A 57,671-nucleotide genomic window follows, 5' to 3' on the forward strand; every position below is an offset into this window, starting at 1 on the left:
GCGCTCGGCGGCTCATCATCCACGCCAACCTTCTTCGGCTCACTCAACTCCACACCTGCGCGCATCTCCACATCACGCTGCAACTGATTCAACGCCCGCAACAAACTGTCACTCTGCTCACTGCTCGCCTGCAAATGACTGTCCGCCCGCGTCACACTGTCCAGCCCGCGCCAGGCAATCAAACTGACCACCGCCATCAGCAAAATAGCGACCATCACCTCGATCAGAGTAAAACCCCGTTGATCGCTCATTGCACACTGATCCTGCCACTGGCATCACGCAGCACACTCAGCCGATTGAGCCCATCAGACAAGGTCAATTGCAGCGGCGGATTGATCCACTCGGCGTTAAGCACCACCTTCTGCTTCGGCTCCACCCGCACCTCCAGCTTCGGACTTTGCCAGGTGCGCGGCCGCAACTGCGGGTCATCCTTGAAATGCTCAAACCCCCGACCACTGTCACTGCGCCTACTGAAGCGAAAGCCCTTGCCATCACTCACCCAAACAATCGGCCGGCCATCGGCGCGGGCCTCCGCCTGCGCCACCCGCAGCAACTGCGCCACCCGCTCGGCGTCCTTGCGCAGCAACTGCAGCGGATCCGGCTTGATACTCAGACTGATCGCCGCACTGGCGATCCCGATGATCACCAGCACCACCATCAACTCGATCAGCGTAAAGCCCCGTTGCTTGCCCACATTCATCGGTTGCGCGCTCCTTTGCGTCCTGCCCCGTCCCCAAAAAAACATCCTGCACGGCCAACATGTAAGGCGTGTGAAATAAAACCGTGAGAATTGCCGCGTAGCCTGTCAGCAGGGACTAAAAGGAGATTCAGCCCATGATGCTCACCACCCGCATTTCCCCCCCGCAAACCGTCCAGGCCCTCGCACTGCTCGCCGCCCTGGTCGGCGTCGCGACCTGGTCGTCGCTACTCCTGACCTCCGCCGAATCCCACACCCCACCAGCCCCCCCACAAATGCTCGCAGCGCGCAGTGATAGCCCAGCGTTGCAGTGGTTTTCCAACCAAACGGCGCCGATGGACATCAAGGTGAGCGGGGTGATGGCGGGGAGTCGCGGGGCGGTGGCGATTTTGAGTTTGAATGATGGACCGCCGAGGAGTTTTTTGCAGGGGGAGAGGGTGGGGCCTGGGGTGAAGTTGGTGGCGGTGGAGGGGGATGGGGTGGTGATTGAGCAGGGGGGGGAGAGGGTGAGGTTGGGGGTGGAGAGGTTGGGGGAGGGGGTGGTGTTGCCGAGTCTAAAGAGGCCCTGATCTGTAGGGTTGAAGTCGTTATTTTTGCCTTTCAATTGAATGCCGGTTCAAGGGCCTCCAAAAGCAGGGAGCCGAAACGCAAGCGAGTGCTTGTTGTCGCTTCCGACCTGATGCGGGTAGTAAAGAATATCCGTCATCGGCCATAAGCGGATTTGGGGAAGCGGCCACAACAAACGATCATAGACTGACGCTCCTGTCCCGCTGCTAACGGTCTATCTGCTACACAAGGCCCACCAATATAAAGCCTTGCGACAAAGCGTTATGCCGTCGTTGAATCGCCTACGCGGGCGAATCCTCCCGAGTATTGCTTAGAACACAGCATCCAGGATGGATCGAGAGACAGTACTCAGAACGACGACAAATTTTGTTGTCGTGGAGAGGGTTCTACGAGGGTACGCTCGTTCAAGACATAGTGGCGAAATGCCCACGTGTTCCCTATAGTCAGTATCGCGCGTTTATGCCGGATGCTTAGGTACGACTACATCTCTTCAACGTGGCGAAAAGCCCTGCACATGACGGGGTCTTGGTCCAAAGCCTGATTTACAGGCGCTTTAATATGAGCGAGACCAAGGAAGGAAAATAAATTATTAAAAGGCTAGGGAAATCTTGAATACAATATCGCCATACACAATTCGCTGCTTTAACCCTCTGATGAAGGGCAAGAAAGTTGAGGACTCCTATTCGCCTCTCGGGGCTATCGGCCAGTTCGATATGTATGAGATTTTTAAGTCGTACATCACTAGCAAAGGAAATGGTTACCATATACTTCAAGCCACCCAACAAATATACTCTATGTTTGGATTCAAGTTTGACGATGCCAAGCGAGAGATCCGAGGGATTGTGCGAGCTGGCAGCTACGGATCTAGAACTGACATTGTAAATATCAAAACCGGAAAAATTGACTTCAAGCGCCTAGAAGAAAATGCTGAGGTTTTAAATCATTACGTCAGATTTTATGTGCCAGCCGCGCTTAATGAAGGCGTAGTCTTGCTACATAATCAAAAAAATATTGGTGTAAAAACACTGATTTATGAGCTTTTGAGAGAAGAATTTTCGCGCGTAACAGGTAGGGTTTTGCAAATGAACCCTCTCTCTTACGAAAAAGCGTTTCAGGAGTGGAAGAAGGCAGTCGCTAAAGAGATAAAGTTAATTCGCTTCAGTGGTATGAACACGATAGAAGACCAAATTAAAAAACTTGGCCATGACGAGGCTGAGCATGTCTATATTATTAAAGCATCTCGAAAAAATAATCTTGGGACACTTGTTGACTATCTGACCCCCGGCACTGAGCAGAGTGCTACCGTAGAAATTCTCGCTCCTCTTTGCGCCGAAGTGAAGACTGTTGTAGAAATGCATGGAAGAAAACGAACCTTTCGACTTGGCGGGAATCAAAATAGTCAAGTATGTGAAATCGACGTAGATGAGAAAAAAGTTACAATTACCGCTGGCAATCCTGATATGAAAGAATTTGATTCGTGGTGCAAAATACTTCTTAACGAATTTCTGTCCACTATGTATCCTGGAATGGGCATAAAAGTATGAGTAGCAAAGTCAATATTAAAGACATCATATATGGCCATCTCGCGACAATGTCGAAAGTTGATGGCGGATGGTCCTGGTATGATTTTTTGACGTTTTGCTTTGTTCCTGTTGCTTTTAGCACTGCTAGCATAATTATGGGGTTTTCTTTAAATAAGGATGTTTCATCACTTTTGGTTAATTTTGGCGCAATCTTTACCGCGCTTTTGCTTTCTGTTCTGGTTTTGGTTTACGACCAAGAGAGTAAGCTTGACGAAAGGTATCAGCGCGATGCGGAGCTAAAACGTCCTATCGACGAATTCTATAGCGCAAAGAAGAAACTTCTTGATGAGCTTTATTATAATATAAGCTTTTCTATACTTTCCTCACTGGCTCTAATTGCTACTTGCTTTGCTTTTTCTATGGCGGATAGTTTTGTTGAGCCTAAAGCGTCCTCATTATCGTTGCCGATTATTTTATCTAAACTGGTATTTACTCCAATTGCTGTCTTTGTCACGGTAAATTTGTTACTCACCATTGTTATGATCGTGAAGCGTCTTCATTCTTTGCTCCGACCGAAGTGACGGAATAGATTAGAGGAGGGATAGGTTTTTTGCGACCTTCGCTTGTTCGCAAGTGGTTATAAATAAAAATCAAGCGCCAGAGAAAAAATTACGAAGTTTAAAAAAATGGATTGCGTTAGATTTTTAATATGAAAAAAATTAATGTGTTTTTCGTTGTTGCTCTTTTCATACTTGCATTGCCTATTGCAGTTTATTCTTGTGAGTTTGGCTTTGGGGTATGGGCCGCTCATGAAGACTGGTCACGGATGGGGAGTGCGCTCGGTGGGATTTATAGTCCAATGATAGCATTGTTGACTTTGGCCCTTCTCTATCGTCAGCAGAAGTTTACTGAAACGAGTCATGAAATGAGCATCCGCACCGAACGCATTCGCAACGCGGTAAATAAGGGCGAGACAAATGTAATGCTGGCAGCAAAGGCCCTAGAAAAATTGGAAAAGCGCGAGCTAACTCAGTTTCGCGAGCTATTGCAGAACTATGTTGAGCATCAAGATGAGCAGGAAAAAGAGCGAGTCTTTGAGGAGCTTCAGGTTTATCTTTATCAACTTGCAAGCCTTTCGAGGGCCGGCAGTACAATCCATCATATGAAAGATATCGGCATAGATATGAGTGCTCATATTACAGATGTCAGGAGTTACGCGGCCAGCATCATGGATTTTGAAACTCTTCTAGCGCACGATGCTTTTACGAGAAGCTATATGAATGATCCTTCGTACTATTCATTCGACATTTCTCTAGAGGAAAGAAGCGAAATTGAAAGGCGATGCAATGAGCTATATCCGAAAACGTAAATACCGTAGCGTGCCGATTTTTTATGGCTAATTTGGGTCGGAAGCTGACAATCTAATAGATTGGTTTCCTCTGCTACTGCCTGCTATACCGGTTGGAGCCAAAAGTGAATTGAGTCTTATAATCGCTCAAGTTGATTAGTTACATCCTATAGTGTTTGCGTTGGTGTTGTGCCATATTGTTAAGTTTGAAGGGGATTTGTTATGGCTGGTCTAAAAATTTTCGTATCTTCCACTTGCTACGACCTTTCAGTGATACGCTCACAAATCAGATTATTCATACAAGAGTTCGGCCATGACCCTGTTATGAGCGAATACGACGATGTACTTTATGATTATCGAGAGCATACTCACGAAAGCTGCATCACTGAAGTTGAATCCTGCGATATGATGGTTCTAATTATCGGCTCAAGATTTGGTGGAAAAGCTGTACCCGCCGCGTTAGAAGTTCTCAACTTTGAAAAGTTAAAACAGCTTAGCAATGGGCGAGAACTCCTCAATTCAAATGAAAATTTATCAATTACGCAGCTTGAAATATTAAGAGGTGTTGAGCTTGGCATTCCAATTTTTACATTTGTCGAAAGTGGCGTTTGGCATGATCACGCATTGTACGAAAAAAACAAATCTAAAAAGACTGTCATAAATCGCATTGAGTTTCCATCCATACAAAAACGCGAAACAGCCGTGTATATTTTTGAATTTATAAACTTCTTACGCCTCCAATTAAAGGGTAATGGGTTGTTCCCATTTCAAAGACTTCAAGATATTGAGGAAACCTTGCGAAGTCAATGGGCTTCCCTCTTTAAGCGCTTAATAACTGAAGACAAAAATAGAACTACCGCCACGAAAAAGATCGAAGATTTAACCGAGAAGTTCGATGATCTCAAGGCGGCTTTTCTGAGCACTGTTAAAGGGCCAGAGGCCACAGCTGTAGCCCGAGCTGTAGTGAGATTTCGAAGATTAGTATCTTTCTTCTCTACAATTGTTGCAGACGGAGTAAATTACATTGCTGTCGGCCAACCATCTTGGGATGACATGTTGCGTCATTTCGAAATATCCATTATCACACCCGATTTGTTTGGATATGTGAATATCAGCAGAAGGGTCACTTGCTTCATGGTGTTCAAGGATGATAGTTACATTGAAATGAGGGTGCCAATCGAGCCTTTCAAAGCTGAATGGGCAGCCTTCGTAATGCTAGACAATAGTACTAGACAAATTGTAGTAGACTCCATTACGGAAATGGGATCAATGCCTATGATAGGCCCTATCTCTAGCCGTCAACATTCCTTTACCAAATTTGTTTCCGAAACCATGGATCGCGCCGACTCTAATGGTAAGTAATCGGTATTATCATTGGCACTACCTCGTTATGAGCTTTCCGAGCTGATAGCGAGGTTCTCGTTCCCTTCACCATTTCTACTCATTTCCAGTGTCGGGTAACGAATAGAACCTGGAACCTCTACGTCCTGCTATCTACCTCTACAGCTGTCCTTCATAAGCCTGCACTAATAATAATCTAAAGATTTAGTTTGTGTATTTTTTGAATCGCATGCCTGTCAAGGCTCTTTATCGCTATTAATAATTTATATTTCCATTGTTATAGAGGTTTTGAATTCGGTCTCGTAATTTAAGCCTCTACTAACAGTCCCAATGCTTTCATTCGCAATCGAATTGCTGTCAAAGAAACCTTGAAAAATCTACTTAGAGCTGCCGCGATCATCCAGAAATTATCAATATTGTCACGCTGTTCATCGAGATACAGAACACCATGTCCCCGGTTTCGAATTCCATGGTGCTTGATCAAAAGCCCAAGTGCCATGTTGAATTCGTCCCGAGGCATAAGCAGACACGAGGCAAAAGTATTTGCTTGCCACTCAAGCCGATCAACTTCGCCCTTCGGAATATTGATGAGCTGGCTTTCATCGATGTCTCGAGTCTGAATGCTTTCGCGAGTCATGTATCTTCCATGTTTAAGAAAGTAGTGCCCCAGCTCATGAGCTAGCGTGAACCTCGCCAAGTGTGATTGTTCGTTGGCGGTGAATATTTTTATTTCAACAGGGTTGAATGTAATACTACCCAGAGCTGAGCAGTTCTCCGCAAGAAATCGCACGACCAAACCATTAGTATTACTCTCGTGCGCAACAATCTCGTTCAGATCTACATCGCCCTTGATGTATGAAATCGATTTCAATACACGATTGGCCAGATCTTCAAGGTCATTTTTTGAGACAAATGCAACCCGCGGTTTGGCTGTAGATACGGGCGAATGCATCAACTTCAGATCATCTTCACTGAAGGCAGCTTCAAAATTAAGTCCCTGCCATATGCCGTCCCAGCCATTCGTATAACCAGAGGGGGTCACAGCGTAGGCACTATAAATAGTGGGCCGAAAGTCTGGATGCGTCAGAGCGTATTCAATTTCCGCTCGCTTACGCGAGTTTGCGCATCCAGCTCCTGTTAGCAGCGCACGAGGGAGCTCCCATCGGAACACAGATTGGTCAAAATACCGCAAGAGACCGAAGCCTTTATTTCGCGCGATGTTGAACGTTCCAGACTGAAACGCGCTCATTGAGGCGAAAATTCCTTTGACGTTAAAGCCGGTAACCTGACTCACCTTGGAGCTGAACTCTTCGATGTCGCAAACGGGAACAGTTCCGTTGTAGTTTTTACACTCAATTATTACAACTATCGAAGGCTTTTCGAGACCCGGCAGGAACACTTCGATCGCGATATCGAAGATGATGGAATCTTCTCGATCGCGTGAGTAATAGCCCTTTTTTCTATAAATTTGACAGTATTCAGGTCGACAGAAGAAGCGGCCCTCTTGGATTTCACGAGACAGGAACTCGAAAACCTGTTCTTCAAATTTGTCGCCCTTGGCGTAAGTGCTTAGCTTTTCACTTTCCATATTTACGTAAAATGTCGCTGATTTGAACTCCGAGGATAACCGATAGCGGAGGCGATTTTCTGACCGCATTACTATTTTTTCACTGTACGTTTTGTCAGGTGGATCGTGAGCGGTTGCCTAGTGAACCTAGCGAGGTACATGCGGTGAGGTTATAGAAAAAGCATTTGGTAGTGAGGTGTTCGATGTAAGAGTCCGCTTTTGTCCGAAAGCAGCCGTCCGGTGTGAAATGTAGCTCAACTCGCGCAAGTCAGCTGGCCCAATGAGGGAATGGATCTATTTAGGAAAGATTTCCGCAGTAAGGTCTCGGTAAACACCAACGTTTAAAAAGACATCTCCAAACACTCTCCCAGGCTACACATCCTTGCGCCATTGCCTACAGCTACGCCAGAATCCGCCGGCTTGTGCGCCTTTAGGGTGGGTTCTATTGTGGTTCGGTCGCTGACGAATCAGCGATCGGATTTGACCGTCCGCCCAATATCAAGGCGCGCCAGCGTTCTGCACGTGTTCAGGCTTTGTCTGAAATCATGTCGCGGTGGCTGTGCGTGGGACACCTTCGGGTGTGCCGGATTCCTTGATGTCCGGTCGGTCAACCCGCGTACAGCTGCCACCCTGTTTGTTTGACCGCGAACGGTGGCGGCTCCAGTCATCAAGGAGCTTCACCATGATCAAACCAACACCCAACCCGCCCGAAACCGCCTCGGTTTCCCCCTACGAATCCATCGACTCAAAAAAACTCCACGAAGCCGCCGACCGCGCGCTCGACCATTACCTCTGTCCGCCCGGTTCCACACCGCCGCCACGTAAAACCCGCGGGATGTATGCCGTGACGGCGGACAACAAAACCGAAGAGCTGCTGGTGGATGCCAGTGAAACACTCGCTTCGGCCAAAACCCTCGCGCAGAACATCGCCAGCTTGTTGCCGGTGTCGCAGCGTCATGCGCTGGCGGGGATTGCGCAGTTGATCATGCTCGGGGAGTTGGCGGTGAATCGGGCGTTGGATAATTTGCAGTTGCCGGGGTGATGCGGGTATCGGGATCACCTGGTGATTGATCGGGTGTTCATTCTGATGCCTTCGTGAGCAGGCTCGCTCCTACAGGGTTTTATGCTGATTGCAGATGTTGTGTACAACGCTGAAACCTGTGGGAGCAGTTGATTATTACCGTGCCGTCTTCGTGTGGTTATTGAGTCGCTTCAGGACATTCACCGGTCCATCGCGTCACCGTCATGTCATTGAACTGCTCGCCAATGGTATCGACGCGCAGGCAAGTTCCTTTCTTCGCGTAGTACAAGCTGCAGCGCGAGCTATCGAATGAGCAGGTGTCCAGTTCGAAGAACTGGTGTGTAGCCAACTCCCGCTCCACGCCACTGTATTCATAGCCGTCGGTGGTATGCATCCGCGTGGGCTTCCAGCCTTGTTTGACTAGCTTGGCCTTGGCCGCCACCAAACGCTCACCGATGGCGATGCCTGCTGGCCCGTGATTGTCGTTAGACGTCTGTGAGCAATCGGCAAACGCTGCGCTGATACTCATGCAATAAAGTAAGACAGCTACGAGGATCGAAGCCTTAATTTGACGTTCCCTCCGGCCGATTTGTAGCTCGAAAAAAACTGATCATGAGAACCGGGTACCCGAGCGAATCAGCCCCTTTGCCGTTAATTCGCGCAGCTGTTCCTGCCATGCTGTGCGATCAGTTTTGGGGGTTACCGGATCAAAAACATGATACTGCCTGTCACGCCACGCTTCGATTTGGCCGAGCCAGTAGATTTGGCCTGCTTGCCCGGTGTTGAGGCGTTTCAACAAGTAACCAAGTTGCTGCCATGTTGGGAGCAGTCGAAAAATGGCGCTGCGCCGCTTTGATGTAAGCTCATGCCAGTCTTGATCGAGTGTGGCTATCAATCGGGTGCTCAATGAGGGCCACGGCACTTTGTCCAGTTGCGCAATCGCCACCGCCAATACTTTCTCTGAAGGATCATCAAGCGCCTCGAACAGCTCAGACAGTTGATCATCGCGAAGCAGGCGTGTAGCCGCCTGTCGCACGGTCACATAGGTCGAGCGCAGCGCAGCTGTATGCCATCGCTCTGGCAGTTCGACAGCCAGTTCTGTGGCGAGGCCGATCACGCCCAGCCAATGCTTTTTTGCCGTAGGTAGATCTTGATTTAAACGCTCGGACAGGACTGCGTGCGCATCAACTTCGTTGCGAGCCGCAGCCCAAATGGCCAGATTGCGGACTGCCGGTGAAACATCCAACAAAGCTTCGCGCAATACAGGTTTAGGATCGCTGAGAAGCGGCAGCAGTGCATAAAGCACGCGTACGCGGATCTTCCCACCGGGGTGCGACATGGCTTCAAGGAGCAACGGCAGACTCTGGGCTGCCGGCAATGTCAGACTCGCCGCCACCGCCATCATCCGTACGGTCAACTCGCGATGAGCCAACGCGCTGCGTATCAGCGTTGCGGGAATCTTGGGATTTTCCAGTAACAGCGTAAACAGGTAGCGCGCGGCTTTGCCCTGGCGATTCAAGAAGTCGGCGTAGACCTCATCCCAGCAGTCCACCGATTGCAGCATCGCTCGTACCGTCGACAGTGTCTGGTCGTGGTCGACCCGGCGTTGCGCTGCCAATGCCATCAAGGGGTCCAGTGCGGACAACCACGCTTGGGTATGGGCAGGTGACAGGTAGTGTTTCAGGCCTTCCAATGCCAGGTCGCGAACCTGAGGGACCCAATCGTTCAGACGTTCGAGCAACGCGGCTAATGCATCGGGGGAAGGTTGTCTGCACAGTTCTCGCACAGCGACTTCCCGGACGAAACCATTGGAGTGATTGCTCACGTCTGCCCATGTACCGGTGTTACTGAAGCGGGCGAGTATCTCCAGCGCCTCGTTGCGCCGATAGTTTTCATAATGGGAAAGCTGTCCTTGCTGGCGTGCCAACCGAGCCAACCAGTCTTGTGTCGTGTTCATGGGGCAGTCCTGTGCGTCCTTGCGGGGGCATATTGTTTGCGCAAAAGCAGCAGCCTACGCGACTTGCTCTTGCGGGCAAAATTCTTGGGTAAGGGGACGGATCTTTTCAGGGGGTAGGTGGTGCAGTAATGCTTCGATAAACATCATCGTTTAAAAAGACATCTCCAGACACTCTCCCAGGCTACACATCCTTGCGCCATTGCCTACAGCTACGCCAGAATCCGCCGGCTTGTGCGCCTTTGGGGCGGGTTCTATTGTGGTTCGGTCGCTGACGAATCAGCGATCGGGTTTCGCAGCCCGGATCAATCAAGGCCACAGCGCTTCCAGTCGTTGCCAATTTTGGCAATGGTGCTTCATGGCGGCTGTGCGCGGGATACCTTCGGGTATGCCGGGTTCCTTGATTCCCGGTCTGCGAACCTGCGTACAGCTGCCACCTCTCTTTGTTTCGCAGCGAACTGTGGCGGCTCCAATAATCAAGGAGCTTCACCCATGATCAAACCAACACCCAACCCACCCGAAACCGCCTCGGTTTCCCCCTACGAATCCATCGATTCCAAAAAACTCCACGAAGCCGCCGACCGCGCGCTCGACCATTACCTCTGTCCGCCCGGTTCCACGCCGCCGCGTAAAGCCCGGGGGATGTATGCCGTGACGGCGGACAACAAAACCGAAGAACTGCTGGTCGATGCCAGTGAAACGCTCGCTTCGGCCAAAACCCTCGCGCAGAACATCGCCAGCTTGTTGCCGGTGTCGCAGCGTCATGCGCTGGCGGGGATTGCGCAGTTGATTATGCTCGGGGAGTTGGCGGTGAATCGGGCGTTGGACAATTTGCAGTTGCCGGGGTGATGTAGGTGTCGGGGACACTTGGTGATTGATTGGGTGTTCATTCTGGCGCCTTCGCGAGCAAGCTCGCTCCCACAGGGTTTGTGGTGGATGCGTAATTTGCGGACACCCAAAACCTGTAGGCGCTGCTGTGAACTTGCCCATTCGTGTTCGGCTAAATGAGGGAGGTGGTCGACCATCACCCTCACGGGTGATGGTTTGAAGCACTACAAGTGTTAGATATTCGGGGTGTAGGAGAAGCCTTGCGAAGCTTCGGTATCGGAGAACGGCGTCACACGCGTTTTCTTGTTGAACAGGCCGTTGACGACCGAGCCTGGGAACATCTCGATGGCGTTGTTGAACAGTTCGACGTTGCGGTTGTAGATGGTGATGGCCGCGCCGACGTTCTCTTGTTGTTCGGCAATTTCACGCATCATGTTGTTCGCCGCTTCCGATGCTTTCAGATCAGGGTAAGCCTCAAAAGCAATGCGCAAGCCACCCATCAGTTCTCGCGAGGCGGTTTCAACGTTGGTGAGTGCGTTTCCGTTTGCGCCAGCAGGAAGGGCGTGAATGGCGCTGCGAAGGCCGGTGATTTTTTCGAGGAGGCTGGACTCAAAAACCATGAAGTCTGCGAGCACTTTTTGCAGCTGATCGAGAACTTTTGTCTTCTGGCGTTCGTAAACCAGGACGTCCGACCAGGCACGTTGTACCCCGTTATGTCGGGCGATGATGTCGTTGTAGATGCCCAACCCCACCAAGATGATGATTACGGCGATAACAGCGGAGAGTATGAGTGCAATGTCCATGGCTTACTTCTCTTTGCATTTATTTGGTGGAGAGGCGGTAAAGGTAAAGTTGTCATCGTGCAGCTCAGAGAGTGCGTGGCTCCATTGGAGCACAGACATCAGGCGCGGCAGTTCGACACCTGCAAAAATTTCTGCGTAAAACTCGTTGGGTGAAGCCAGCGAATATTCTGTGTCGAACGCGAGTAGGTCACTGCTCGCGAAGCTGAGGCAAAGCAAGCCATCGTCGGAGAACTCCAGGTTCGGACGATCGAGGATTTCAAATAATTTCAACAAATGCAGCACTGTCGAAGGTTTGATGAATTTCGCGCAGAGTATCTCGCTCTGCCCTGTCAAACAGAACGATTTATTAAAGTCCGGAGAAGCCGTGTCCATTGGCCATGAATAGTCGTTCTCTGATTGGTTATCGGATCTGACCGATATCCCGGTGACCCAGGGAAAGTCGAAAACCAGACTGTACCGGTCGTAATGGTCATACACCACTCGAGTCTCCGTACTGGTTTTGCCATCTTTGTCGGTCACCGTGACTTGCTCCTCCCGTTTGTTGACGTAGTGCAACTGGCGGTAGTGATAAGGGAGATCGCGCAGCTTGCCGGTAAACACGCCCTCTAACGACTCAACCAACTCGCGGCTGTAGTTGCCCCGGCGGTAGTCACCAAATTGCGTATCCAGTTCGTTGAGGGTGCAGTGCGAGTTTTCTTCCAGGAACATCAACTCGTTGTGGAAGTAGGAGGATAGTTCAGCAATTTCGCGGCTGAGCGATGGCAAGCGATCAGCCTTGGATTTCATCCATTTCATGCTCCCAATGGCGAACCCGATGCCTAGCACACCAGTGACTGCGCCGAACAAGCCAGGCTCAATTTGCAGACGGTGAAAAAAAGAAACCACGTGATAGGTGTCGATATAGCCAAAAAGGGCCACAGTGCCCGCAATCAATAACAGGCCGGTGCCGAAAAACCACCATGCACGTGTGAAATTGAACTTGAGCGGGCCATCGTACGAGGCGAACTCGTGGATCACGTTCAATAGGTCGGCGTTGGATTCAGCCCTGTCAATATTGGCTTCGCTCACAGTCAGCAACTCATTTAGTCGCGCGTTCTGCGAGGTGTTGGGCATGTAGATATCCATCAACGAGAGCAAGGTAGAAGTCTCACAACAGTATCGGGAAGCTCGAAGCAAGCGGGCCCAAGGGTCCCGAATTCAATTAGAAGATGGGCTGATTCAGGGAGACCTTGTGCGGAAGCAACGGCCCGGATTGAGGATTTGACTCTATTCATGATCTGTCAGAAACAATGAAAAGGAGTGGACAATACCATTGTCATGCGTTGCCTGCTTCTGTCCGACATCATCCTCTGGAAATGATCGGGCATTCGACAGGTAATCATCGTTTGATGAGCGTATCGGCATCACTTGGTGATTGATTTGGTGCCCATTCTGGCGCCTTCGCGGGCAAGCCCGCTCCCACAGGGTTTTATGTTGGTCGAAGATTTTTCGTACGACGTTGGAGACTGGGGGAGTTGGTCTGTCGGCGATGGTGCATGCGCCAATTCCGTTGCCTGAGATGTTTGTGTAGGAGCTGCCGGAGGCTGCGATCTTTTAGTTTTAAAAAACAAGATCAAAAGATCGTCCGATCGCGGCCCGAGCCTTCGGCAGCTCCTACAGGGGGCGATTTAATAGGGTTTCCAGGCGGGCCAGGGGCGGGGTGTCCTGGTTGCGGTTGAAGACTTGGATGGCGACTTTGAGTAATCGGCCATTTTCAGCCGTGGCGATGGCCTGTTCGCAGCGCAATAGCAGACGTCCTTGGTCACAGTCCTGCGCTTTTAGTCCTATCGGCAATCGACCTTCCAGCCGCAACTCGGCCATGCGTGTCTGCGCCGCAATCATCGCCACCGAACGATCCCGCAAAATTCCGCTGCTCTGCGTCATCAACCCTGCCACGCGCACAGCCGCCGACATCGCCACGGCAATTATCGCCAGCGCCACCAGCACTTCAATCAGGGTGAATCCGGTTTCTCGGGAGCGCGTAGGCATAAATGGCCCAAAACCAAAACACAGCCCTCGACCCTAACCCCCGTCCTTGACGGCTTGACGACGAAAACTCCCGAGGATTTTCAACATCCCTGACATATCTTCTTGCAACACTGCGCGTCGAATCGAATCAAGCCAAGGGAATGTCGAGATGGATATCGCGCAGTTCAAACAGCCCGGACGACCGAGCCGGATGCCCCGTGGGCAGCAGGGTTTTACCCTGATAGAGATCATGGTGGTGGTGGTGATTCTCGGGATTCTGGCGGCGATGGTGGTGCCCAAGGTGCTGGATCGGCCGGATCAGGCGCGGGCCACGGCGGCCAAGCAGGATATTGGCGGTTTGATGCAGGCGCTGAAGTTGTACCGCCTCGATCACGGCACTTATCCGAGCATGACTCAGGGTTTGAAAGTGCTGGTGGAGCGGCCGGCGGATGCGAAGAACAGTAACTGGCGTTCGTACCTGGAGCGTTTGCCGAATGACCCGTGGGGTCGTCCTTATCAATACCTCAACCCCGGCGCGAATGGCGAGATCGATATCTTTTCCCTCGGTGCCGACGGTCAGCCTGACGGCGACGGCGTGAATGCCGATATCGGTTCCTGGCAGCTGTAAGGCCGGTGATGAACAGCCAATCGAACCAGCAGGGGATGGCGATCATCAGTGCGCTGTTGATTGCGGCGGTGGTCGCGGTGATTGCGGCGGGGATGTTGACCCGGCAGAGCGTTTCGACCCGCGCGCTGGAGGCGGACCAACAGCGGGTGCAGGGGCGTTGGTTGTTGCACGGTGGGCTGGAGATCAGTCGGCAGTTGCTTTGGGATGCGCGGCAGCGTGATCCGTTGACCCGGCTCGATCAGCCGTGGGCGCAGCGTTTGAATGCGCAAGGTTTCGAGGTGCGGCTGGAGGATGAGCAGGGCAAGTTCAACCTGCGCAATCTGGTGGCCAACGAGCGTGTCGATGAGGCGCAGGTGCAGGCGTTTCAGCGGCTGTGCGCGTTGATCGGCGTCAGCGCCGGGTTGAGTCAGCGCATCAGTCAGCGGGTGATCGGCTCCTATCCGTATCTGTTGAATCCGCAGATTGCCGAAAACACCGCGAGCAAAAACACCTTTGACAGTGGCCGTGCCACGTCGCCGAATGCTTCGCGCAAGCCACAGAATCCGAAGTTGCCGATGCTGCGCAGTGTCGAGGATTTGCGCAGTGTCGAGGGCGTGAATGACGCGGTGATTGCCAAACTGGCGCCGTACCTGACGGTGATCCCGGCGACCACTTGGCTCAACGGCAATACCGCCACCGCGCCGGTGCTGGCCGCGTATGTGCCGGGGTTGTCGCTGGAGCGGGCGCAGGCGCTGATCAATGAGCGCGATGCCGGGCGCTGGTTCATCAACCGTGGTGATTTCGTCAACCGCTTGCGCATGCCGAGTCTGGAGCTGACCAGCGTCAAGGTCGGCATCACCAGTGACTGGTTTCGTCTGCGTGGCGAGGCGCGGCGTGATCAGCGGCGGGTCAGCCTCGATGCGTTGTTGCACCGCAGCGAGGATCGTCTGCCGCAGGTGATCTGGTCGCGGGTGGGCGTATGAGTCAGTTGCGTGTGAGTTTGCCGCCACTGGCGCAGTTGAGTCTCGACAGTGAAATGGACTGTGCGTGGCTGGACCGGCAGGGGCAGGTCATTCGTGAGCAGCGCCAGACCTTTAGCCAACTGGGGCAGTTAGCAAAGCAGCCCCCGCTGAGCGTTTTTCTGCACCCGGCGGACAGCCTGCTGGCGAGCATCGACCTGCCGCCATTGCCGGCGAACAAGACCGCAGCGGCGGTGCAATGCGCGGCGCAGGCCTTGATGCTCGGCGACTGTAATGACATGCACATCGCTCACAGTTCGCGGGACGAAGCGGGGCAGGTGCAGATTGCCTGGGCGCCGCGTCAACGCTTGCAGCATCTGGGGCAATTGCTGAAGCAGGCCGGTTTGAATCTGCGTGGTTTGTACCCGGCGGCGTACCGCTTGCCGGTGCTGCCGGGCACGGTGGCCTGTCGGCAGGACGGCCATTTGTTGCTGCGCAAAAGCGTGCAGGTTGCGCGGGTGCAGCCGCTGTTCGACGACGAGATTGGCGACTGGCTGCTGACTTGCGGCGCGCCGCTGCACTGGATCGGTTCGGCAGCGCCGGCGGAAGCGCAATTGCCGATGGCCGAGGCGCAGCGCTGGACCGGACCGTTGCCCGGTTGGGGCCTGCAGGGTGCGGTGCAACAGCAGCGCAGCGAGCATCGCGGTTGGGGCCGGGCGCTGGGGCTGTGCGCATTGGCGGTGGCGGTGTGGGTCATCGGCTTGAACCTGTATGCCGCTCGCGAGGCGAGTCAGGGCCAGCAGCTCAAGGCGCAGATGGCGCTGCGGGTGAAGCAGGCCTTTCCCGAGTTGCCGGTAATCCTCAATCCGCTACAACAGGCGCGTCAGCAATTGGCGGCGCGGCAGAAGGGCGCGGCGGAGGATCCGGCGCAGCCGTTCAATCGGCTGGTGTTGCAGGCCGGCAGCGGCATGCCGTTCATGGCCGGCACGGTCGAGCGCCTGACGTTTATCGATGGCACGTTGCAGTTGAGTCTGCTGGCCGAGGCCCGGCGCAGCGCCAATGACAAGGACAAGGATTGGCAAGCCGCATTGGCCCAGGTCGGGATCAGTGCGACGGCTGACGATGAAGGCTGGCTGCTGCGCCCGAGCGACGAAGTCAGCACTCCCGACGAAAGCGCTGACGACAACGGAGCAGAAGATGAATAAGGCATCGCTCGCGGTGTACCGCGCCCGTTGGCAGCGTTTCAGCGCTCAGTTGCAGGTGCGCTGGCAAGCGTTGACCCTGCGGGAAAAACGCATGGTAGGCGGCATGGCGGTGGTGCTGCTGTCGCTGTTGGTGTGGGTGGCATTGATCCAGCCGCCGCTGAAAAAAATCACTTATTGGCAAGCCGAAACGCCGAAGTTGCGCGCGCAGACCGAAGCGCTGGAAGTGCTGTTGCGCGAGGTCAGTGTGCGTCCGCAAGGGCAAAGTCTTGCGCAGTCTCTTGAACAGACGCTACAGGCCAGCGGCCTGGCCGGGCATTACCAATTGCAAGCCGGAGAGGCCGGCGCCTGGCAACTGACGTTCGACGCGGCGCCAGCCGATGCCGTGCTCGACTGGCTGTTGAGCACCCCGGCACAACTTTCTCTGCAAGTGGTCGAGGCCCGTCTGCAACGCGCCGACAACGCTTCGACCGAAGTCACTGCCGGCACATTGTCAGGCACCGTTCGCATGGATCAGGCGCTGGGCGCTAAGGAAGCTTCATGAAGGGGTCAGGATCCAAACCGGCACGTCTGGCGTTGCCGATGCTGCTGATGGCATTGAGCGCGTGCAGCAACACCACCGCGCCGCCGAACCAGCCGCCGTTGCTGGTGGACAGCGAACTCGGCCGCCCATTGGCCAACACCCAGCGCAGCGGTGATGCGCTGCTCGATCGGCAACGCGCCCAGGCACAAACCGCACCGCAACCACGGCAGATGCACAACATCACCGAACGCGCGCGCAGTGGCGGCGCCCCGCGCGGCAGCACACTGCCGAGCAATCCGCTGGGCGATCAGCCGGTGACGCTGAATTTTGTCGATGCCGATATTCAAGCGGTGGTGCGCGCGTTGTCGCGTTCCACCGGCCAGCAGTTTCTGGTCGACCCTCGGGTCAAGGGCAGCCTGACGCTGGTCTCGGAAGGTCAGGTGCCGGCACGCCAGGCCTATGACATGTTGCTCGCGGCGTTGCGCATGCAGGGCTTCAGCGTGGTCGATGTCGGCGGCGTCGCCCAGGTGGTGCCGGAGGCCGACGCGAAACTGCTCGGCGGGCCGATCTACAGCCCGGACAAACCCGCCGGCAACGGCATGCTCACCCGCACCTTTCGCCTGCAATACGAGAACGCGGTAAACCTGATTCCGGTGCTGCGCCCGATCGTCTCGCCGAACAATCCGATCAATGCCTACCCCGGCAACAACACCATCGTCGTCACCGATTACGCCGAGAACCTGACCCGCGTCGCCCAGTTGATCCAGACCATCGACACGCCTAGTGCGATCGACACCGACGTGGTGCAGATCCAGAACGGCATCGCCGCCGACATCGCGCCGATGGTCGCGGATCTGCTCGACGCGCCGGGCAACGATCCGACGCAGAAAATTGCGGTGATCGGCGACCCGCGTTCCAACACCATCATCATCCGCGCCGGCAGCCCCGAGCGCACCGAGCTGGCGCGCAACCTGATCTACAAACTCGACAACGCGCAGAGCAATCCGAGCAACCTGCACGTGGTTTATCTGCGTAACGCGCAAGCGGCGAAACTGGCGCAAGCGTTGCGCGGCCTGCTGACCGGCGAGAGCGACAGCGGCACCAGCGACAGTGCGCGCTCGGTGCTCAGTGCCATGGGCAGCAACGGCAACAACAATGGCGGTTCGAGCGCGCAGAGCGGCACGCAAAACAGTGGCAACACTTCGACCACTTCCAGCACGGGCAGCACTGGCGGCAGTTACGCCCAGGGCAGCAGCTCGACCAGCAGCGCCGGCAGTCAGGCCAGCGAACAGAACGTTGCGTTCAGTGCTGGCGGGGTGACGATTCAGGCCGACGCGACCACCAACACCCTGCTGATTTCTGCGCCGGAGCCGTTGTATCGCAACCTGCGCGAGGTCATCGATTTGCTCGACCAGCGCCGTGCGCAAGTGGTGATCGAGAGCCTGATTGTTGAAGTTGGCGAGGACGATGCCAGCGAATTCGGTGTGCAGTGGCAGACCGGCAATCTCGGCGGTAAAGGCGTGATCGGTGGGGCGAATCTTGGCGGTTCGGGGATCAATCTCAATGGCAAGACCAGTCTCGATGTGCTGCCCCAGGGTTTGAACCTCGGTTACGTCAACGGCACTGTCGACATTCCCGGCATCGGCAAGATCCTCGACCTCAAAGTGTTGGCCCGGGCGCTGAAGAGCAAGGGCGGCACCAACGTGCTGTCGACGCCGAACCTGCTGACCCTCGATAACGAAGCGGCGAGTATTTTTGTCGGCCAGACCATCCCGTTTGTCAGCGGCAGCTACGTCACTGGCGGCGGTGGCACCAGCAACAACCCGTTCCAGACCGTGACGCGGGAAGAGGTGGGCTTGAAGCTGAATGTGCGGCCGCAGATTTCCGAGGGCGGTACGGTCAAGCTCGACATCTATCAGGAGGTCAGCAGCATCGACGAACGCGCTTCGGCCAGCGCGACGTCGGCAGGGATCGTCACCAACAAACGTGCGATTGATACCAGCATCCTGCTCGACGACGGGCAGATCATGGTCCTCGGCGGCTTGCTGCAGGACGGCTACAGCCAGAGCAACGAAGCGGTGCCATGGCTGGGAACCCTGCCGGGGATCGGTGCACTGTTTCGCAACGAACGCCGGGCGATCACCAAGACCAACCTGATGGTGTTCCTGCGCCCGTACATCATCCGCGACAGCGAAGCGGGGCGCAGCATTACCCTCAACCGCTACGACTTCATGCGCCGCGCCCAGGGCGGCCTGCAACCGGAACGCAGCTGGGCAATGCCGGACATGCAGGCGCCGCAGTTGCCAACGGCGGCGCAGGGGGTGCCGAGTCCGGTTCCGGCTTCGGGGCCGAGAGCGACGATCAAAGCGGTGCCGATCGAAGGGAGCACGCGCTTTTGAACAGCATTATGACTGTGGCGAGGGAGCTTGCTCCCGCTCGGGTGCGAAGCGCCCGCAAGTCCGACATGCAAGGTGTGTCTGCGGAAATGGGGTTGCAGGGTTTGGGTCTGCTGCGCAGCCCAGCGGGAGCAAGCTCCCTCGCCACAAAAACATGTTCAGACCCGAGAGTTGGGGAGGTTTTGAGATGAGTTCGCTTCCCTGCGCTTGGTCCAAGGCCATGAACTTGGCCCGCAAGCTGAAAAACATTTCTGTGGCGAGGGAGCTTGCTCCCGCTGGGCTGCGCAGCAGACCCAAAACCTGCTACCTCATTCTTCCAGATACACCCGGCATGCCGGATTTACGGGGGCTTCGCCCCCTAGCGGGAGCAAGCTCCCTCGCCACAGGGGAATTGGGGGGCCTCAAGAGATGAGTGCATTGCCCTACGCCTGGGCCAAGGCCCAGCGCATTCTGTTGTGCGACGGTGTGCTGACCGTGTGCCCATCGACGCCCGGCTGGTCGATCAGCGAGGTGCGGCGGCAGTTCGGTGAGACGTCGCTCAAGCGCGTGCGCGACGACGAACTCGACGGCCTGCTCGCCACGGCCTACGCCGACACCGGCAGCGCCGCCGCCGTAGTCGGCGCGGCAGAAAACGAAGTCGATCTCGACCGCCTGATGCAGGACATGCCGGAAATCACCGACCTGCTCGACACCCAGGACGGTGCGCCGGTGATCCGTATGATCAACGCCTTGCTCACCCAGGCCGCCCGCGATGAGGCCAGCGACATTCATATCGAACCGTTCGAAACCCATTCGGTGGTGCGCTACCGGGTCGACGGCACCCTGCGCGACGTGGTTTCGCCGCGCAAGGCATTGCACGGCGCGCTGGTGTCGCGGATCAAGATCATGGCGCAACTCGACATCGCCGAAAAACGCTTGCCGCAGGACGGCCGCATCGCGCTGCGTGTGGCCGGGCGGCCGATCGATATTCGCGTCTCCACCGTGCCCACCGGGCATGGCGAGCGGGTGGTGATGCGCTTGCTCGACAAACAGGCCGGGCGTCTGCACCTGGAAACCCTCGGCATGGACGCGCAGGTGCTGGCCAGACTCGATCACCTGATCCGCCAGCCCCACGGCATCGTGCTGGTCACCGGCCCCACCGGCAGCGGCAAGACCACCAGCCTCTACGCCGCGCTGGCGCGGCTGGATGCCAGCACCAGCAACATCCTCACCGTGGAGGACCCGGTGGAATACGATCTGCCGGGGATCAGCCAGATTCAGGTCAACGCCAAGATCGACATGACCTTCGCCCTGGCGTTGCGGGCAATTCTGCGCCAGGACCCGGACATCATCATGATCGGCGAAATCCGCGACCTGGAAACCGCACAAATCGCCGTGCAGGCGTCGCTCACCGGTCACCTGGTGCTGGCGACGCTGCACACCAACGACGCGGTGTCGGCGGTCAATCGCTTGATCGACATGGGCGTCGAGCCGTTTCTGCTCGCGTCGTCGATGCTCGGCGTACTGGCGCAACGCTTGGTGCGACGGCTGTGCAATCAGTGCAAACAGGAAGATCCGGCAGCGCCGGGGACGTGGCGCCCGGTCGGTTGCGCGGCGTGCAATCACACCGGCTACAGCGGCCGCACTGGCATCCACGAATTGTTCTGCATCGACGACGACATCCGCACCCTGATTCACCAAGGGGCAGGGGAGCAGGCCTTGCGTGCGGCAGCGGCGAAGGCCGGGATGTTCAGCCTGCGTGAAGACGGCGAACGCTGGATTCGCAGCGGTGCCACGGCGCCGGAAGAAATCCTTCGTGTGACACGGGACGCCTGATGAATCGCTATCGTTTTGAAGCCGCCGACGCTACCGGCAAGATCGAATCCGGGCATCTGGAAGCGGACAGCCAGGGCGCGGCGTTCGGCGTGTTGCGCAGCCGTGGGTTGACCGCGTTGTCGGTGCACAAGGAAAGCAACGTCGCCCAGCATGGCGGCGGTGGTCTGTTCAGTGCGCGCATGTCGGATAACGATCTGGCCTGGGCCACCCGGCAACTGGCGAGTCTGCTCGGTGCCAGCCTGCCGTTGGAAGCGGCACTCAGCGCGACGGTGGAGCAGGCCGAGAAAAAACACATCGCCCATACCCTCAGTGCGGTGCGCGCCGATGTGCGCAGCGGCATGCGTCTGGCCGAGTCGCTGGCGGCGCGACCACGGGATTTTCCGGAGATTTACCGCGCGTTGATCGCTGCGGGGGAGGAGTCCGGTGATCTGGCGCAGGTGATGGAGCGCCTGGCGGATTACATCGAAGAGCGCAACAACCTGCGCGGCAAGATCCTCACCGCGTTTATCTATCCGGGTGTGGTCGGGCTGGTGTCGATCGGCATTGTGATTTTCCTGCTCAGTTATGTGGTGCCGCAGGTGGTCAGTGCGTTTTCCCAGGCACGGCAGGACTTGCCGGGGCTGACCTTGGCGATGCTCACCGCCAGTGATTTCATTCGGGCGTGGGGCTGGTTGTGTGCAGCGGTGATCGCTGGTGCTTTCTGGAGCTGGCGCCTGTATTTGCGCAATCCGGCGGCGCGGTTGAGTTGGCACCATCGGGTGCTGAAATTGCCGCTGATCGGGCGTTTCGTGTTGGGCCTGAACACTGCGCGATTCGCCTCGACCCTGGCGATTCTCGGCGGTGCCGGGGTGCCGTTGTTGCGGGCGTTGGAGGCGGCGCGGCAGACGTTATCCAATGATCGACTCAGCCTTAGCGTCAGCGACGCCACGGCCAAGGTTCGCGAAGGGGTGAACCTCGCGGCGGCGTTGCGGGTGGAGAACGTGTTTCCGCCGGTGCTGATTCATCTGATCGCCAGCGGCGAGAAAACCGGCGCACTGCCACCGATGCTCGAACGTGCGGCGCAAACGCTGTCCCGCGATATCGAACGGCGGGCAATGGGCATGACCGCGTTGCTCGAACCGCTGATGATTGTGGTAATGGGTGGGGTGGTGCTGGTGATTGTGATGGCGGTGTTGTTGCCGATCATTGAGATCAACCAGTTGGTGCAGTAGCTGCGATTGATGTTGTCTGCCCGGGCCCCATCGCTGGCAAGCCAGCTCCCACAGGGGGCAGTGTTGTTAATGCGATCTGTGTCACAACATCAATACCTGTGGGAGCTGGCTTGCCAGCGATAGGGCCATGCAGAACAACAAATAATTCAGACTTTTTTCCAAGGCTTCAGCATCACCCGAGTCAGGTTTCCCCCATCCTCGGGTTCTCCTTTCTGTCATCTGCAACCACCCCGCAACGGCTGCAGCCAATTTCAGCCAAACCCACGATCCAGACCCCTCGCCATCCCCCGCAAACACCCGAGAAAACCCGCTGAAAAACCCCGCGCAGCTCCCGAGGTTTTTTCCTTTATCTGTCACCGGAAACTGCGAATTTCTCAGTGCGACTTAACCACGGACCCCGCTTGCGAAGGTCAGCGGTGAGTCTTCCCAGTGTCATGCAAGACCCCTGAAAACCTGTGTTCACACCCATCGTTGAAAAGGAGATTCTTCATGTTCAAGCGCACTCTGATCGCCGCTTCCCTGACCGTCGCCGCCCTGGCTTCCGCTCAAGCCATGGCCGTTACCGGTGGTGGCGCCACTCTGCCAGCCGCTCTGTACAAAGGTTCGGCCGACAGCATCCTGCCAGCCAACTTCAGCTACGCCGCCGTGGGCAGCGGTGCCGGCAAGATTGCTTTCCTGACCAACAATCCGGCCGGCTTCAGCACCACCGGCACCGTGCATTTCGCCGGTAGCGATTCGATCCTCAGCGCTTCGGAAATCAGCACCTACAACACCACCTACGGCGCTTCGTACGGCCCGCTGATTCAACTGCCTTCGGTGGCCACTTCGGTTGCCATCCCGTACAAAAAAGCCGGCCAGACCGCTCTGAACCTGACCAGCGCTCAGTTGTGCGATGCGTTCTCCGGTGCCAAAACTACTTGGGGCCAGCTGCTCGGAACCACCGACACCACGCCGATTCGCGTTGTTTACCGCAACGTTTCCAGCGGCACTTCGGAAATCCTCAGCCGTCACTTGAACTCGGTCTGCCCGACTCAGTTCGCTACCAACTCGACCTTCACCAACGCTCGTCTGCCAGCCGGTTCGGCCCTGCCGTCGAACTGGGTCGGCGTTGCCAACACTGCCGATGTCGCCACTGCCGTGAACGCGGTTGACGGTTCGATCGGTTATGTCGGTCCGGACGGTGTCGACGCTACCAGCAACGCTGTTGTTGCTCGCGTCAACGGTGTTCAGCCAACTTCGCTCAACGTCACCCTCGCACTGTCGTCGGTGTCCGCTCCTTCGACCCCGGCCCAGGCTGCAAACCCTGCCAACTGGTCGCCCGTGGTGGCTAACCCGGCTTCGGGCTACAAACTGGCTGCCTACACCAACTTCATCTTCGGTCAGTGCTACAAGGATGCAACCGTGGCCGCGGCCGTCAAAGCCTTTCTGACTCAGCACTACAGCAACCCGGGCAACAACACTGCGACTCAGGCCCACAAGTTCGTCGCCGTGCCTAACGCCTGGAAAACCGCTGTAACCGCCAACTTCATCACCAACACCTCAGGCAACAACCTGGACATCAACAACGCCAGCGTCTGCAACGCTATTGGTCGTCCTTTGTAAGCTCGCGCGGTCGTAACAGCGATGACGGCAACCTTCGGGTTGCCGTCATTTTTTTTGGCTCGGATACACGCCCAACATGAAGTTTGTGTGACATCCGTTCGGTCGCGCCTTCCGCCAACTGCCTATGTCGTAACAGCAGGTATTTGCGCGCCTGCGGCCATATGTGGCAATCAAAAAAGGATCTCGTAGTGATGCTCGCTCGCCCATCCCGTCGTCGTACCCACGTTCAGTCCTTCCAGCGTGATGCCGTGGAGCCGACGCTGTGGCTGCTCAAGCCATTGGCGCACGCGGTGGCGTTGTGTCTGGTGGCGGGCAGTGCGCAGGCGCAAACGGCGTTCAGTTCGAGCTGGTTTGCTGCCAAGGGGGCAGCGCAGCAGGCCGCAGCGGCGCGTCCGAGCGTTGGCGGGTTGCCGGGGATGACACCGCCATTGGCCCAACAGCAAAAAGCCAATGCGCAGTTGCAGCGTTCGATACAGACCCTGAACAACACGGTTGCCGCGATTGCCGCACAACAGGCGGCGCAGGCGGCCGGACGCGCTGCTGCGTTGGGCACGGTGCAGTTCGTGCCGGACGGTCTGGGTGAGGGCGGTTTGAAAGTCGATAACAGCCTGACCCAGGGCTGGAAGAACGCGAAAGGTCCGCAGCAGACCCAGGTCGATGGCAAAACCACAGTGACAATCGAGCAGACCGCCGACAAGGCCATTCTCAACTGGGAAACCTTCAACGTCGGTCGCAATACCACGGTCGATTTCGCCCAGCAGTCGAACTGGGCGGTGCTCAACCGGGTCAACGATCCGAATGCCCGGGCCAGCCAGATCCAGGGCCAGATCAAGGGCGACGGCACGGTGATGCTGATCAACCGCAATGGCATCGTGTTCAGCGGCAGCAGTCAGGTCAACGTGCGCAACCTGGTGGCGGCAGCGGCGAATATCACCGATATCCAGTTCCGCGATCGGGGCCTGTATTTCGACAGCACCGGCACCCAGCCGACCTTCACCGATGCCGTCGGCAAGGTGCTGGTGGAACGCGGTGCCTCCATCGACACCCACAAGCCGGCATCGTCTACCGCTGCCGGTGGTTATGCCTTGCTGCTCGGCAATGAAGTGCAGAATGACGGCAGCATCAGCACCGCCAAGGGCCAGGCCGTGCTCGCCGCCGGTGACCGTTTCTATATCCGCAAGGGCTCGGGCACCGAGGGCAATGCGCTGTCCACCACCTTCGGCAACGAAGTCATCCCCGGTTTCAAGGCCGGTGCCGTGGCGGGCAATGTCACCAACAACGGCTTGATCCAGTCCGCCACCGGCGACATCACCCTGACCGGTCATGAGGTGGTGCAGAACGGTGTCTTGCTCGCCAGCACATCAGTGGCGACGCGTGGCACGATTCACCTGACCAACCCGAACACCGACAGCAGCGGCAGCGTCACGCTGGGGCAGGGCAGCGCCACGGCCGTCATGCTCGATAGCAGCGACCTGACCGCCCTCGACAGCCAGCACCAGGCCGCGCTGACGGGCGTCACGGCCAATAACCGGATCCGTGGCGACCAGTCGCGCGTCGAGATCCAGAGCGGCGGCAGTGTCGAGTTCCAGAACGGCTCGATCACCCTGGCCACCGGCGGCCAGGTCGCGGTCAGCGCACAGCGCCGCAGCCTGGTGCGCGACGGCGCGATGATCGATGTGTCCGGTGCCCTCGGCGTCAAAGTGGCGATGGAAAACAACAGCATCAAGATCAACGTGCAAGGCAACGAGCAGCGCGATGCCTCGGTCAACCGCGAGAAAGGCGCGCTCAACAGCAATGACATCTGGGTCGATGTGCGCGATCTGGTGTATGTGCCGGCCGGCACCAACGGCTACGCCACGGATCGCTGGTACACGGCGGGCGGTTTGCTCGAAGTCGGCGGTTACCTCGGCACCCAAGGGCACAGCGTCGGCGAATGGATGGCTCAGGGCGGCACGGTGAGTTTTGCCGGCAACGACGTGGTCACGGAAAAAGGCTCGTTGATCAACCTGTCCGGCGGCACTCTGGATGTGCAGAGCGGCGAGATCCGCCAGAGCTGGCTGCGTGGCGCCGACGGCAAGTTGTATGAAGTGTCGCGCGCGCCGGGGGATCTGCTCTACACCGGGCTGTACAAAGGCTATGAAGACAGCAGCCAACGCTGGGGCCAGACCAGTTATTACTACAGCCCGCTGATTGCGCCGCGCTCGCGTTTCGAGTCGGGTTACACCGTGGGTCGCGATGCCGGACAACTGGTGATCGCCACGGCCAACGCCGTACTCGACGGGCAAATGATCGGCGAGGTGTATCAGGGCGAACGGCAGAATCAGGCGCCGAAACCGGTCATCGACGGCTATCAGCAGAGCCAGACCGCGTTGGCCCGGCGTGCCCAGTTGATCGTCGGCAGTTACGACCCGACCTTCGTCGCGGCGTCGAATGGCCTGCTCTACACCCTCAATCCATTGCTCGATCAGGTGCAGCTCGGTGGCACGCGCCCGGTTGCCGGAAATGATCCGGACCTCACCGGCGCGGTGTCCGATACCCGCAAGGGCAAGCTGTATCTTGATAACGATCAGCTCAGCGGGTTGCGCCTCGGTGCGCTCAAGGTTTCGGCCAAGGATCAGATCGCCGTTGACAGTGCGCTTACGGTCGATAGCGGTGGCGACATTACCCTGTACGCCCCGGATGTTCAGATCGGCGCCGACTTGACTGCTCGCGGTGGCAGTCTGCGTCTGGGCAACGTACTCAATCAGTTCAATGGTGGCGCAAACACCGACACTCGCCTGGCGGCCCAAGCCGACAAAACCACGCAAACCCGCATCGCCGAGGGCGTGCATCTCGACACCCGGGGGCTGTGGAGCAACCTGCGCACCAACCCGGACGATAACGCCAGCCTCGCGTATCTGAACGGTGGCCTGATATCGATCCGCAGCAGCGGTGATATCGACGTCGCTGCCGGCAGCCTGCTCGACGTTTCTTCCGGTGGCGCCATACTCGCCAGTGGCAAGACCCGGGGCGGCAAGGGTGGTGATCTGACGCTGGAGTCGAGCGCTATTTCCGCGCCGGGCACATCGCATCTGAACCTTGATGGCGAACTGCGCGGTTATGGCGTCACGGGCGGTGGCACCTTGACGGTGCAGGCCAACAGGATTCTCGTCGGCCAGACGGATAAAGCCCTGGCAGACAACACCCTGCAACTGTCCACCGACCTGTTCAGCAAGGGGTTCTCCGCTTACAACCTGATCGGTCTCAGCGGGCTCGACGTTGCCGAAGGCGCCGCGATTGATGTGACCTTGCCGGTGTACCGTTTCGGTGATGCGGCACCCAATCAGGTCAGTGGCGTTGATCCGCGCACGGCGCTGGAGCTGTGGACACCGACGCTGTTCCAGGAAAACCCGACCAAGGGCGTGCTGACCCAACGTGCCGGTGCCAGCCTGACCCTGCAAGGTGGCGCGACGCTGGTCGGGCTGATAGACGCGGCCAACAGCCCGCTGACCCTGGGCCGTGGCTCGCGCATCAGCGTCGACCCGGGACAGAGCATCAAGCTGCGCGGTGCCGGGCAGATCACTGTCGACGGTGAACTGAATGCCTGGGGCGGCACGATCGATATTCGTCAGCAACAATTCGGCTCGATCCAGCCGGCCACTTCGATTCAAACGGCTGATCCGAGCGCACATGACCGCTCGATCTGGATCGGCGAGCAGGCGGTGCTGGATGTCGCCGGGCGTGCCAATACGGCGACCGACACTCTGGGCCGCACTTACGGGCAGGTCGGCAGGGGCGGCAGCATCATCCTCGGCGGCGAGATCGATGCGAAGCTGGCAACCGCCACGGCTGCCGATGCCTACGTGATTGTGCGTCCGGGCGCGCGGCTGGATGCCTCGGGCACCGAGGCTGTTCTGGATATCGCCGGTCAAGGCCCGACGCGTATCGCAACGGACGGCGGGCGCATCAGTTTGAGTTCCTATAACGCTCTTTTCGTTGAAGGCAACTTGCGTGCGGCGGCGGGTGGCGTCGGGGCGGCCGGTGGTCGTCTGGAACTGGCGCTGGAGACGCCGTTGTATTCCGATTCGGCGAGCAACGCGGTGCGCTCGCCGAGGGAAATGATCATTGGTCAAGCGGCAGAAAACGAGCTGCTGCCCGCAAACCTGCAACCCGGCGAAGGCGCCGATGGCTTGCGTTACGGTCAAGCCCGTCTGAGTGCCGATGGCTTGATGACGGGCGGTTTCGACAATCTCAGCCTGCTGAGCAACGGTCTGTTGTCGTTTGACGGTCACGTCAATCTGCGCATGAATCAGAGTTTCAGTCTCTTTGCCGCAGCTCTGTCTCTCGCCGAGAATTCCAAAGGCTCGGCACGGGTTGATTTGAGTGCTCCATACCTGCGTCTGTCAGGGGTGGGCACCTACTTCGCCGGCTTCAACATGATGCGCCCACGGTTGCTCCCTGGCCCGACGGCCCGATTGTCCGACGCAACATTCAATGCCTCCGCGAATTTGTTGGACGTGGGCAATGGCCTGTCCTTCGGGACTCAGGGTTCGATCCTGCAACGGCAGGCGCCGGCCGTTGAATACAGCCGTCGGGCTTTCGGTCTGGTGAGCCTCGACAGCAGCGGCGACCTGCGCTTCCTCGCGCCGAATGATGGTGCGGAGAAAACCAGGCTGTGGACGCCGGGCGACTTGAACCTCGGTGCGGCGCAGATCTATCCCGCCACCGGCATTCAGGCTGAGGTGCGTGCCGGTTATCAGGGCGCCGTCCCGGTTTCCGAACACACCTTGCGGATCAGCGGCAACGGCGCGGCACCGACTGCGGTGCCGTACTCGGCATTCGGAAAGCTGATTTTTTCCGCCGCGTACATCGAACAGGGCGGTGTCTTGCGTGCACCGCTGGGCAAGATCGTATTGGGTGACGATTTGCTCAGCACCACTCACGAGGTTCGTCTTCTGCCGGGCAGTCTGACTTCGGTCAGCGGTGCCGGCCTGGTCATGCCATACGGTGGCACCACGGACGGTATCGACTATCGCTATAACGGCAAATCCGTGGTGCTCGACGGCATCTCCGGCGAAACATCAGGCGTGTCGATCGGCACGCAGTTCGCCGATGTGCAAAGCGGTGCGGTCATCGACCTGTCCGGCGGTGGAGACCTGCGTGGCGCCGGTTTCGTGTCCGGTCGCGGGGGTTCCACCGATGCACGTTTCAACCCGCTGGTGCGCACTGCGACTGACGGCACCTTCAGCCTGCCGGGGCTGGCGAGCAACCCGGTGTATGCCATCGTGCCCGGCAACCAGAGCAGCTACGCGCCGATGCTGGCCGAAGCGGGTGCGGGCGATCCGCGCATTGGCCAGCAGATCACTATTGGCGCCGGTGTGCCGGGATTGGCGGCGGGTACTTACACACTGTTGCCGTCAACGTTTGCCCTGATGCCTGGTGCGTTCCGGGTTGAGGTAAACGGTCAGGCAGCACCCGGCGTGACAACGGGGGCGTTGCCACTGCGCAATGGTTCATGGACCAGCAGCGGGCAGATGTCGATTGCCAATACCGGCCTGCGTGACAGCCTGGCCAGTCAGTTGATTCTCACGTCAGCCGATGTGTTGCGTCGTTACTCGCAGTACAACGAAACCGGTTTCTCTCAATTCATCCAGAGCGACGCCGCCCGGCGCGGTGTGCCGCGTGCGCTGGCACCCATGGACGGCAAGACACTGGATCTGCGCCTGGCCTCCGGCGGCAAGCAAGACATCGCTTTGCAGTTCAACGGGCGCACGCTGTTCGAGGCTGCCGAGGGCGGCATGGCCGGCACAGCGGTGGTACGTGGCGGCAACGCCGGGAGCAGCTTCGAGATACTGGGTGCGGGCCGTGCACCGACACCGGGTTTCAACGGTGTATCGCTGTACGCCGACACGCTCAACAGCCTCAACGCGGGGCGGCTGACCATCGGTGCGATGCCGAATGTCTTGTACAACACGACCGCTAACATCATCGGCTTCCTGGGCGCGAGTGAAAGTATTGTCTTGCGTGAAGGGGCGATTCTGTCTGCGCCGCAGGTTTTGCTGCGTACCACGTCAACGCTTGGCGGCATCACGGTCGAGGCGGGAGGCGGGATCAATACGCTGGGGCGTGGCAACGTGGCCTACGACTCGCTGGCCGGTTACGTTTATGAGCCGAAAGGTTCCAGCCTGTTGGTCGTTTCCAACGGCTGGACCAATGTGCTGGCGCCGGAAGCGGCCAGCGGCATCAGCGGCGCGGGCAGCATCCGGATCGGCACTTGCGCAGCGAGTGCGTGCAACAATCCGGCCCTGCTGTATTCGAACGGCAGCATCACTGCCGCCACGGATAACCAGTTCGAACTCGGTGAAGCGGTGCGTTTCGGCACCCGTCATCTGGCATTGTCGGTCGGCTCGGTCAATACCGGCAGCGCCGAAGCACTTGCAGCGGCGGGTAGCCGCGTGCCCGCCGGCCTCACGCTCAACCAGAACGTACTCGACCGCTTGCTGCGTGGCGACATCCAATATGGCGCGCCAGCGCTGGAAACCCTGAGCCTGACCACCCGCGATGCCTTCAATTTCTACGGCAGCGTGAGCCTCGACACAATCGATCCGCAGACCGGCCAAAGCAAACTGCAGAATCTGGTGCTGGTCACCCCGGCGATCTACGGTCTTGGCAATGCCAACGATGTGGCGAGTATCCGCACGGCCAACCTGACCTGGAACGGCGCGACGCAAAGCGCCGGCAGCGTCATTACCGGTGGCGCCGGTACGGGCAGCGGCACGCTGGACATTCAGGCCCAGCGGATCGAGCTGGGTTACGGCCCGATGCCTCAGGCCAGCGGTCTGGATCAGAACAATCGTCTGGCGCTGGGTTTTGCCAACGTCAACCTCAGCGCCAGCGAGCGCATCACCGCCAATCACAAGGGCAGCCTGGCGGTGTATCAGGAGCAGGGCGCGTACGATCCGCTCACGGGTTACAGCTACATTGGCGGCAATCTGAACCTGCGCACGCCGTTGCTCACCGGTGAAGCAGCTTCGGTCAGCCTGCTCAAGGCTGGCAACAGCCTGACGCTCAGCGGCGCCGGGGCTGCCGGAGTGGCCAATGCCTTGGGGGCAGAGTTGAACCTTGAAGCCCGCAATATCGTGCTGGACAGCCGTATCGCCTTGGCCAGCGGTAAGCTGACAGTCAAGTCCGAGGGCGATTTGACGCTGGGCAGTGCTGCCGCGCTGGACTTGGCCGGGCGCACCTTGCCGTTCAACGATGTCAGCAAATACAGCTGGGGCGGCGACGTATCGCTGTACAGCGCCAACGGTAATATCCGTCAGGCAGCGGGCTCGCGAATCGATCTGTCGGCGAAGAACAATCAGGCCGGTACTCTCAGCGTCGTCGCGTTGGCCGACGCGGCCGGGATGGTCGATCTGCGAGGCGAGATCCTTGGCGGCAGCAGCGGTTATTACGACGCTGGCGGCACGCTGGTGCCGTACAAGGCCGGAGGCGTGGACATTCGCGCGCAACGCCTGGGCGGTGACGCCACTGAGCAGTTTGCCGCGCTCAACCAGCGCCTGAACGCCGGGCAGGTGTTCGGCAGTCGCAGCCTGCAACTCAAGCAAGGCAACCTGGTGATCGGCGACGGCCTCAAGGCCGGTGAGGTCAATGTGTCAGTGGACAATGGCAGCCTGACGGTGGCTGGTCTGATCGACGCCAGTGGCGAACGTGTCGGCAGCATTCGTCTGTCGGCGAAAAATGGCCTGACCCTGGCAGGCAACAGCGTACTCGATGCCCATGGTCGCGTACTGCGGGTCGACAGCTACGGCGAGATCATCGATGCGCCGAACCGCGCCACGGTCGAACTGAGTTCCGGCGATGGTTTGCTCACGCTGGGCAGCGGCGCGCGCATCGACCTGCGCCACGGCACCGATGCCGTGCCCGGTTTCCTCGCCGGGCAACACGATGGAATGCTGCGCGGCACGCTGGAGCTGAACGCGCCGCGTCTGGGCAGCAATGACATCGCCATCGACGCCAGCGGTGCGTTGACTATTCAGGGCGCACGCTCCATCGGCCTCAACGGTTTGCGCCGCTACACCGATGCCCGCGAGGGTGTCGATCAGGCGGTCAGTGGTCGGCCGTATCAAGTCATCGATCAAGCCATGCTCGAACGCATTCATGGCGACAGCAGCAACTTCATCAACGCTGCACTGGGCAACAACGATCTGCTGCAACGCAGGCTCGCCGGGTTGAACAACGCCACGTATGCCGATGCGTTCCATTTGCGGCCCGGTGTGGAGATCGCTAGCAAGACGGCTGACGGTGATCTGGTGGTGGAGGGTGATCTGGACCTTTCAGGTTATCGCTATGCCAGCCTCAATCCGCACACGCAATTGAATCCGTCGGTGTATGGTTCCGGTGAGGCCGGTAGCCTGATAATCCGCGCCGGTGGCAACCTCGATATTTACGGCAGCATCAACGACGGCTTCGCGCCGCCACCGGAAACCCAGGATGACGCCGGGTGGAAACTGATTGGCGGTGTGCAGCCGTTCGGCGGCGATCTGATCGTGCCGGGCAGTGGAGTGACGCTGGCCGAGGGCACGCAGTTTCCGCTGGGGGCGACACTCAATTACGACGTGATGATTCAACCAGCGGTTCTGGCCAGTGGCACGTTGCTGCCGACTCAAGCTGTGCTGAACGAGGCGTATACCTTCAGCGCCGGCACGGTGTTGGCGGGGGCGATTCACGACAGCAACGGTCATCTGCTGTACGCCGCCGGTACGCTGCTCAGCGACAGCGTGACGTTGCCTGCCGACACTCGCCTGGGTGCCGGGATCCGTTTGAACAAGGCCACCGCCCTGCAAGCGATCAACTGGCCCAAGGGGGTGCCGTTACCCAGCGTTTACGATGCAGATCTGACGACCTCCTCCGGGGTGAAATTAAAGGGCGAGCTGGCCTTGTTGCGCGGTTCGCTGATTCCGTCGATGACCGATGTGAAGCTCGCCGAAGGCACTTCGCTGATCGAGTTGCGCCCGTTCAACGGCACACAACAGGGCAAGAACTGGGCGCTGGCCAGCATGCTGCCGTCGGGCAGTACTTCCTGGTCGATGCGCGTGGTGGCCGGTGCAGATCTTGCTGCGGCCGACAGCCGTGCCGTGAAGCCTGTCACCACCGATGGCAATCTGCGGCTGGCGGACACTCATTACGGTGTCACGCTTACCCAGGCAACGGGGATACTCGTGTGGGCACCCGACAATCCGTATGACCTTCCGGGATATTACCCTGTGCCCGATGACCAATTGGAGATCTGTGCGCAGGTGGAAGGGCTCTGTGTGCCGATGGCACGTTGGGTCTGGGCGCCGGGCAATGGTCTGGGACCTGACTACGAACCCGTTCCCGAGGAGTATCAGATCCTTTGTGAAATCTATCCGGAGTTCTGCATCGGCAACAATCCCGGAAAAACCGCTAAAGCTCATACGCAGATGTTCAGTGTCCTGCGCACCGGTACTGGCGATCTCGATCTGATGGCTGCCGGCAACCTGAGCATGGATTCGCCTTTCGGCGTGTACACCGCCGGTACACAGTCATCGAATGTCGACCCGTTGTATAACCAGAAACGCGGGCATCTCTCGGACAACAACTCGGTGTTGGGCACCGCCGGCGCCGATTATGAAAAGTGGGTCAACGGCGGCAGCGACAGCCTCTATCAAGCCTGGTATCCGCAGATGGGGGGCAACCTGACAATCAATGCCGGCGGGTCGGTGTCGGGTGACTCGGTGGGCACGAAAGCGCAATCGGAAGCGGCTGGGTTCCGCGAGCAGATCGCCAGTGCGTCAGTGGGCAACTGGTTGTGGCGCCAAGGCACGGGCAACCCGGATGTGCCCACGGCCTGGTGGATCAACTTCGGCAGTTATTCCACCCAAATGAACTCAGATCGGGTGATCAACACTGAACCCTACCTGGTGGGTTTCACCGGTTTCGGTACCTTGGGCGGTGGCAATATCAGCCTGCGGGCTGGTGGTGATGCCGGCATGCTCAAACCGGTAGGCGATGCCGTTAACTACCCGCGCGGTCAGGGGCTGATCGTCGCGGTAGGCAGCACCGGTCGAGTCGCCAGCGATGGCAGCGTGCAGATGACCGGTGGTGGTGACATGGACATTCGTATCGGCGGCACGCTCAACCCTTCGCTGCAAGCGCGGGCCGGAGAAACCGGCTTCGGCCAACCGAATCATGATCTGCAGGGCGCGCTGATCAACCTGCGCGGCGCGGCACACATGACGGGTGGAGCACTCGGCGGCATCAACCTGCAGTACGGCGCCGGCGCCGTGTTCAATGATCTTCGGGAAACCCGCGCACTTGATCCGTTTACCTCGACCACCGGTAGTGCTTCCGGAGGCGTGGTGCTGATTCCGGGTGACTCGGGCATGAGCCTGAGCAGCCGCGGTGATCTGGTGTTGGGCGGTGCAGCGGATCCTGGGCGAGTCAGTCTGATGAACGCCAGCCCGATCATGGCGGCCGACGCAAGCGTTCAGCAGGGCGGCACCCTGAGTGGCTTCTCATTGTGGACGGATCACACCGCAATCGATCTGTTCTCGGCTGGCGGGAACTTGACGCCGGGCACACAGATATCCGAGTTCAGTACCAGCAACGGCCTGATCACGGGACGCAATACCTCGCCTACCGATGGCCGGTTTGTCTACCCGTCGATTCTGCGCGCGGTGGCGGGGCAGGGGTCCATCTATGCAGGGCCGTCCGCGACGTTCACTGGCGTGGATATCTACCCGCTGCAAGGTTACTCACTGCTCCTGGCACCGTCGAAGTCGGGACAGCTTGAACTGTTGGCAGGTGACTCTATGTACGCCGGTGGCTATGCGATCAACCAGTCGGGAGCCAGCCCGATGGCCATTACCACGCCGCTCAACCCGGCGTTCAACACGTATACCACCAACAGCAACACCAGCAAGCCGGTGCGCACCAACTACAGCGACGATGGTGTGGCACCTGAGGGCAACGTGCGATATCCGCTGTTTGCCTTTGGTCCCAACAGCTACTCGGGATTGAACGACGTACAGGGGCCCGCGCGATTCTATGCGCTGACGGGGGATCTGGTGGGCATTCGCAGTGGCGAAACGTTGAGCTTTTCCACTTCCGGACGCACCTGGTACGAAGCGGCGGGGCCTGTGTGGATGATCGCCGGACGCGACATCGTTGCTTCCGGCACTACCCTGGGGCAGCCTGCGGCGGTGCCGACAGTGGAAATGAGTAGCGGCAAGGAGAACATTTTTTCCACCGGCAACCTGTTCGTCCACAATGACCAGCGAGATGTATCGCGGGTGTCGGCGGGTCGCGACATTCTCTACAGCAGCTTCGATATCGCCGGCCCTGGCACGCTGGACATCAATGCCGGGCGCAACATCCTGATGGAAAACCGCGCGAGCATCACCAGTCTCGGCTCGATAGTGGCCGGGGATTTGCGGCCTGGCGCCAGCGTGGTATTGCAGGCGGGCGTGGGCGCGCAGGGGCCGGATTACACAAGGTTCATCGCGCGTTATCTGAGCCCGCAGAACCTTGCCAATCCGGATGCCGCTCTCAACGGCCAGCCGGGCAAAGTGGTCAAGACCTACCTCGACGAGTTGCAGAGCTGGCTGACGCTCGGCTACGGCTTCAGCGGCAACGCGGAGCAGGCACAGGCGTTCTATGCCGCGCTGCCAAGTGCCGAGCAGGCGATCTTTGCGCGCCAGGTGTACTTCGCCGAACTGCGCGCCGGCGGCCTGGAATACAACGACGCTGACGGTCCGCGCAAAGGCAGTTATCTGCGCGGTCGCAACGCCATCGCCGCACTGTTCCCGAGCACCGATGTGGCCGGCAATCCGCTCCGCTACGACGGTGACATCACGCTCTACGGTGGCGCCGGGGTCAAGACCCTGTTCGGCGGCGACATCCAGATGCTCACGCCGGGCGGCGGTCAGGTGTTCGGCATCGAAGGCGCGGCGCCACCGTCCACCGCCGGGATCATCACCCAGGGGTCGGGCAACATTCAGCTCTACTCGCAGGGCAGTATTTTGCTGGGGCAGAGCCGGATCATGACCACCTTCGGCGGCTCGATCCTCGGCTGGTCGGCCGAGGGCGATATCAACGCCGGTCGCGGCTCGAAAACCACCGTGGTCTACACCCCGCCGAAACGCGTGTACGACACTTGGGGCAACGTGACCCTGTCGCCTTCGGTGCCGAGCACTGGTGCCGGTATCGCCACCCTTAACCCCATCGCCGAAGTGGCGCCGGGCGACATCGACCTGATCGCACCGCTGGGCACCATCGATGCGGGCGAGGCGGGGATTCGCGTCTCGGGCAACGTCAACATCGCCGCGCTGACCGTGGTCAACGCCGCCAACATCGCCGTGCAGGGTAAAACCAATGGCGTACCGGTGGTGGCGGCGGTGAACACCGGTGCGATCACCTCGGCCAGTTCGGCGGCGTCTTCGGCAACCCAGGCCGCTGAAGACGTGGCGCGTCAGCAGCAAGCAGCAGCGCGGCAGAACCAGGCGTCGGTGTTCTCCGTGCAGGTGTTGAGTTTCGGCAACGAACAACTGGCGCCGAGCCGTGATGGTGCAAACCGTGCGCCGGCGCCGGGTTACAACCCGAACAGCCCGGTGCAGGTGCTGGGAGCGGGGGCGCTGGATGAACAGGCGAAACAGCAGCTGACCGAGGAGGAACGGGGGCAGCTGACGTTGTAAAGGACTCTCGTGTAGTACGTTTCGGGCGGCCTTTTGGCCGCCCTTTTTTTATGTTGATGAGGTTCGTGGGTATTGTCGTCGGGTGTGGACTAACGTCAGTATTTTGATGCGCCCGTTCACTCGATAGACCAGCAGATAGTTCGGATTGACCACCATTTCCCGAGTGCCTTGCACTCGACCGGCCCGGTAACCATAGGGGATTGATGAAAGCCTTTGCGTTGCTGCACCAACCTTGTGCTGTAGAGCCACTGAAGCGTTGGAGTTGTATTGTTCAACGTAATCGATAATGTCAGCCAGATCGTTCAGAGCTTGATTGCTCCATTCAAGCAGCAGCGCGGCGCTTCCTGCGCTTCTCTTCCAGCATCTGGTCGAGCATTGCCATAGCTTCATCATGGGGAATGCCAGGGCTGGGGTCATCGAGTGCCTCCTGTACCTTGGCACGAAACCAGCGATCGTAGCTCTCTGCCTCTTCTTCGGATTCGAAGTCAGAGTAAAACGGGGAAAGTAATAAGCTCATAGTGATCTCCGTGATCAATCTCAGCAGTTTAAGGGGGAATGGCCCATTGTCGTCACTGGCAGACGATGTAGCCCATGAGCTCTCGAAGAACCATGGGATAACGAAGCCCAGTATCTGCAAGCGCCCCTTTGAAATCTGCCGGACGTTTCCCTCCGTTGTCCGGCAATCTCGACCGCCGTTGTAGGCCCATTCCTCCACTCTGTTTTTCAGGTTTCCAGCCTACAAATCCGCGCGCACCTTCCTACAAATGCACTCAGAACGCATACGGAATACTCACCTTCGCCCACAACATTTCCCCCTCTGGCCGGTTCTCCACGTCAAACTCCTTGGCCCAGCGAATTTCCGCGCTGGCGTATTTGAGGAAGGTCAGGTGCAGCGCCGGGCCAATCGCGAAAACCGTGCCGCGCACGCCGTCATCCACATCCTGCCCGGCGAACTGCACGGTGTGGCCGTACTGTTTGTCGTCGGTGGTCTGCTTGAGGTAGTAGCCGTTGATACCGAACATCACATCGTCGGTGATCTTGTAGCTGGCCGAATAATCGAAGTGGAAGATCTGCCCGGACTTGTAGTCGGTGTCCTTGTTCTTCTCGTTGAAGCTGTAGGTGGTCTTCATCGACACTTCGGTCTTGTCGGTGGGCAGCCAGGTGAAGGAGAACAGCGGCTTGTAGGTGTAGAAATTGTTGCTGGTGTTGGCCAGCCGATCGACGCTGTATTCGCCGGTGGGCACAGTGACTTCCAGCGCAGCGCCGAGGGTGAGGTTCTTGCCCATGTCCCACAGGATGATCGGCGCGATGGTGGTGTCGCCCATGCCTTCGCGGGTATCGCTGAGGCCGAATACCGAAACTTCCTGCTTGAGCCAAGGCTGGGCGATGTAGCCGGCCAGACGTCCGCCGAACACGCGCACCGGGCTCAGGTAATCGATGCGCGGAATGACCGCCGTGGATTCGATTTCGACATTCGGCACTTTGCCGCCCAACGAACTGATGTTGAGCTTGGTCGACTTGTAATGGTTGTAGTAGAGGTTGAACGCGACCATGTTCTGCGGAAGGCTGTCGACCTCCAGCGGCAGCATGAAGAACCCGTCGGTGCCGGGGCCGATGTTGTCGACGCCGGCTTCGGTGGCCAGGGCTGGCAGGGACGCGGTGCAACCGAGCAAGGTCAGTGCCAGACGCAAGGGGAAAGTGGCGCGGTTCGGGCTCATGGCTGTCCTCATTATTATTGTGGTGGGACGTGGCGCCGGTACGCAGAACGTCCGGCACCCTAGAAATAAGCGCTTGGCGCCCGACGGGGCAGGGTATTGGCGGACAGTTAGGGGGACTTCTGCGGACAGTCGGCCAACCCTGTGCTAACTTCCTTCGACATAACCGGTTACAAAAATAACAATCAAGCGTGATCCGGAATGTCAGCCCCCATGAACGTAAAAGTCCAAGACCCCACTTTTGAATTGGCGCTGGTCTCGCCGTTCCTTCTGCAAACCCTCGCCGAAGTCGTGCACAACAAAGGCATCGACCCCGAAAGCCTGTGCCGTGGCCTGGGTTTCACCCTCGAAGATCTGCAGGATCCGGCGCAGCGGATCTCTTACCGCCAGGCCGTGGCGATGATTCAGCGCGCGCTCAAAGTGCTGCCCAATCAGGGGCTGGGGTTGTGGGTCGGGGCGCAGAATGTGTTGGGTACGCTGGGGCTGCTCGGCCATGTGCTGTCGCTGTGCAAGACCTTGCGCGATGCCTTTGCCCTCGGCATCCGCCACCAGCACACCTCCGGCGGGATTGTGGTCTCGAGTGTCGATGTGGTCGGCGATCAGGTGCAGTTGAACGCCGAGTGCCGCTTGCCGTTCGCCGATGTGCAGGTGTTCGCCGTCGAAGAGTTTTTCGCCAGCCTGCTGGTGTATGGCCGGGCCTTGGCGGGCAATGAGTTCAAGGCGATTGCCGTGGAGTTCGTGCATGCCGCGCCGGATTACCTGAGCGAATACCACCGCCTGCTCGGGCCGGACGTACGCTTCGGCTGCCTGCACAACCGCATGCTGATCGATGCGCAATGGCTGGACGTCAATCTGCCCAATCATCATTCGCTGGCGCTGCGTCAGGCGGTGGCCTTGCTGGAGCTGGAAGCGGCGCAGGTGCACCAGAAACTCGATCTGATTCAGGCCGTGGAGCGGGCGATTGCCCGGGACCTGAGCCGGGGCAGCCATATCGAGAAGATCGCCGGCGACCTGAACATGAGCAGTCGTACCTTGCGCCGCCGTTTGACCGAGCACGCGCTGACCTTCGAGGCGCTGCTGGAACAGGTGCGTCAGGCGCGGACCATGAGTTTGCTGGCCAATCCGGACATGCCGATCGAGCGGATTACCGAAGAAGTCGGCTACAGCGACGTGCGCAGTTTTCGTCGGGCGTTCAAGCGCTGGACCGGGATGAGCCCGAGTGCGTGGCGCCAGGATGCAAGCACCGCTTAGACATCGGTCCCCTGTGGCGAGGGAGCTTGCTCCCGCCGGGCTGCGCAGCAGACCCAAAACCTGCCACGCCATTTTTCCAGACACACCATGCCGGCGGGGTTTGCGGGTGCTTCGCCCCCGCGCGGGAGCAAGCTCCCTCGCCACAGGCTTCCGTGTGCCACTCATCAGTATTTCAACCCCACAAACCCTCCGGCCACAGGTAAACTCCCGCGCACTTTCCCAAGGAGTTCACATGAGTTACTACCAGCCGGGCATTCTCGCCACCCCCGTTCCTGCGCAAGCACGTCACCTGTTTTTCGCCCTTGAGTCGGTAGCCGCACTGCCGCAGGCGATCGACAACCTGATGAATCTGGTGGACGGCAAGTCGGCTGTGATCGGTTTCGGTGAATCCCTGACCAAAGCCCTGAACGTGCAGATCGACGGTCTGCGCAGCTTCCCGGCGATGACCGGCGTCGGCGTGGAAAACCCGTCGACCCAGCACGCGCTGTGGGTCTGGCTGCACGGGGTCGATCGTGGCGAACTGCTCAATCGCTGCAACGCCTTCGAAGCCGCGCTGGCCCCGGCGCTGCGCCTGGTAGACATGCAGGAAGCCTTCCGCCACAAGGACGGCCATGACCTGACGGGCTACGAAGACGGCACTGAAAACCCGCACGATGACGTCGCGATCGCCGCCGCGTTGCTGGGCGAGGGCGCTGATGGTCTGGTCGGTGGCAGCTTCGCCGCGATCCAGCAGTGGCAGCACGACCTCAAGGGTTTCCACACATTGTCCGCCGAAGACAAGGACAACATCATGGGCCGTCGCCTCAGCGACAACGAGGAAATCGACGACGCGCCGGTCTCCGCCCACGTCAAACGCACCGCCCAGGAAAGCTTCGCCCCCGAAGCGTTCGTCGTGCGACGTTCGATGCCGTGGATCGACGGTGATCGCGCCGGCCTGATGTTCCTCGCCTTCGGTGTTTCGCTGGACGCCTTCGAAGCCCAACTGCGGCGCATGAGCGGTCTGGAAGACGGCATCACTGACGGTCTGTATCGCATCAGCCGGCCGATCACCGGCGGCTACTACTGGTGCCCGCCCATCCAGGACGGCCACCTCGATCTGCGCGCGTTGCGCATCGGCTGAGTGTTTCAGACAAAGGGAGTTGACCATGGACGTGGTGCGTTGGGGCATGATCGGTTGCGGCAGTGTCGCCGAGCGCAAGAGCGGGCCGGCCTTCTACAAGGCGCCCGGTTCGGCGCTGGTGGCGGTGATGGGCCGCCGCCTTGAAGCGGTGAGCGATTACGCTGTGCGCCACGGTATTGCCCGGGTCTACACCGATGTCGATGCGCTGATCAACGACCCCGAGGTGGACGCGGTGTACATCGCCACGCCACCCGACAGCCACCACGCCTACAGCCTGAAAGTCGCCGCCGCCGGCAAGCACTGCTGTGTCGAGAAACCGATGGCGCTCAACGCCGGACAAAGCCGCGAGATGCAGCAGGCGTTTGCCGACGCCGGTCTGCACCTGTTCGTTTCCTACTATCGCCGTTCGTTGCCGCGTTTTGCCCAGGTGCGGCAATGGCTGGAGCAGGGCCGCATCGGCGAGGTGCGGCACCTGAGCTGGACGTTGACCAAAGCCCCATCGGCGGCGGATCTGGACGGCAGCGCCAACTGGCGAACCGACCCGAGCGTGGCCGGTGGCGGCTATTTTGCCGATCTGGCCAGCCATGGTTTCGACCTGTTTCAGTACCTGCTCGGCGATATCGTCGAAGTCGCTGGCTTTACTGCGCGGCAGGCCGGGTTGTATGCGGCGGAAGATGCGGTCAGCGCCAGTTGGCGGTTTGCCTCGGGCGCGCTGGGCATGGGTTGCTGGAGCTTTGTGGCGGATCGGCGCGAGGATCGGGTAGAGATTATCGGCAGTCAGGGTCGGATCGCGTTCTCCGTGTTTGACGAGCATCCGGTGCAGCTGTTCGCCGATGAGCAGATCAGCCTGGAGATCCCCCATCACGAGCACATTCAGTGGCATCACGTGCTGGGCATGAATGCGCATATTCGTGGCGATTCGCAGCATCCGGCCGTCGCCGAACAAGCCCTCAAGACCGATTGGGTGATGGACCAGATTCTCAAGCGCCATTGATTTACGTCTTAAAACCAACCCTGTGGCGAGGGAGCTTGCTCCCGCTGGGTCGCGCAGCGGCCCCAAATACTGGCAACGAGGTATTCCAGGTAAATCACCTCAGCCGGGTTTACGACTGCTGCGCAGCCGAGCGGGAGCAAGCTCCCTCGCCACAGGAGACGGGAGCCCTCAGGAACTGCTCCAGCTCTAAGGTTATACCCAAACAATATTTCTCAAGCTTGTCATAACGTCTCTAAGATCACGTCATAACTCGTTATAACAAGTGATCCCTGATGACCGATAACGTCCTGTCCCTCAGTAGCGTCCCGCTGCACACCCAACTGCGCGATGTCCTGCGTGCGCGCATTCTCGATGGCGAATACCCGCAAGACAGCCAGATGCCGTCCGAAAGTGAGCTCGGCACGCTGTTCAAAGTCAGCCGCATCACCGTGCGTCAGGCGCTGGGTGATCTGCAGAAAGAAGGGCTGATCTTCAAGATTCACGGCAAAGGCACCTTCGTCGCCAAGCCGAAAACCTTTCAGAACGTCAGCAGCCTGCAAGGCCTCGCCGAGTCCATGACCGGGCGCGGCTACGAGGTGATCAACCGCCTGCGCAGTTTCAAATTCATCCCCGCCGACAAACGTGTCGCCGAGCGCTTGCAGGTGGCCGAAGGCGAGACCGTGGCGCAGATCAAACGGGTTCGGCTGATCAACCGCGAGCCTATTTCGCTGGAAATCACCTACCTGCCCAAAGCCATCGGTGAACGGCTGGAGAAGGCCGATCTGGTGACTCGCGACATCTTCCTGATTCTGGAAAACGACTGCGGCATCGCCCTCGGCCACGCTGACCTGGCGATTGACGCGGTGCTGGCCGACAGCGATCTGACCCAGGCGCTGAACGTCGAAGCCGGCTCGCCGATCATGCGCATCGAGCGTCTGACCCACGACGCCAACGGCCAGCCGCTGGACTTCGAACACCTTTACTACCGTGGCGATGCGTTCCAGTACCGCCTGCGGATCGACCGGCAAAAAGGGGAGCAGGCATGACGCGCAACACCTTGGAACAGGAATACGACATCGTCGTGATCGGCGGCGGCACCGCCGGGCCGATGGCGGCGATCAAGGCCAAAGAGAAGAACCGCGACCTGCGCGTGCTGCTGGTGGACAAGGCCAACGTCAAACGCAGCGGCGCGATCAGCATGGGCATGGACGGCCTGAACAACGCGATCATCCCCGGCCACTCGACGCCGGAGCAGTACACCAAGGAAATCACCATTGCCAATGACGGTATCGTCAACCAGGCGGCGGTGTACGCCTACGCCACTCACAGTTTCGAAACCATCGAGCAACTGGATCGCTGGGGCGTGAAGTTCGAGAAGGACGAGACCGGTGATTACGCGGTGAAAAAAGTCCACCACATGGGCGCCTACGTGCTGCCGATGCCAGAAGGGCACGACATTAAAAAGGTCCTTTACCGCCAGTTGAAACGCGCACGGGTGAGCATCACCAATCGCCTCGTTTGCACGCGGTTGCTCACCGACGAGGAGGGCGCGGTCAACGGCGTGATGGGTTTCGATTGCCGAACCGCCGATTTCCATGTGATCAAGGCCAAAGCGGTGATCCTCGCCTGCGGTGCGGCCGGTCGCCTCGGTCTGCCGTCCTCCGGTTACCTGATGGGCACCTATGAAAACCCGACCAATGCCGGTGACGGTTACGCCATGGCCTATCACGCCGGGGCCGAGCTGGCCAACCTCGAATGCTTCCAGATCAACCCGTTGATCAAGGATTACAACGGCCCGGCCTGCGCCTATGTGACCGGCCCGCTCGGCGGCTACACCGCCAACAACAAGGGCGAACGCTTCATCGAGTGCGATTACTGGAGCGGGCAGATGATGTGGGAGTTCCACCAGGAACTGGAAAGCGGCAACGGCCCGGTGTTCCTCAAGCTCGATCACCTGGCCGAGGAAACCATCCAGAACATCGAAGAGATCCTGCACAGCAACGAGCGCCCGAGTCGTGGTCAGTTCCACGCCAATCGCGGCACTGATTACCGCACGCAAATGGTCGAGATGCACATCTCGGAGATCGGTTTTTGCAGCGGCCATTCGGCGTCCGGGGTGTGGGTCAACGAGCGGGCCGAGACCTCGGTAAAAGGTTTGTATTCGGCGGGTGACATGGCCGCTGTGCCGCACAACTACATGCTCGGCGCGTTCACTTACGGCTGGTTCGCGGGCCAGAACGCGGCGGATTTTGTCGCCGGGCGCGAGTTTTCTGCGCTGGATGCCGCGCAGATCGAAACAGAGAAAGCGCGGGTCTACGCGCCACTGGATCGTGAACACGGTCTGCCGCCGGCGCAGGTCGAGTACAAGCTGCGGCGCTTCGTCAACGACTACCTGCAACCGCCGAAAGTGACCAAGAAAATGCAGATCGGCTTGCAGCGCTTCAGCGACATCGAGCGCGACCTTGAGCAGATGAAAGCCAACAACGCCCACGAACTGATGCGCGCCATGGAAACCAGCGTGATCCGCGACTGCGCGGAAATGGCCGCGCGCGCCTCGCTGTTTCGCGCTGAAAGCCGCTGGGGCCTTTACCACTATCGCGTCGACCACCCGCAACGCAACGACAGCGAATGGTTCTGCCACTGCCACCTGAAGAAGGGCGAAGACGGCCGCATGACCAGTTTCAAGAAACCTGTCGAGCCGTACATCATCCCGCTCGATGCCGAAGAAATGCAGGCTTACGATCGCTTGCGGGTGGGCGCTTTCGCCGCTTGATGCATCACCAGAGAGAGTACGAACCATGGCCTATCAAGCCCAGGAAATCTTCTTCCGCTCCAACGCCCCGGTCACCGTGGACGAGGACAAATGCATCGCTGAAAAGGGCTGCACCGTGTGCGTCGACGTCTGCCCGATGGACCTGCTGGCGATCAATCCAGCCACACAAAAGGCCTACATGGCGTTCGATGAATGCTGGTACTGCATGCCCTGCGAGAAGGATTGCCCGACTGGCGCCGTAAAGGTCGACATCCCCTATCTCCTGCGCTGAACCCCGACCCCTGTAGGAGCTGCCGAAGGCTGCGATCTTTTGACTTTTGTTTTTCAGATCAAGATCAAAAGATCGCAGCCTTCGGCAGCTCCTACAGGGGATCGTTAGCAAGCCATTAGCTATCCGGAAACACCCGGACGCTGGATTTACCGAAACCCCCTCGTTTCCCACCGCGCCCTGATCGCGGCGGAGACGAACATCCAATAAATGATTCGAGGGGAAACACACCATGTTGCGTGCAGCACTCGCCGGTCTGGTACTGGCTTCATTGACCCTGTCGGCCTCGGCCGAAACCATCCGCATCGCCATCGGCACTCAGGACACCACCATCAACTGCGCCGCCGGCGGGCTGTTGATTCGTGAACTCGGTCTGCTCGACAAATACCTGCCGCACGACGGCGCTTACAAAGACGCCAAGTACGACGTGCAGTGGAAGAACTTCACCAGTGGTGCGCCGCTGACCAACGAGATGGTCGCCGGCAAACTCGATTTCGGCGCCATGGCCGATTTCCCCGGCGCGTTCAACGGGGTGGCGTTCGAAACTGCCGGCAAGCACAGCCTGTTCATCAGCGTGTTGTCGGGCAGCATCAAGGGCAGTGGCAATGGCATCGTGGTGCCGAGCGCGTCCGGGGTGCAGGCGTTGAGTGAACTCAAGGGCAAGACTATCTCGGTACCATTCGCCTCGACCGCCCACGGCATGTTGCTGCGCGCGGTGGCGGAGCAGGGGTGGGACCCGCTCAAGGACGTCAACATCATCGCCCAGCCGCCGGAAGTCGCCGGCTCCGCATTGCAGGCCGGCAAAATCGACGCCCACGCCGATTTCGTGCCGTTCGCCGAGCTGTTCCCGAGCCGTGGTTTCGCCCGCAAGATCTACGACGGCGCCCAGGCCAATGCGCCGACTTTCCACGGTGCGCTGGTGGATCAGGCCTACGCGAAGCAGTACCCGGAAATCGTCGTCGCTTACCTGCGGGCGAGCATCGAGGCCAATCAGTTGCTGGCCGCCGAGCCTGAGAAGTACAGCGAGCTGATCGCCAAGGTCACCGGCGTCGATGCCGAGGTCAACTACCTGTTCCACGGCCCGCTCGGCGTGCAGACCCGCGACCTCAGCTGGAAGCCGGAATACCGCCAGGCGGTGGGCACAGCGATCGACACCCTGAAGCTGCTGAAGAAGGCCGATCGCGGCCTCGACCTCAACACCTTCATCGACGATCAGTACATCCGCGCCGCTTTCAAGGCGTCGAACCTGGACTACAGCGCGCAGCTCGGCAACTACGCGCAAACGCCGTTGAAAGCCGTGGATGCGGCGACCGGCAAAGCGATCACTGACTTCAGCCACGTCGCCGAAATTTGGGTGCGCGGTGAAGACAAGGTGCGCCAGTACGCCTCGGCTGAATCGGCCTTCACTGCGCTGGCCGCGCTGAAGCAGGAAGGCAAAAACATCCGCGCGGTGTATGCCCAGGCCAGTGACAGCGGGATCAAGTTGCTTGCCGATCAGGCGTGGTTCGCCAGCGACGCCAAGGGCCGCTTGAGCGCGTTTCTGCTCAAGGGCCAGGCGCAGCAATATGCGGCGGCGCAGGGTGGCAAGGTCTTCGACTTTACCGATGCCACCACTCAGGCTGTAGCCACCCGCTAACCCGAAGAACACCGCGCCCCTCTGTAGGAGCTGCCGAAGGCTGCGATCTTTTGATCTTGCTTTTTAAAATCAAAATCAAAAGATCGCAGCCTTCGGCAGCTCCTACAGGGGGGGCGTGGCGAGAGGAGGATTTATGTCCAGATCAATCACCCGCTGGGTTCCAAGAGCCGCCTCCCTGCTGCTCTGCCTGCTCTTCTGGCAACTCGCCGCCAGCCACCACTGGAATCTCGGCCTGGTCACCTTCGCCAACGTGCCCACCCCGTTGGCGGTGATCGAAGCGGCGTTGGGTCTGGGCGACTCAGGCAAGCTGCTGCAGCACCTGACGGCCAGCCTCAGCCGGGTATTCGCCGGCTATCTCGCGGCACTGGTCATCGGCATCGCTCTGGGCTTGGCCATCGGCCGCTCGAAATGGGCCGAAGACCTGTTGATGCCACCGCTGGAAGTGCTGCGGCCGATCCCGGCGGTGGCGTGGATTCCGTTGGCGATCCTGATGTTCCCGTCGTCGGAGCTGTCGATGGTGTTCATCACTTTTACCGGCGCGTTGTTCCCGATCCTGCTCAACACCGTGCACGGCGTCGAAGGCGTTGATCCACGGCTGATCGCCTCGGCAAAAAGCCTCGGGGCAGGGCGCCGGGCGATTTTGCTTGAAGTGATTTTGCCGGGTGCCGCGCCGAGCATCATCACCGGCCTCGCCATCGGCATGGGCACCTCGTGGTTCTGCCTGGTGACGGCGGAAATGATCTCCGGCCAGTTCGGCATCGGTTACTACACCTGGGAGTCCTACACCATTCAGAACTACGCCGACATCGTCGTCGGCATGCTGCTGATCGGTGTGCTGGGCATGGGCAGCAGCCTGTTGATCAAACGTCTGGGCGGGCTGTTCACGCCTTGGCATCGACCACGAGGAAAAGCCTGATGAGCGCAATGCAAACCCCGGAAGGGCGAATCGATATTCGCCAGTTGTCGATCGTTCTCGGTGAGGGTCAGCAAGCCTTCGAAGCCGTGCAGGGGCTGGATTGCCAGATCGAACCGGGCCAGTTCGTGTGCATTCTCGGCCCGTCCGGTTGCGGCAAATCGACCTTGCTCGGCGCACTCGCCGGACACTTGAGCGCCCATACCGGCAGCCTCAAAGTCGATGGCGGCGAGGTGTCCGGGCCGTCGCCACAACGCGGCATGGTGTTCCAGCATCACACGCTGTTTCCGTGGCGCACGGTGCGCGATAACGTGGCTTTCGGCTTGAAGATGCGTGGCATCGGCAAAACCGAACGCCATCGCGCAGCCGATGAAATCCTCAAACTGGTGGGCCTCGACGGCTTTGCCGAGCGCTGGCCCGATCAGCTGTCCGGCGGTATGCAGCAACGGGTGGAAATCGCCCGGGTGCTGGTCAACCGTCCACGGCTGCTACTGATGGACGAGCCGTTCGGCGCGCTGGATGCCTTGACCCGCCTGAACATGCAGGAACTGCTGCTGGACATCTGGACGCGGATTCGCACCACCGTGGTGTTCGTTACTCACGATATCGACGAGGCGCTGTTCCTCGCTGACCGCTTGCTGGTGATGAGCGCACGTCCGGGGCGAATCATCGAAGACCTGCGCCTGGACTTCCCGCGTCCGCGCACCAGCGAACTGGTGACCAGTGCCGAATTCTCCCGCCTCAAGCGCCATTGCCTCGACCTGCTGCGCCACGACAACGAACGACCGCTGCCGCGCCTCAATCCGCTCGGCCTGCCTCCCGAAAACCCCTTGCCGCGATTTGCCCTATGACCTCATTTTTTGCTGTGACCGATAACGATGACATCCTCGCCCTGCAACCGCGTCTGACCGCTGACGATGCCGGTGTGCGCCGCATTGCGCTGATTGATCTGGCAGATCTGGAAGAACCGGATGGCCTGCTGTGGCTGGTTGATCGCCTGGGGCAGGATCCCGCCGAAGAAGTCCGCGCCGAAGCCGCGCGGCTGCTGGAAGCGTGGGAAGACGAACCAGTGGTGGCTGCGCTGTGTCAGGCGCTGACCGATCCGTCTGCGGCAGTGCAGGCAGCCGCCGCGCAAAGTCTGAGCCTGCTCAAGAGTGAGGCGGCAGGCCGGGTGATTCTGCCGTGGACCGATCATGCTGAAGTCAGCGTGCGAATCGCCGCGTTTCGGGCATTGCGCGAACTGCGTTTCGCCGATGCCGCACCAGCCGCCATCACCGCATTGAGCGATGCCGATGCCAATGTGCGCCGCGAAGCCGTCGGTGTGCTCGGCTGGCTAAAGCAGCTCGACGCACTGCCGGCTCTGGCGCGTCTGGCCAGCGCCGACCCGGACACCGAAGTGCGCCGCGCCGCCACCGGCGCCCTCGGTCTGGCGTCCGGCGCCGACGTGCTGCCAGCCCTGCGTCAAGCGCTGCAGGACGATGCCTGGCAAGTGCGCGAAGAAGCGGCCACGACGCTGGGCAAAGTCGGCCACAGCGACGCCGGCCCGGCATTGATCGCAGCGCTTGGCGATGACTATTGGCAAGTGCGCCTGCGCGCCACCCGCAGCCTCGGGCGTTTGCGCTTCGCTGCGGCGCTCGACGCCCTGATCGAAACGCTTGGCCATCGCATCAGCAACCTGCGCAAGGAAGCCGCGCTGGCCCTCGGTGAGTTGAATGATCGCGGCGCGGTGGCGGCGTTGCAGGCGGCGCAGGATGACGGTGATCCGGAAGTGCGCAAAGCGGTGCGGATTGCCCTGAGTCAGCTGCAATGAGTCCGCTGTCGGTGGGCAACTCACAAAGCGAACGGACACTGCGCCTGAGCTGGCCGGACGGCCGTGAATCGCAGCTCAACCACGCCGAACTGCGCCGCCAGTGCCCGTGCTCGCAGTGCCGCACGTTTCGCCTGAAAGGTGTGACTCCGCTGGTGGATGAGCGTGTTCGCCTGATTGAGATCAACCTGCAGGGCTACGGCGTGCAACTGGTGTTCAGCGACGGCCATCAACGCGGGATCTACCCGTGGGACTATCTGGCACAGCTGAGTGCTTGATATGCCGCAGCCTCCTTGTAGGAGTGAGCCTGCTCGCGATAACGGTGTATCAGCCGACATCATTGTTGAATGACACACCCCTATCGCGAGCAGGCTCACTCCTACAAGGGAATTTGCGCAATATGAGGCTTACTGCGCAGCCGTCATGGCTGGCCGGCAACCCCGAAACACATCCAGCCCCGGCTGATACAGCGCGGTCTTCACCTCGAACAAGCCCAGCACCGAATGAAACACGTTGTCATGGCTCAGGTCCGGCTGCCCGGTCTTGCCTTGCAGGCAATCGCGATCAATCCCCAGTTGCGCCAAGGTGTTGTTGCCGAACCACATCACCATCGGCACATGGGTCTGCGCTTCCGGCGCCAATGCATACGGCGCGGCGTGCAGGTACAGGCCGTTTTCGCCCAGCGATTCGCCGTGATCGGAGACATACACCATCGAGGTGTCCAGTGAGTCCTGATTGCGTTTGAGCAACTCGATGACCTTGGCGAGGAAGTGGTCGGTGTAGAGGATGGTGTTGTCGTACACGTTGACCAGTTCATCACGGCTGCAACTGCCCAACTGGTTGGTGTGGCAGATCGGGGTGAAGCGCTCCATGCTTTTCGGGTAGCGCTCGTAGTATTCCGGGCCGTGGCTGCCGTCGGCGTGCAGGACAATGATCGCGTGGCCCTTGAGGCTGTCGATGTAGCTCTGCAGGTCGGCCAGCAGCGCCTCATCGAGGCAGTTGTTGCCGTCGCAGAACGGCCCCGGCTGGTTCTTCGCGATGTCGCGGTGCGGCACGCGCAGGCAGGTGCCTTTGCAGTCGCTGTTGTTGTCCAGCCACAGCACCTGCACGCCGGCCCGTTGCAGGATATCCAGCAGGCCTTCGTAGGTTTTGCCTTTCTTGTCGCTGTAATCCTCACGGGGGAACATCGAGAACATGCACGGCACCGACACCGCCGTGGACGTGCCGCAGGAATGCACCTGAGTGAAGTTGAGGATGTCCAGTCTGCTCAGCTCGGGATTGGTCTCGCGCGCATAGCCGTTCAGCGAGAAATGGTCGGCGCGGGCGGTTTCGCCGACCACAAACACCATCAGCGACTTCTTCTCGCGGCTGGCGGCTTTCGCGCTCATCACCGCGTCTTCGCCGATGGCCTGCACCACAAAGTGCTTTTTGATACCCAGGCGCTGCTTGGTGTATTTGCTGATGGCGTAGATGTAGTTGGTCGGGTTGATGAAGTGGGTGAGCTTGTCTTCTTCACGGAAGATTGGCGCGTAGGTCGAATAGAACGCGCCCACCGAGGCACCAATCACCAGCACGCAAGCGGCGATCACCAGCAGCTTGTTGAGCAGGCCGCGAAAGAACGGCCGATAACGCACCGGCCAGCGCCAGATCAACGCCGCTGGCAGCACGCCGAGCAACAGCACGTAGGCCAGCAGCTTGCCGTTGAACAGCGCCGCAGCCTCGGCGGGATTGGTTTCGAACACGTTCTGGATCATTACCGTGTCGATGGTGATCCCGTATTCGTTCATGAAATACGCGGCGCAGGCCGAGAGCAGGGCGACCACGCTCAGCGCCGGTTTCAGCGTCCAGCGAAACGAAACGAGGGTCAGCAACAGCGTGATCGCCGCCCACAGGAACAGCCCGAACGAGGCGAAAAACGCCAGTTTGTGCGCGCCTTGCAGGGTGATCAGATTACCCAACGCCTTCCAGGTCGCCAGGTTGTACAGCGCCACCAGTGCCAGGGAAAACAGCAGCACCAGACGGGTTGAAGTGATGGACGGTAAACGCAGTCCTTTGCCCAAAGCCATTACCAACATTCCTCCAGCAGAATAGAAAACACACGCGGTTACGCGCGTAACTGTAGAAGAACAATAGTAAAAAATCCGTAAACATCTCGTAACAAACACCCGACTCCCTGTAGGAGCTGCCGAAGGCTGCGATCTTTTGATCTTGCTTTATAAAATCAAAATCAAAAGATCGCAGCCTGCGGCAGCTCCTACACAAGGTGGGGAGTCAGAAGGATTTGCTCAGGCTGGCGACCACCGTTGCGGTGCAAACATCCTTGAATCCCCAGTTGCTCAGGCATTGGCTCTGCGACAGATCGGTATCGATATAGCTCAGGCCCAACACCACCCCGGCCACGTTGTGGGTCAGCTTAACCTCCCATTCACGGTAACTGTCCTCGCCATGCCCGGACGCCGAGTACAGGTGCGGGTCCTTGAAGTCCATGTTGCCGTAACGCAGCTTCAGGCCGGAATCGAACGGCAACTCGGTTTCATAACCGACGTAGGTGTAGAGCGAGCTCTGCTTGCTGTCGATTCCCGGCGCATCGCTGGAGTAATACGCCGCCAGCTTCACCCCATAGACGCCGAGAATCCCGTAGACCTCGCTCTGGTTGAACTGGCTTTCCCTGGGGTAGGCGTACTTGAGGTAACCCAGATCGAGGCTGACATCCTCGGTGGCCTGCCACAGCCAGCCGGCGTAGTAATCGACTTCCTGCCGGGTTTTCAGACCACCGCCGAAATCGACGTTGGAACTCCAGGCCCCCACGTACAAACCGCTGCTGTGGGTCAGGGTCAGACCAGCCTGCACAGCCGGGTCATTTTGGGTTTGCGAGATGCCGCGGGTGCGGTAGTCGCTGGCCAGGGTCAGATCGACCAGCACGGCGAAATCGTCGCTCAGGGGGATCGCGTAACTGCTCAAGGGCAGCAGGCTCAAGGAACTCAGGGCGAGCAAGGGCAAGGCTTTCATGTGAAGTCCCGGTGTTGTGATTATTTTTGGGCAGTACGAAAACTGTGGAGGGAATGCCATCCCAAGCATCCACACAAACCTTGTGGGAGCGAGCTTGCTCGCGAAAGCGGTGGGTCAGTCAGTGAAGATGTTGAATGGACTGGCCTCTTCGCGAGCAAGCTCGCTCCCACAGGGTGGGTTCGGTGTTGTTATTGGGTGGCGGTGTAGACCTGACGCCCACCAAACCAGGTCTGCAGTACCTGGGTGTCATGCAGGGCTTTTTCGTCGACGCTGAACACGTCGCGGTCGACCACGATGAAATCGGCCTGTTTGCCCGGCGTCAGCGAGCCGATCTGCTGGTCGAGGCCGATGGTCCGCGCCGCGTTGGCGGTATAGGCGTAAAACATGGTTTCGCGATCCAGACGCTCGTCGGCATTCAGCACGCCCAGCGGCCCGACGCGGGTGATGGCCTGGGCCATGGCGTTGAACGGGTTGGGTGACGACACCGGCCAGTCGCTGGCACCGGCAATCGTCGCGCCCTGTTTCAGTAGCGAGTGCGCCGGGTATTGATAACGGAAGGCGAGGGCGCTGACGTAGGGCTTGATCATGTCGGTGGTGTAGTCGTCGGCGCTGGCCCACAGCAGTTGCATCGAAGCGATCACGTTCAGCGGCTTGAAGCGGGCGAACTCTTTCGGGTTGACCATCTGCAGGTGGGTGATCGAGTGAGTGATGCCGCTCTGCCGATCCTTGCGCGCGCGTTCGATACCGTTCAGCGATTCACGCACCGCGCGGTCGCCGATGGCATGAATGTGCACCAGCCAGCCGCGCTGGTCGATGGCGCTGACCAGTTCGCCGAAATGCTCTGGATCGATCAGCAGCTCACCCTGTTTGTGCGAATTGCTGTATGGGTCGATCATCGCTGCGCTCTGCGCCGGGTACTCGATCACGCCGTCGGCGAAGATCTTGATCCCGGGCAGGCTCAGGTTGGGGATGCCCTGAAACTGCTGGCGCACCTTATCCAGTGTGTCGAGGTCGGCGGGCAGGCTTTTCGGGTTGGCCACCAGCAGCGCGGCGACATGCACGCTCATGTCGCCACTGGCCGACAACGCTTTGTAGGCCGGCAGCACGCCGACGGTTTTCTCGGTGGGTTTGAGCGCGAACACAGCCTCGCCCGGCGCGGCGTTGGCGGCGGGGTCCATCCACGCGGTGATGCCGAGGCTGTTGTTGAAACGCACGGCGGATTTGGCAGCGTTGAGCATGTCGGCAGGGCTTGGCACCGGCATTTTTGCGGCGACCCGATCCCAACCGGCATCGACCACAAAGCCATTGGGCTCGCCGCTTGGCAGTTTGCCGATGGTGTCTTTTTCCGCGTTGGGCAGGTTCTTGAGCAGCGCCGCGTCGATGCCGGCGCGCTTGAGCATCACGTTGTTGGCCCACGCGGTGTGGTGATCGCTGCCGATGAACACCACCGGCACGTCGGCCCATTCGCCCTGGTTGAAGGTCTTGCCCAGCGCCTCGGCCTGCGCCCAGTACGCCGAACTCATGCCGGCGATGCTCAGCACGTCGCCGTGCTTCGCTTTGCCGTCGTCACGCCAGGCGCGCAGACGCTTTTGCAATTCATCGAGGGCGACGACTTCGTCTTCCATGTTGGCCGAGACCATTTCCAGTCCGCCGAAAATTGCGTGGGAGTGGCTGTCGATCAAGCCTGGCATCAGCGTCTTGCCGCCGAGGTCGATCACTTGGGTGCCAGGCTCGATCAGTGCCTTGATCTGCGCATCGGTGCCGACTTTCAGCACCTTGCCGTTTTCCACGGCCAGCGCCTGCACCTTGGGTTGCGAGCGGTCGGCGGTGAAAATCTTGCCGTTGACCAGTACCAGATCGGTGGCGGCCATGGCTTCCATCGAGGCAAAACTTATAGCGCTCACCAGCAGGCTCGGGATGAATCTTTTCATTGAAGATTTCCTTGTTATTGCGTCTGATGGCCAGATTAGTGGCTGATACTGGCCGACAGAACGCCTTCCTCACGAAAAACGTTTTTGCCTGAATGGAAAAAGCATGGACAAGCTGGGTGCACTGAAAATGTTCGTAGTCACCGCGCAACTCGGCAGTTTCAGTCGCGCGGCCGAGCAACTGGGCAAGACCCCGTCGGCCCTGACCAAAGCGGTCAATCACCTGGAGTCGGAACTCGGCGCACGGTTGTTCGAGCGCAGTACGCGGCGGATCCTGTTGACCGAAATCGGCCGGGTGTACCTGGAAACCGCACGGCTGGTGCTGCAGCGACTGGAGGAGGCCAGCGAGGAAATCGAGCAGTTACAGCACGGTCTGCGCGGCAGCCTGAAAATCACCGCACCGCTGGCGTACGGGCGGGCGTTTCTCGATCAGGTGTGCGACGGCTTTTTGCAGCAATACCCGCAGATCAGCCTGCAAGTGGACCTGTGCGACGCGTTCGTCAATCTGCTGGAAAGCGGCTACGACCTGGCCTTGCGTGAGGGCCATGACGACTTGCCGGGGCTGATCGCCCGCGTGGTCGGCAGCAATCGCCTGGCCTTGTGCGGCAGCCCGGAGTATCTGGCGCGCAAGGGTTTTCCGGTCACCCCGCAGACCCTCGAACAGCATGAATGGCTGCTGTATCAGCACCCGTTGCTCAGCCGCGAGTTCTGGTGGGCCGAGCGCGACGGCCAGCGCCTGAGCCTGGCACAGCCATCGGCACCGCGCTTGCGCAGCGATAATTACGACCTGCTGTTGGCCGGTGCCCTGGCCGGACGCGGCTTGCTGCACACACCGCTGTGGAGCGCCGCGCCGTACATTGCCGACGGGCGTCTGGTGCGGGTCATGGCTGACTATGAAATCGACCCTGACACCTTCGGCCCGCACATCCTCGCGGTGTACCCGAGCCATCGGCGGGCCACGGCCAAGGTCGTCGCATTCATCGATTACATCGCCGCCTTCCTCGCCGAACGCGGCCTCAACTGACACCCCGTTCCCTGTAGGAGCTGCCGAAGGCTGCGATCTTTAAAAAGATCAAAAGATCGCAGCCTGCGGCAGCTCCTACACGGTTCCGAGTCATGTTCTTTGTAGGAGCTGACGAGTGAAACGAGGCTGCGATCTTTTGATTTTTGTGGAAGGTCGGTTTGGGCCGACTGGCGGTGCTTGTCAGTAAAATCCCACAGGAGTACAAATGTACTCCATGACGAACCTGACTCCCCGCCGTACCGCCATCCTGACCTTTATCCGCGAACGCATCGCCGAACACGGTCAGCCCCCAAGCCTCGCTGAAATCAGCGAGGCTTTTGGTTTTGCCTCGCGCAGCGTGGCGCGCAAGCATGTGCTGGCGCTCACCGAAGCCGGGTTTATCGAGGTCAATCCGCACCAGGCCCGGGGCATTCGCCTGCTCGGGCAACCGCCGCGCCCGGAGTTGCTGGATATTCCCGTGCTCGGCCGGGTCGCTGCCGGTGCGCCGATCGGTGCCGATGCCGACATCCATAACCGCTTGATGCTTGATCCCGCGCTGTTCTCCCGTGCGCCCGACTACATGTTGCGGGTGCAGGGCGACTCGATGATCGAGGACGGCATTCTCGACGGTGATCTGGTGGGAGTGAAGCGTAATCCCGAGGCGCTCAACGGCCAGATCGTGGTGGCGCGACTCGATGGTGAGGTGACGATCAAACGCTTCGAGCGTGTCGGCGCTACGGTGCGCCTGCTGCCGCGCAACCCGGCGTACCAGCCGATTGTCGTGCGCGATGATCAGGATCTGGCCATCGAAGGGGTGTTCTGCGGTCTGGTGAGGCAAGGCTGATGGGCGCCGTCGTTGCACTCGATACGCTGTTCAATGGCGGCCAGGTCTGGAAGGGCCGGCCTGCGCCGCCGGCGGCCAGCCCGCAACCCACCGGGCATGCCGCGCTCGATGCGGCGTTGCCCAGCGGCGGCTGGCCGGAAGCGGCGCTGAGCGAAATCCTCCTGGCCGGCCCCGGGGTCGGCGAGCTGCAACTGGTGTGGCCGACCCTGGCGCGGTTGTCGGCGGCGGGCGAGCGCATCGTGCTGGTGGCGCCACCGTTCGTGCCGTACCCGCAGGCGTGGGCGAACGCCGGGGTCGATCTGCGCCAGTTGTCGGTGATCCAGGCCAGCGAACGCGATGCCTTGTGGGCGGCGGAACAATGCCTGCGTTCCGGCAGTTGCGGCGCGGTGCTGTGCTGGCCGCACAAGGCCGATGACCGCGCGTTGCGACGTTTGCAGGTGGCAGCGGAAACCGGCCAGACCCTGGCGTTTGCCTGGCGCCCGCTGAGCGAGGCGATCAACCCGTCGCCGGCGGCGCTACGCATTGCCATCGATGCCAGACCGGCCCAGTTGCGCGTGCTCAAATGCCGCGGCGGGCTGGCGCGCACGGCGCCGATTGCGTTTGCCGTGGGGCACTGAGGTCGTCATGCGCTGGGTGTGTATTCTGTTCCCGCAATTGGCCCTCGACGCGGTGCTGCGTCAGCGTGCCGATCCCGCTGAGCCGTTGGTGCTGCTCAGCGGCCCGGCCCAGCGCCGAGTGCTGCAAGCGGTCAATCCGGCGGCACGTCAACTGGGCCTGCGCGCCGGCCAGTCGATGACTGCCGCCCAAGCCCTGAGCAAAGGCTTTGCCACTGCCGATTACGACCTGGCCGAGGTCGAACACTGGCAACAGTTTCTCGCCGCGTGGGCCTATCGCTTCAGCGCGCAGGTCAGCGTGCATTACCCGCGTACCGTGGTGTTCGAGATCGAATCCAGCCTGGGCCTGTTTGGTTCGTGGGCGCAGTTCGAAGCGCGCCTGCGCAAGGAGCTGACCGAGCTGGGCTTCCGCCATCGCATTGTCGCCGCACCGAATCCGGTGGCGGCGCGGGTGCTGGCCAACGCCTACGACGGTCTCGTCGTACCGGACGGCGAAGCCCTGCAACATCATCTCGGGCAGTTGCCCGTCGACCGTGTCGGGCTGGAGCCGCAGGTCGCCACCGCGCTGACGCGCATGGGCCTGCGCAACCTGAACCAGCTGCAGAGCCTGCCGCGTCAGGCCCTGGCCCGGCGTTTTGAAGCCTCAATGCTCAAGCATCTCGATACGTTGTTCGGGGCACGGCCGCTGGCCTTGGCCTTCTATCTACCGCCGGATCGCTTCGATGTGCGCATCGAACTGAATTTCGACGTGCAATCCCATCAGGCGCTGCTGTTTCCGTTACGCCGCTTGACCGCTGACCTGTCGGCATTCCTCTGCGGACGTGACAGCGGCGTGCAGCGTTTCGACCTGCATCTGGAGCACGCCGGGCTGCCGGATACGCTGATCAAGGTCGGCCTGCTCAGCGCCGAGCGCGACCCGGCGATGCTCTTCGAACTGGCCCGTGGGCGACTGGAGCAAGTCCAGGTCGAGGCCCCGGTGCGTGGTTTTCGCCTGCGCGCCGAAGACCTGCCGAGTTTCGTGCCGCAGTTTCAGGAACTGTTCGATGATCGTCCGCAACAGACTTTGCCCTGGGAGCAATTGCGCGAACGCCTGCGCGCACGGCTCGGCGATGACGCGGTGCAGGGCCTGCGCTTTCAGGCCGACCATCGCC

Annotated in this window: 45 protein-coding genes (2 of these 45 running past the window's edge); 31 read left to right on the forward strand and 14 right to left on the reverse strand. The window is 59.6% G+C overall.

The window, feature by feature from the left end; genetic code table 11:
* Together ACIP8I_RS00245 and gspH are read right to left on the reverse strand one after the other, a co-directional pair.
* On the reverse strand, positions 1-251 hold the beginning of the coding sequence (locus tag ACIP8I_RS00245) for a prepilin-type N-terminal cleavage/methylation domain-containing protein (protein WP_400757845.1). Its footprint begins 358 nt before the window's first position; only the first 251 of its 609 coding nucleotides appear in the window; the start codon lies at positions 249-251; the stop codon falls past the left edge of the window.
* Entirely contained in the window at positions 248-700 is a 453-nt protein-coding gene (gene gspH, locus ACIP8I_RS00250) for a type II secretion system minor pseudopilin GspH (protein WP_400757847.1), read from the reverse strand. Before gspH ends, ACIP8I_RS00245 begins: the two co-directional genes overlap by 4 nt.
* A 134-nt stretch (positions 701-834) precedes the next feature.
* Here gspH and ACIP8I_RS00255 point away from each other — a divergent pair, with 134 nt between their 5' ends.
* The 5 genes from ACIP8I_RS00255 (at position 835) to ACIP8I_RS00275 (ending at position 5,497) form a co-directional block, all read left to right on the forward strand.
* Positions 835-1,266, forward strand: coding sequence for a type II secretion system protein N (locus tag ACIP8I_RS00255; RefSeq protein WP_247269123.1), 432 nt, complete (start codon positions 835-837; stop codon positions 1,264-1,266).
* A gap of 651 nt (positions 1,267-1,917) precedes the next feature.
* Positions 1,918-2,808 (forward strand): hypothetical protein, encoded by an 891-nt coding sequence (locus ACIP8I_RS00260; RefSeq protein WP_400757849.1) that lies wholly within the window; start codon positions 1,918-1,920, stop codon positions 2,806-2,808.
* Entirely contained in the window at positions 2,805-3,368 is a 564-nt protein-coding gene (locus ACIP8I_RS00265) for a hypothetical protein (RefSeq protein WP_400757850.1), read from the forward strand. Before ACIP8I_RS00260 ends, ACIP8I_RS00265 begins: the two co-directional genes overlap by 4 nt.
* A 128-nt stretch (positions 3,369-3,496) precedes the next feature.
* Positions 3,497-4,156, forward strand: a complete 660-nt coding sequence (locus ACIP8I_RS00270) for a hypothetical protein (protein WP_400757852.1) — start codon at positions 3,497-3,499, stop codon at positions 4,154-4,156.
* Between the two features lie 201 nt (positions 4,157-4,357).
* Complete coding sequence (locus ACIP8I_RS00275) at positions 4,358-5,497, forward strand: DUF4062 domain-containing protein (protein WP_400757854.1); 1,140 nt, start codon at positions 4,358-4,360, stop codon at positions 5,495-5,497.
* A gap of 286 nt (positions 5,498-5,783) precedes the next feature.
* On the opposite strand, the gene ACIP8I_RS00280 is transcribed toward ACIP8I_RS00275, so the two are convergent.
* A complete protein-coding gene (locus tag ACIP8I_RS00280; RefSeq protein ID WP_400757855.1) occupies positions 5,784-7,133 on the reverse strand; it encodes an ImmA/IrrE family metallo-endopeptidase in 1,350 nt (449 codons plus the stop codon).
* A 592-nt stretch (positions 7,134-7,725) separates the two neighbouring features.
* Here ACIP8I_RS00280 and ACIP8I_RS00285 point away from each other — a divergent pair.
* Positions 7,726-8,085 (forward strand): DUF6124 family protein, encoded by a 360-nt coding sequence (locus ACIP8I_RS00285; RefSeq protein WP_095136351.1) that lies wholly within the window; start codon positions 7,726-7,728, stop codon positions 8,083-8,085.
* A 157-nt stretch (positions 8,086-8,242) separates the two neighbouring features.
* On the opposite strand, the gene ACIP8I_RS00290 is transcribed toward ACIP8I_RS00285, so the two are convergent.
* On the reverse strand, positions 8,243-8,593 hold the full coding sequence (locus ACIP8I_RS00290; protein ID WP_400757857.1) for a hypothetical protein: 351 nt from the start codon (positions 8,591-8,593) through the stop codon (positions 8,243-8,245).
* An 81-nt stretch (positions 8,594-8,674) separates the two neighbouring features.
* Positions 8,675-10,021, reverse strand: a complete 1,347-nt coding sequence (locus ACIP8I_RS00295) for a HEAT repeat domain-containing protein (protein ID WP_400757859.1) — start codon at positions 10,019-10,021, stop codon at positions 8,675-8,677.
* A gap of 489 nt (positions 10,022-10,510) precedes the next feature.
* On the opposite strand from ACIP8I_RS00295, the gene ACIP8I_RS00300 reads away from it, so the two are divergent.
* The gene (locus ACIP8I_RS00300) at positions 10,511-10,867 is read left to right on the forward strand and encodes a DUF6124 family protein (RefSeq protein ID WP_400757861.1); all 357 of its coding nucleotides are present in this window, start codon (positions 10,511-10,513) and stop codon (positions 10,865-10,867) included.
* Between the two features lie 212 nt (positions 10,868-11,079).
* Here ACIP8I_RS00300 and ACIP8I_RS00305 read toward each other — a convergent pair whose 3' ends face one another.
* From ACIP8I_RS00305 to gspI, 3 genes are all read right to left on the reverse strand, one after another.
* Positions 11,080-11,649 (reverse strand): LemA family protein, encoded by a 570-nt coding sequence (locus ACIP8I_RS00305; RefSeq protein WP_400757863.1) that lies wholly within the window; start codon positions 11,647-11,649, stop codon positions 11,080-11,082.
* A 3-nt stretch (positions 11,650-11,652) separates the two neighbouring features.
* Positions 11,653-12,762: a hypothetical protein gene (locus tag ACIP8I_RS00310; protein WP_400757864.1), complete on the reverse strand. Its 1,110-nt coding sequence runs from the start codon at positions 12,760-12,762 to the stop codon at positions 11,653-11,655.
* Between the two features lie 540 nt (positions 12,763-13,302).
* Positions 13,303-13,677 carry a type II secretion system minor pseudopilin GspI gene (gene gspI, locus ACIP8I_RS00315; RefSeq protein ID WP_400757866.1) on the reverse strand — a complete coding sequence of 125 codons (375 nt, stop codon included), beginning with the start codon at positions 13,675-13,677 and terminating at the stop codon, positions 13,303-13,305.
* Between the two features lie 148 nt (positions 13,678-13,825).
* Between gspI and gspG the strand changes: the two genes are divergently transcribed.
* From gspG to ACIP8I_RS00360, 9 genes are all read left to right on the forward strand, one after another.
* The gene (gspG, locus tag ACIP8I_RS00320; RefSeq protein ID WP_041062388.1) at positions 13,826-14,284 is read left to right on the forward strand and encodes a type II secretion system major pseudopilin GspG; all 459 of its coding nucleotides are present in this window, start codon (positions 13,826-13,828) and stop codon (positions 14,282-14,284) included.
* A gap of 8 nt (positions 14,285-14,292) precedes the next feature.
* Positions 14,293-15,246, forward strand: coding sequence for a type II secretion system minor pseudopilin GspK (gene gspK, locus ACIP8I_RS00325; RefSeq protein ID WP_400757868.1), 954 nt, complete (start codon positions 14,293-14,295; stop codon positions 15,244-15,246).
* On the forward strand, positions 15,243-16,427 hold the full coding sequence (gene gspL / locus ACIP8I_RS00330) for a type II secretion system protein GspL (RefSeq protein WP_400757870.1): 1,185 nt from the start codon (positions 15,243-15,245) through the stop codon (positions 16,425-16,427). The genes gspK and gspL overlap by 4 nt, the downstream gene beginning before the upstream one ends.
* Entirely contained in the window at positions 16,420-16,968 is a 549-nt protein-coding gene (gene gspM, locus ACIP8I_RS00335) for a type II secretion system protein GspM (protein ID WP_285373867.1), read from the forward strand. The genes gspL and gspM overlap by 8 nt, the downstream gene beginning before the upstream one ends.
* Complete coding sequence (gene gspD / locus ACIP8I_RS00340) at positions 16,965-19,346, forward strand: type II secretion system secretin GspD (RefSeq protein ID WP_400757873.1); 2,382 nt, start codon at positions 16,965-16,967, stop codon at positions 19,344-19,346. The genes gspM and gspD overlap by 4 nt, the downstream gene beginning before the upstream one ends.
* 405 nt (positions 19,347-19,751) lie before the next feature.
* Positions 19,752-21,158: a type II secretion system ATPase GspE gene (gene gspE / locus ACIP8I_RS00345; RefSeq protein WP_400757874.1), complete on the forward strand. Its 1,407-nt coding sequence runs from the start codon at positions 19,752-19,754 to the stop codon at positions 21,156-21,158.
* Positions 21,158-22,369, forward strand: coding sequence for a type II secretion system inner membrane protein GspF (gene gspF, locus ACIP8I_RS00350; protein ID WP_108590403.1), 1,212 nt, complete (start codon positions 21,158-21,160; stop codon positions 22,367-22,369). The genes gspE and gspF overlap by 1 nt, the downstream gene beginning before the upstream one ends.
* A gap of 489 nt (positions 22,370-22,858) precedes the next feature.
* Entirely contained in the window at positions 22,859-23,971 is a 1,113-nt protein-coding gene (locus ACIP8I_RS00355; RefSeq protein WP_400757876.1) for a substrate-binding domain-containing protein, read from the forward strand.
* 191 nt (positions 23,972-24,162) lie between these two features.
* Positions 24,163-36,666 (forward strand): filamentous haemagglutinin family protein, encoded by a 12,504-nt coding sequence (locus ACIP8I_RS00360; protein WP_400757878.1) that lies wholly within the window; start codon positions 24,163-24,165, stop codon positions 36,664-36,666.
* A gap of 48 nt (positions 36,667-36,714) precedes the next feature.
* Here the strand turns inward: ACIP8I_RS00360 and ACIP8I_RS00365 are convergent, their stop codons facing one another.
* From ACIP8I_RS00365 to ACIP8I_RS00375, 3 genes are all read right to left on the reverse strand, one after another.
* Positions 36,715-37,083 carry a type II toxin-antitoxin system RelE/ParE family toxin gene (locus ACIP8I_RS00365; protein WP_400757880.1) on the reverse strand — a complete coding sequence of 123 codons (369 nt, stop codon included), beginning with the start codon at positions 37,081-37,083 and terminating at the stop codon, positions 36,715-36,717.
* Positions 36,989-37,183 carry a stability determinant gene (locus ACIP8I_RS00370; protein ID WP_258679587.1) on the reverse strand — a complete coding sequence of 65 codons (195 nt, stop codon included), beginning with the start codon at positions 37,181-37,183 and terminating at the stop codon, positions 36,989-36,991. Before ACIP8I_RS00370 ends, ACIP8I_RS00365 begins: the two co-directional genes overlap by 95 nt.
* A gap of 253 nt (positions 37,184-37,436) precedes the next feature.
* The gene (locus ACIP8I_RS00375; RefSeq protein WP_400757882.1) at positions 37,437-38,384 is read right to left on the reverse strand and encodes a transporter; all 948 of its coding nucleotides are present in this window, start codon (positions 38,382-38,384) and stop codon (positions 37,437-37,439) included.
* A 210-nt stretch (positions 38,385-38,594) separates the two neighbouring features.
* On the opposite strand from ACIP8I_RS00375, the gene ACIP8I_RS00380 reads away from it, so the two are divergent.
* The 11 genes from ACIP8I_RS00380 (at position 38,595) to ACIP8I_RS00430 (ending at position 49,400) form a co-directional block, all read left to right on the forward strand.
* Positions 38,595-39,632 carry an AraC family transcriptional regulator gene (locus ACIP8I_RS00380; protein ID WP_400757884.1) on the forward strand — a complete coding sequence of 346 codons (1,038 nt, stop codon included), beginning with the start codon at positions 38,595-38,597 and terminating at the stop codon, positions 39,630-39,632.
* 232 nt (positions 39,633-39,864) lie between these two features.
* Positions 39,865-40,752 (forward strand): Dyp-type peroxidase, encoded by an 888-nt coding sequence (locus ACIP8I_RS00385; protein WP_400757886.1) that lies wholly within the window; start codon positions 39,865-39,867, stop codon positions 40,750-40,752.
* A gap of 25 nt (positions 40,753-40,777) precedes the next feature.
* Complete coding sequence (locus ACIP8I_RS00390; protein ID WP_400757887.1) at positions 40,778-41,746, forward strand: Gfo/Idh/MocA family protein; 969 nt, start codon at positions 40,778-40,780, stop codon at positions 41,744-41,746.
* Positions 41,747-42,018: 272 nt separating this feature from the next.
* Positions 42,019-42,771: a GntR family transcriptional regulator gene (locus ACIP8I_RS00395; RefSeq protein WP_258679592.1), complete on the forward strand. Its 753-nt coding sequence runs from the start codon at positions 42,019-42,021 to the stop codon at positions 42,769-42,771.
* A complete protein-coding gene (locus ACIP8I_RS00400) occupies positions 42,768-44,498 on the forward strand; it encodes a fumarate reductase/succinate dehydrogenase flavoprotein subunit (protein ID WP_400757889.1) in 1,731 nt (576 codons plus the stop codon). Before ACIP8I_RS00395 ends, ACIP8I_RS00400 begins: the two co-directional genes overlap by 4 nt.
* Positions 44,499-44,523: 25 nt before the next feature.
* Positions 44,524-44,769: a ferredoxin family protein gene (locus ACIP8I_RS00405; RefSeq protein WP_003225615.1), complete on the forward strand. Its 246-nt coding sequence runs from the start codon at positions 44,524-44,526 to the stop codon at positions 44,767-44,769.
* A gap of 229 nt (positions 44,770-44,998) precedes the next feature.
* The gene (locus ACIP8I_RS00410; RefSeq protein WP_400757891.1) at positions 44,999-46,402 is read left to right on the forward strand and encodes an ABC transporter substrate-binding protein; all 1,404 of its coding nucleotides are present in this window, start codon (positions 44,999-45,001) and stop codon (positions 46,400-46,402) included.
* A gap of 133 nt (positions 46,403-46,535) precedes the next feature.
* Positions 46,536-47,318 (forward strand): ABC transporter permease, encoded by a 783-nt coding sequence (locus tag ACIP8I_RS00415; RefSeq protein WP_400757892.1) that lies wholly within the window; start codon positions 46,536-46,538, stop codon positions 47,316-47,318.
* Positions 47,318-48,166, forward strand: coding sequence for an ABC transporter ATP-binding protein (locus ACIP8I_RS00420; protein WP_400757893.1), 849 nt, complete (start codon positions 47,318-47,320; stop codon positions 48,164-48,166). Before ACIP8I_RS00415 ends, ACIP8I_RS00420 begins: the two co-directional genes overlap by 1 nt.
* Positions 48,163-49,125: a HEAT repeat domain-containing protein gene (locus ACIP8I_RS00425; RefSeq protein WP_400757894.1), complete on the forward strand. Its 963-nt coding sequence runs from the start codon at positions 48,163-48,165 to the stop codon at positions 49,123-49,125. Before ACIP8I_RS00420 ends, ACIP8I_RS00425 begins: the two co-directional genes overlap by 4 nt.
* Positions 49,122-49,400, forward strand: a complete 279-nt coding sequence (locus tag ACIP8I_RS00430) for a DUF971 domain-containing protein (protein WP_400757895.1) — start codon at positions 49,122-49,124, stop codon at positions 49,398-49,400. Before ACIP8I_RS00425 ends, ACIP8I_RS00430 begins: the two co-directional genes overlap by 4 nt.
* 129 nt (positions 49,401-49,529) lie before the next feature.
* Here ACIP8I_RS00430 and ACIP8I_RS00435 read toward each other — a convergent pair whose 3' ends face one another.
* The 3 genes from ACIP8I_RS00435 to ACIP8I_RS00445 form a co-directional block, all read right to left on the reverse strand.
* Positions 49,530-51,188, reverse strand: coding sequence for a phosphoethanolamine transferase (locus ACIP8I_RS00435; RefSeq protein ID WP_400757897.1), 1,659 nt, complete (start codon positions 51,186-51,188; stop codon positions 49,530-49,532).
* A 205-nt stretch (positions 51,189-51,393) separates the two neighbouring features.
* Entirely contained in the window at positions 51,394-52,131 is a 738-nt protein-coding gene (locus tag ACIP8I_RS00440) for a TorF family putative porin (protein ID WP_400757899.1), read from the reverse strand.
* Positions 52,132-52,319: 188 nt separating this feature from the next.
* Complete coding sequence (locus ACIP8I_RS00445) at positions 52,320-54,062, reverse strand: amidohydrolase (RefSeq protein ID WP_400757901.1); 1,743 nt, start codon at positions 54,060-54,062, stop codon at positions 52,320-52,322.
* Between the two features lie 103 nt (positions 54,063-54,165).
* On the opposite strand from ACIP8I_RS00445, the gene ACIP8I_RS00450 reads away from it, so the two are divergent.
* The 4 genes from ACIP8I_RS00450 to ACIP8I_RS00465 all read left to right on the forward strand — a co-directional run.
* Positions 54,166-55,083 (forward strand): LysR substrate-binding domain-containing protein, encoded by a 918-nt coding sequence (locus tag ACIP8I_RS00450; protein ID WP_400757903.1) that lies wholly within the window; start codon positions 54,166-54,168, stop codon positions 55,081-55,083.
* A gap of 205 nt (positions 55,084-55,288) precedes the next feature.
* Positions 55,289-55,906 (forward strand): transcriptional repressor LexA, encoded by a 618-nt coding sequence (gene lexA, locus ACIP8I_RS00455; RefSeq protein ID WP_400757905.1) that lies wholly within the window; start codon positions 55,289-55,291, stop codon positions 55,904-55,906.
* Positions 55,906-56,523 carry a translesion DNA synthesis-associated protein ImuA gene (gene imuA / locus ACIP8I_RS00460; RefSeq protein WP_007968686.1) on the forward strand — a complete coding sequence of 206 codons (618 nt, stop codon included), beginning with the start codon at positions 55,906-55,908 and terminating at the stop codon, positions 56,521-56,523. Before lexA ends, imuA begins: the two co-directional genes overlap by 1 nt.
* Positions 56,524-56,530: 7 nt before the next feature.
* Positions 56,531-57,671, forward strand: partial view of a Y-family DNA polymerase gene (locus ACIP8I_RS00465; RefSeq protein WP_400757907.1) — the 5' portion only. It continues 275 nt past the right edge of the window; only the first 1,141 of its 1,416 coding nucleotides appear in the window; its start codon is at positions 56,531-56,533; its stop codon lies off the right edge, out of view.

Source organism: Pseudomonas sp. NPDC088414 (assembly GCF_044753325.1).
Lineage (GTDB): Bacteria > Pseudomonadota > Gammaproteobacteria > Pseudomonadales > Pseudomonadaceae > Aquipseudomonas.

Excerpts from the sequence above, each read along its gene's own strand:
- ACIP8I_RS00360 (WP_400757878.1), top strand. The coding sequence starts at position 24,163 with ATGCTCGCTCGCCCATCCCGTCGTCGTACCCACGTTCAGTCCTTCCAG.
- gspD (WP_400757873.1), top strand. The coding sequence starts at position 16,965 with ATGAAGGGGTCAGGATCCAAACCGGCACGTCTGGCGTTGCCGATGCTG.
- ACIP8I_RS00400 (WP_400757889.1), top strand. The coding sequence starts at position 42,768 with ATGACGCGCAACACCTTGGAACAGGAATACGACATCGTCGTGATCGGC.
- gspH (WP_400757847.1), bottom strand. The coding sequence starts at position 700 with ATGAATGTGGGCAAGCAACGGGGCTTTACGCTGATCGAGTTGATGGTG.
- imuA (WP_007968686.1), top strand. The coding sequence starts at position 55,906 with ATGGGCGCCGTCGTTGCACTCGATACGCTGTTCAATGGCGGCCAGGTC.
- ACIP8I_RS00295 (WP_400757859.1), bottom strand. The coding sequence starts at position 10,021 with ATGAACACGACACAAGACTGGTTGGCTCGGTTGGCACGCCAGCAAGGA.
- ACIP8I_RS00405 (WP_003225615.1), top strand. The coding sequence starts at position 44,524 with ATGGCCTATCAAGCCCAGGAAATCTTCTTCCGCTCCAACGCCCCGGTC.
- ACIP8I_RS00285 (WP_095136351.1), top strand. The coding sequence starts at position 7,726 with ATGATCAAACCAACACCCAACCCGCCCGAAACCGCCTCGGTTTCCCCC.
- ACIP8I_RS00260 (WP_400757849.1), top strand. The coding sequence starts at position 1,918 with ATGAAGGGCAAGAAAGTTGAGGACTCCTATTCGCCTCTCGGGGCTATC.
- ACIP8I_RS00365 (WP_400757880.1), bottom strand. The coding sequence starts at position 37,083 with ATGACCCCAGCCCTGGCATTCCCCATGATGAAGCTATGGCAATGCTCG.
- ACIP8I_RS00255 (WP_247269123.1), top strand. The coding sequence starts at position 835 with ATGATGCTCACCACCCGCATTTCCCCCCCGCAAACCGTCCAGGCCCTC.
- gspG (WP_041062388.1), top strand. The coding sequence starts at position 13,826 with ATGGATATCGCGCAGTTCAAACAGCCCGGACGACCGAGCCGGATGCCC.
- gspI (WP_400757866.1), bottom strand. The coding sequence starts at position 13,677 with ATGCCTACGCGCTCCCGAGAAACCGGATTCACCCTGATTGAAGTGCTG.
- lexA (WP_400757905.1), top strand. The coding sequence starts at position 55,289 with ATGTACTCCATGACGAACCTGACTCCCCGCCGTACCGCCATCCTGACC.
- ACIP8I_RS00370 (WP_258679587.1), bottom strand. The coding sequence starts at position 37,183 with ATGAGCTTATTACTTTCCCCGTTTTACTCTGACTTCGAATCCGAAGAA.
- gspF (WP_108590403.1), top strand. The coding sequence starts at position 21,158 with ATGAATCGCTATCGTTTTGAAGCCGCCGACGCTACCGGCAAGATCGAA.
- ACIP8I_RS00395 (WP_258679592.1), top strand. The coding sequence starts at position 42,019 with ATGACCGATAACGTCCTGTCCCTCAGTAGCGTCCCGCTGCACACCCAA.
- ACIP8I_RS00435 (WP_400757897.1), bottom strand. The coding sequence starts at position 51,188 with ATGGCTTTGGGCAAAGGACTGCGTTTACCGTCCATCACTTCAACCCGT.
- ACIP8I_RS00425 (WP_400757894.1), top strand. The coding sequence starts at position 48,163 with ATGACCTCATTTTTTGCTGTGACCGATAACGATGACATCCTCGCCCTG.
- gspM (WP_285373867.1), top strand. The coding sequence starts at position 16,420 with ATGAATAAGGCATCGCTCGCGGTGTACCGCGCCCGTTGGCAGCGTTTC.
- ACIP8I_RS00310 (WP_400757864.1), bottom strand. The coding sequence starts at position 12,762 with ATGCCCAACACCTCGCAGAACGCGCGACTAAATGAGTTGCTGACTGTG.
- ACIP8I_RS00420 (WP_400757893.1), top strand. The coding sequence starts at position 47,318 with ATGAGCGCAATGCAAACCCCGGAAGGGCGAATCGATATTCGCCAGTTG.
- ACIP8I_RS00415 (WP_400757892.1), top strand. The coding sequence starts at position 46,536 with ATGTCCAGATCAATCACCCGCTGGGTTCCAAGAGCCGCCTCCCTGCTG.
- ACIP8I_RS00275 (WP_400757854.1), top strand. The coding sequence starts at position 4,358 with ATGGCTGGTCTAAAAATTTTCGTATCTTCCACTTGCTACGACCTTTCA.
- ACIP8I_RS00390 (WP_400757887.1), top strand. The coding sequence starts at position 40,778 with ATGGACGTGGTGCGTTGGGGCATGATCGGTTGCGGCAGTGTCGCCGAG.
- ACIP8I_RS00305 (WP_400757863.1), bottom strand. The coding sequence starts at position 11,649 with ATGGACATTGCACTCATACTCTCCGCTGTTATCGCCGTAATCATCATC.
- ACIP8I_RS00430 (WP_400757895.1), top strand. The coding sequence starts at position 49,122 with ATGAGTCCGCTGTCGGTGGGCAACTCACAAAGCGAACGGACACTGCGC.
- gspE (WP_400757874.1), top strand. The coding sequence starts at position 19,752 with ATGAGTGCATTGCCCTACGCCTGGGCCAAGGCCCAGCGCATTCTGTTG.
- ACIP8I_RS00290 (WP_400757857.1), bottom strand. The coding sequence starts at position 8,593 with ATGAGTATCAGCGCAGCGTTTGCCGATTGCTCACAGACGTCTAACGAC.
- ACIP8I_RS00280 (WP_400757855.1), bottom strand. The coding sequence starts at position 7,133 with ATGCGGTCAGAAAATCGCCTCCGCTATCGGTTATCCTCGGAGTTCAAA.
- ACIP8I_RS00270 (WP_400757852.1), top strand. The coding sequence starts at position 3,497 with ATGAAAAAAATTAATGTGTTTTTCGTTGTTGCTCTTTTCATACTTGCA.
- ACIP8I_RS00440 (WP_400757899.1), bottom strand. The coding sequence starts at position 52,131 with ATGAAAGCCTTGCCCTTGCTCGCCCTGAGTTCCTTGAGCCTGCTGCCC.
- gspK (WP_400757868.1), top strand. The coding sequence starts at position 14,293 with ATGAACAGCCAATCGAACCAGCAGGGGATGGCGATCATCAGTGCGCTG.
- ACIP8I_RS00375 (WP_400757882.1), bottom strand. The coding sequence starts at position 38,384 with ATGAGCCCGAACCGCGCCACTTTCCCCTTGCGTCTGGCACTGACCTTG.
- ACIP8I_RS00385 (WP_400757886.1), top strand. The coding sequence starts at position 39,865 with ATGAGTTACTACCAGCCGGGCATTCTCGCCACCCCCGTTCCTGCGCAA.
- gspL (WP_400757870.1), top strand. The coding sequence starts at position 15,243 with ATGAGTCAGTTGCGTGTGAGTTTGCCGCCACTGGCGCAGTTGAGTCTC.
- ACIP8I_RS00355 (WP_400757876.1), top strand. The coding sequence starts at position 22,859 with ATGTTCAAGCGCACTCTGATCGCCGCTTCCCTGACCGTCGCCGCCCTG.
- ACIP8I_RS00410 (WP_400757891.1), top strand. The coding sequence starts at position 44,999 with ATGTTGCGTGCAGCACTCGCCGGTCTGGTACTGGCTTCATTGACCCTG.
- ACIP8I_RS00450 (WP_400757903.1), top strand. The coding sequence starts at position 54,166 with ATGGACAAGCTGGGTGCACTGAAAATGTTCGTAGTCACCGCGCAACTC.
- ACIP8I_RS00380 (WP_400757884.1), top strand. The coding sequence starts at position 38,595 with ATGAACGTAAAAGTCCAAGACCCCACTTTTGAATTGGCGCTGGTCTCG.
- ACIP8I_RS00445 (WP_400757901.1), bottom strand. The coding sequence starts at position 54,062 with ATGAAAAGATTCATCCCGAGCCTGCTGGTGAGCGCTATAAGTTTTGCC.
- ACIP8I_RS00300 (WP_400757861.1), top strand. The coding sequence starts at position 10,511 with ATGATCAAACCAACACCCAACCCACCCGAAACCGCCTCGGTTTCCCCC.
- ACIP8I_RS00265 (WP_400757850.1), top strand. The coding sequence starts at position 2,805 with ATGAGTAGCAAAGTCAATATTAAAGACATCATATATGGCCATCTCGCG.